The organism is Streptosporangium sp. NPDC023963, assembly GCF_040639135.1.
Lineage (GTDB): Bacteria > Actinomycetota > Actinomycetes > Streptosporangiales > Streptosporangiaceae > Streptosporangium.
In genome coordinates this window covers 27,961-72,188 of sequence record NZ_JBEZZK010000002.1, presented here as the reverse complement: position 1 = coordinate 72,188, position 44,228 = coordinate 27,961, and the positions used below count along the sequence as shown (strand labels likewise).

47 protein-coding genes and 3 pseudogenes are annotated in these 44,228 nt (G+C 69.5%); 24 read left to right on the top strand and 26 right to left on the bottom strand.

Features of this window, described 5'->3' with window-relative positions:
* The first annotated feature begins 785 nt into the window (after positions 1-785).
* Positions 786-1,034: a hypothetical protein gene (locus AB0F88_RS06435; protein ID WP_362678129.1), complete on the top strand. Its 249-nt coding sequence runs from the start codon at positions 786-788 to the stop codon at positions 1,032-1,034.
* 590 nt (positions 1,035-1,624) lie between these two features.
* Here the strand turns inward: AB0F88_RS06435 and AB0F88_RS06430 are convergent.
* On the bottom strand, positions 1,625-2,743 hold the full coding sequence (locus tag AB0F88_RS06430) for a site-specific integrase (RefSeq protein WP_362678127.1): 1,119 nt from the start codon (positions 2,741-2,743) through the stop codon (positions 1,625-1,627).
* Positions 2,744-3,008: 265 nt separating this feature from the next.
* Here AB0F88_RS06430 and AB0F88_RS06425 point away from each other — a divergent pair, with 265 nt between their 5' ends.
* Positions 3,009-3,422, top strand: coding sequence for a hypothetical protein (locus tag AB0F88_RS06425; RefSeq protein WP_362678125.1), 414 nt, complete (start codon positions 3,009-3,011; stop codon positions 3,420-3,422).
* A 260-nt stretch (positions 3,423-3,682) separates the two neighbouring features.
* On the opposite strand, the gene AB0F88_RS06420 is transcribed toward AB0F88_RS06425, so the two are convergent.
* From AB0F88_RS06420 to AB0F88_RS06405, 4 genes and pseudogenes are all read right to left on the bottom strand, one after another.
* Positions 3,683-4,381, bottom strand: a complete 699-nt coding sequence (locus AB0F88_RS06420) for a DUF6188 family protein (RefSeq protein WP_362678123.1) — start codon at positions 4,379-4,381, stop codon at positions 3,683-3,685.
* 296 nt (positions 4,382-4,677) lie between these two features.
* A complete protein-coding gene (locus tag AB0F88_RS06415) occupies positions 4,678-5,091 on the bottom strand; it encodes a PIN domain-containing protein (protein ID WP_362678121.1) in 414 nt (137 codons plus the stop codon).
* Complete coding sequence (locus AB0F88_RS06410; protein WP_362678118.1) at positions 5,088-5,351, bottom strand: CopG family transcriptional regulator; 264 nt, start codon at positions 5,349-5,351, stop codon at positions 5,088-5,090. The genes AB0F88_RS06415 and AB0F88_RS06410 overlap by 4 nt, the downstream gene beginning before the upstream one ends.
* Before the next feature lie 63 nt (positions 5,352-5,414).
* A pseudogene (locus AB0F88_RS06405) lies at positions 5,415-5,687 on the bottom strand (transposase); the annotation flags it as partial.
* A gap of 287 nt (positions 5,688-5,974) precedes the next feature.
* Here AB0F88_RS06405 and AB0F88_RS06400 point away from each other — a divergent pair.
* Positions 5,975-6,280 (top strand): hypothetical protein, encoded by a 306-nt coding sequence (locus AB0F88_RS06400; protein ID WP_362678116.1) that lies wholly within the window; start codon positions 5,975-5,977, stop codon positions 6,278-6,280.
* 64 nt (positions 6,281-6,344) lie between these two features.
* Positions 6,345-7,242 (top strand): annotated as a pseudogene (locus AB0F88_RS06395) (IS5 family transposase).
* 166 nt (positions 7,243-7,408) lie between these two features.
* Here AB0F88_RS06395 and AB0F88_RS06390 read toward each other — a convergent pair.
* The 4 genes from AB0F88_RS06390 to AB0F88_RS06375 all read right to left on the bottom strand — a co-directional run bounded on the left by AB0F88_RS06390 (position 7,409) and on the right by AB0F88_RS06375 (position 11,775).
* Positions 7,409-7,654, bottom strand: coding sequence for a hypothetical protein (locus AB0F88_RS06390; protein ID WP_362678114.1), 246 nt, complete (start codon positions 7,652-7,654; stop codon positions 7,409-7,411).
* A gap of 296 nt (positions 7,655-7,950) precedes the next feature.
* Positions 7,951-8,403, bottom strand: a complete 453-nt coding sequence (locus AB0F88_RS06385; protein ID WP_362678112.1) for a signal peptidase I — start codon at positions 8,401-8,403, stop codon at positions 7,951-7,953.
* A gap of 691 nt (positions 8,404-9,094) precedes the next feature.
* A complete protein-coding gene (locus tag AB0F88_RS06380) occupies positions 9,095-9,628 on the bottom strand; it encodes a hypothetical protein (RefSeq protein ID WP_362678110.1) in 534 nt (177 codons plus the stop codon).
* A 254-nt stretch (positions 9,629-9,882) separates the two neighbouring features.
* A complete protein-coding gene (locus AB0F88_RS06375; protein ID WP_362678108.1) occupies positions 9,883-11,775 on the bottom strand; it encodes a serine hydrolase domain-containing protein in 1,893 nt (630 codons plus the stop codon).
* Positions 11,776-11,943: 168 nt separating this feature from the next.
* On the opposite strand from AB0F88_RS06375, the gene AB0F88_RS06370 reads away from it, so the two are divergent.
* Complete coding sequence (locus tag AB0F88_RS06370; RefSeq protein ID WP_362678106.1) at positions 11,944-13,071, top strand: histidine kinase; 1,128 nt, start codon at positions 11,944-11,946, stop codon at positions 13,069-13,071.
* Complete coding sequence (locus AB0F88_RS06365) at positions 13,068-13,721, top strand: response regulator transcription factor (protein ID WP_362678104.1); 654 nt, start codon at positions 13,068-13,070, stop codon at positions 13,719-13,721. The genes AB0F88_RS06370 and AB0F88_RS06365 overlap by 4 nt, the downstream gene beginning before the upstream one ends.
* 236 nt (positions 13,722-13,957) lie before the next feature.
* Here the strand turns inward: AB0F88_RS06365 and AB0F88_RS06360 are convergent, their stop codons facing one another.
* Positions 13,958-14,704, bottom strand: a complete 747-nt coding sequence (locus tag AB0F88_RS06360; RefSeq protein ID WP_362678102.1) for a helix-turn-helix domain-containing protein — start codon at positions 14,702-14,704, stop codon at positions 13,958-13,960.
* On the opposite strand from AB0F88_RS06360, the gene AB0F88_RS06355 reads away from it, so the two are divergent.
* The 4 genes from AB0F88_RS06355 (at position 14,681) to AB0F88_RS06340 (ending at position 18,485) form a co-directional block, all read left to right on the top strand.
* Positions 14,681-15,058: a DUF6010 family protein gene (locus AB0F88_RS06355; RefSeq protein WP_362678100.1), complete on the top strand. Its 378-nt coding sequence runs from the start codon at positions 14,681-14,683 to the stop codon at positions 15,056-15,058. The two genes, AB0F88_RS06360 and AB0F88_RS06355, sit on opposite strands and share 24 nt — an antisense overlap.
* Before the next feature lie 167 nt (positions 15,059-15,225).
* Positions 15,226-16,341 (top strand): histidine kinase, encoded by a 1,116-nt coding sequence (locus AB0F88_RS06350; protein ID WP_362678098.1) that lies wholly within the window; start codon positions 15,226-15,228, stop codon positions 16,339-16,341.
* Between the two features lie 5 nt (positions 16,342-16,346).
* Positions 16,347-17,033: a response regulator transcription factor gene (locus AB0F88_RS06345; protein WP_362678096.1), complete on the top strand. Its 687-nt coding sequence runs from the start codon at positions 16,347-16,349 to the stop codon at positions 17,031-17,033.
* Between the two features lie 36 nt (positions 17,034-17,069).
* The gene (locus AB0F88_RS06340) at positions 17,070-18,485 is read left to right on the top strand and encodes a hypothetical protein (protein ID WP_362678094.1); all 1,416 of its coding nucleotides are present in this window, start codon (positions 17,070-17,072) and stop codon (positions 18,483-18,485) included.
* A gap of 93 nt (positions 18,486-18,578) precedes the next feature.
* On the opposite strand, the gene AB0F88_RS06335 is transcribed toward AB0F88_RS06340, so the two are convergent.
* The 3 genes from AB0F88_RS06335 to AB0F88_RS06325 all read right to left on the bottom strand — a co-directional run bounded on the left by AB0F88_RS06335 (position 18,579) and on the right by AB0F88_RS06325 (position 20,389).
* Positions 18,579-19,229 (bottom strand): hypothetical protein, encoded by a 651-nt coding sequence (locus AB0F88_RS06335; RefSeq protein ID WP_362678092.1) that lies wholly within the window; start codon positions 19,227-19,229, stop codon positions 18,579-18,581.
* A gap of 48 nt (positions 19,230-19,277) precedes the next feature.
* Positions 19,278-19,649: an STAS domain-containing protein gene (locus AB0F88_RS06330; protein ID WP_362678090.1), complete on the bottom strand. Its 372-nt coding sequence runs from the start codon at positions 19,647-19,649 to the stop codon at positions 19,278-19,280.
* A 200-nt stretch (positions 19,650-19,849) separates the two neighbouring features.
* A complete protein-coding gene (locus tag AB0F88_RS06325) occupies positions 19,850-20,389 on the bottom strand; it encodes a PadR family transcriptional regulator (RefSeq protein ID WP_362678088.1) in 540 nt (179 codons plus the stop codon).
* A 114-nt stretch (positions 20,390-20,503) separates the two neighbouring features.
* Between AB0F88_RS06325 and AB0F88_RS06320 the strand changes: the two genes are divergently transcribed.
* Positions 20,504-21,691 (top strand): serine hydrolase domain-containing protein, encoded by a 1,188-nt coding sequence (locus tag AB0F88_RS06320; RefSeq protein ID WP_362680547.1) that lies wholly within the window; start codon positions 20,504-20,506, stop codon positions 21,689-21,691.
* Positions 21,692-22,059: 368 nt separating this feature from the next.
* On the opposite strand, the gene AB0F88_RS06315 is transcribed toward AB0F88_RS06320, so the two are convergent.
* The 3 genes from AB0F88_RS06315 to AB0F88_RS06305 all read right to left on the bottom strand — a co-directional run bounded on the left by AB0F88_RS06315 (position 22,060) and on the right by AB0F88_RS06305 (position 25,133).
* Positions 22,060-22,890, bottom strand: a complete 831-nt coding sequence (locus AB0F88_RS06315) for a DUF3626 domain-containing protein (RefSeq protein ID WP_362678086.1) — start codon at positions 22,888-22,890, stop codon at positions 22,060-22,062.
* A 232-nt stretch (positions 22,891-23,122) separates the two neighbouring features.
* Positions 23,123-23,965 (bottom strand): alpha/beta hydrolase, encoded by an 843-nt coding sequence (locus AB0F88_RS06310; protein ID WP_362678084.1) that lies wholly within the window; start codon positions 23,963-23,965, stop codon positions 23,123-23,125.
* A gap of 373 nt (positions 23,966-24,338) precedes the next feature.
* Complete coding sequence (locus tag AB0F88_RS06305) at positions 24,339-25,133, bottom strand: zinc-binding dehydrogenase (protein WP_362678082.1); 795 nt, start codon at positions 25,131-25,133, stop codon at positions 24,339-24,341.
* Between the two features lie 484 nt (positions 25,134-25,617).
* On the opposite strand from AB0F88_RS06305, the gene AB0F88_RS06300 reads away from it, so the two are divergent.
* A complete protein-coding gene (locus tag AB0F88_RS06300; protein ID WP_362678080.1) occupies positions 25,618-26,298 on the top strand; it encodes an NAD(P)-binding domain-containing protein in 681 nt (226 codons plus the stop codon).
* Between the two features lie 7 nt (positions 26,299-26,305).
* Here AB0F88_RS06300 and AB0F88_RS06295 read toward each other — a convergent pair whose 3' ends face one another.
* Positions 26,306-26,914, bottom strand: coding sequence for a hypothetical protein (locus tag AB0F88_RS06295; protein ID WP_362678078.1), 609 nt, complete (start codon positions 26,912-26,914; stop codon positions 26,306-26,308).
* A 58-nt stretch (positions 26,915-26,972) separates the two neighbouring features.
* On the opposite strand from AB0F88_RS06295, the gene AB0F88_RS06290 reads away from it, so the two are divergent.
* Positions 26,973-27,260 (top strand): hypothetical protein, encoded by a 288-nt coding sequence (locus AB0F88_RS06290; RefSeq protein WP_362678076.1) that lies wholly within the window; start codon positions 26,973-26,975, stop codon positions 27,258-27,260.
* Between the two features lie 141 nt (positions 27,261-27,401).
* Here AB0F88_RS06290 and abc-f read toward each other — a convergent pair whose 3' ends face one another.
* From abc-f to AB0F88_RS06275, 3 genes are all read right to left on the bottom strand, one after another.
* Positions 27,402-29,069, bottom strand: a complete 1,668-nt coding sequence (gene abc-f, locus AB0F88_RS06285) for a ribosomal protection-like ABC-F family protein (protein ID WP_362678074.1) — start codon at positions 29,067-29,069, stop codon at positions 27,402-27,404.
* 472 nt (positions 29,070-29,541) lie between these two features.
* Complete coding sequence (locus tag AB0F88_RS06280; protein ID WP_362678072.1) at positions 29,542-30,087, bottom strand: phospholipase; 546 nt, start codon at positions 30,085-30,087, stop codon at positions 29,542-29,544.
* Between the two features lie 445 nt (positions 30,088-30,532).
* Positions 30,533-30,895 (bottom strand): nuclear transport factor 2 family protein, encoded by a 363-nt coding sequence (locus AB0F88_RS06275; RefSeq protein WP_362678070.1) that lies wholly within the window; start codon positions 30,893-30,895, stop codon positions 30,533-30,535.
* 164 nt (positions 30,896-31,059) lie between these two features.
* Here AB0F88_RS06275 and AB0F88_RS06270 point away from each other — a divergent pair, with 164 nt between their 5' ends.
* Complete coding sequence (locus AB0F88_RS06270; protein WP_362678068.1) at positions 31,060-32,562, top strand: phosphoesterase; 1,503 nt, start codon at positions 31,060-31,062, stop codon at positions 32,560-32,562.
* Positions 32,563-32,697: 135 nt separating this feature from the next.
* On the opposite strand, the gene AB0F88_RS06265 is transcribed toward AB0F88_RS06270, so the two are convergent.
* The 3 genes from AB0F88_RS06265 to AB0F88_RS06255 all read right to left on the bottom strand — a co-directional run bounded on the left by AB0F88_RS06265 (position 32,698) and on the right by AB0F88_RS06255 (position 35,375).
* On the bottom strand, positions 32,698-33,927 hold the full coding sequence (locus AB0F88_RS06265) for a Dyp-type peroxidase (RefSeq protein WP_362678066.1): 1,230 nt from the start codon (positions 33,925-33,927) through the stop codon (positions 32,698-32,700).
* Between the two features lie 20 nt (positions 33,928-33,947).
* Complete coding sequence (locus AB0F88_RS06260; RefSeq protein ID WP_362678064.1) at positions 33,948-34,625, bottom strand: copper chaperone PCu(A)C; 678 nt, start codon at positions 34,623-34,625, stop codon at positions 33,948-33,950.
* A 192-nt stretch (positions 34,626-34,817) separates the two neighbouring features.
* The gene (locus AB0F88_RS06255) at positions 34,818-35,375 is read right to left on the bottom strand and encodes an MFS transporter (protein ID WP_362678062.1); all 558 of its coding nucleotides are present in this window, start codon (positions 35,373-35,375) and stop codon (positions 34,818-34,820) included.
* A 329-nt stretch (positions 35,376-35,704) separates the two neighbouring features.
* On the opposite strand from AB0F88_RS06255, the gene AB0F88_RS06250 reads away from it, so the two are divergent.
* Genes AB0F88_RS06250 through AB0F88_RS06240 form a run of 3 tightly spaced genes read left to right on the top strand, consistent with a single transcriptional unit; the run spans position 35,705 to position 38,116 of the window.
* The gene (locus AB0F88_RS06250) at positions 35,705-36,382 is read left to right on the top strand and encodes a DUF998 domain-containing protein (RefSeq protein ID WP_362678060.1); all 678 of its coding nucleotides are present in this window, start codon (positions 35,705-35,707) and stop codon (positions 36,380-36,382) included.
* A 51-nt stretch (positions 36,383-36,433) separates the two neighbouring features.
* On the top strand, positions 36,434-36,808 hold the full coding sequence (locus AB0F88_RS06245) for a YciI family protein (protein ID WP_362678058.1): 375 nt from the start codon (positions 36,434-36,436) through the stop codon (positions 36,806-36,808).
* Between the two features lie 48 nt (positions 36,809-36,856).
* Positions 36,857-38,116 carry an RNA polymerase sigma factor gene (locus AB0F88_RS06240; protein ID WP_362678056.1) on the top strand — a complete coding sequence of 420 codons (1,260 nt, stop codon included), beginning with the start codon at positions 36,857-36,859 and terminating at the stop codon, positions 38,114-38,116.
* A 124-nt stretch (positions 38,117-38,240) separates the two neighbouring features.
* Here AB0F88_RS06240 and AB0F88_RS06235 read toward each other — a convergent pair whose 3' ends face one another.
* Positions 38,241-38,750 (bottom strand): helix-turn-helix domain-containing protein, encoded by a 510-nt coding sequence (locus AB0F88_RS06235; RefSeq protein ID WP_362678054.1) that lies wholly within the window; start codon positions 38,748-38,750, stop codon positions 38,241-38,243.
* A 98-nt stretch (positions 38,751-38,848) separates the two neighbouring features.
* Between AB0F88_RS06235 and AB0F88_RS06230 the strand changes: the two genes are divergently transcribed.
* Positions 38,849-39,517 carry a DUF899 domain-containing protein gene (locus tag AB0F88_RS06230; RefSeq protein ID WP_362678052.1) on the top strand — a complete coding sequence of 223 codons (669 nt, stop codon included), beginning with the start codon at positions 38,849-38,851 and terminating at the stop codon, positions 39,515-39,517.
* A 79-nt stretch (positions 39,518-39,596) separates the two neighbouring features.
* Positions 39,597-40,118, top strand: coding sequence for a pyridoxamine 5'-phosphate oxidase family protein (locus AB0F88_RS06225; protein WP_362678050.1), 522 nt, complete (start codon positions 39,597-39,599; stop codon positions 40,116-40,118).
* A gap of 120 nt (positions 40,119-40,238) precedes the next feature.
* On the opposite strand, the gene AB0F88_RS06220 is transcribed toward AB0F88_RS06225, so the two are convergent.
* The gene (locus AB0F88_RS06220; RefSeq protein WP_362678048.1) at positions 40,239-40,703 is read right to left on the bottom strand and encodes a hypothetical protein; all 465 of its coding nucleotides are present in this window, start codon (positions 40,701-40,703) and stop codon (positions 40,239-40,241) included.
* A 148-nt stretch (positions 40,704-40,851) separates the two neighbouring features.
* Between AB0F88_RS06220 and AB0F88_RS06215 the strand changes: the two genes are divergently transcribed.
* The 3 genes from AB0F88_RS06215 (at position 40,852) to AB0F88_RS06205 (ending at position 42,302) form a co-directional block, all read left to right on the top strand.
* A complete protein-coding gene (locus AB0F88_RS06215; RefSeq protein ID WP_362678047.1) occupies positions 40,852-41,583 on the top strand; it encodes a TetR/AcrR family transcriptional regulator in 732 nt (243 codons plus the stop codon).
* Between the two features lie 28 nt (positions 41,584-41,611).
* Positions 41,612-41,965, top strand: a complete 354-nt coding sequence (locus tag AB0F88_RS06210) for an STAS domain-containing protein (RefSeq protein WP_362678045.1) — start codon at positions 41,612-41,614, stop codon at positions 41,963-41,965.
* A gap of 139 nt (positions 41,966-42,104) precedes the next feature.
* Positions 42,105-42,302, top strand: coding sequence for a hypothetical protein (locus AB0F88_RS06205; protein WP_362678043.1), 198 nt, complete (start codon positions 42,105-42,107; stop codon positions 42,300-42,302).
* A 194-nt stretch (positions 42,303-42,496) separates the two neighbouring features.
* Here the strand turns inward: AB0F88_RS06205 and AB0F88_RS06200 are convergent, their stop codons facing one another.
* Positions 42,497-42,979 (bottom strand): MarR family transcriptional regulator, encoded by a 483-nt coding sequence (locus AB0F88_RS06200; protein ID WP_362678041.1) that lies wholly within the window; start codon positions 42,977-42,979, stop codon positions 42,497-42,499.
* Positions 42,980-43,110: 131 nt separating this feature from the next.
* Here AB0F88_RS06200 and AB0F88_RS06195 point away from each other — a divergent pair, with 131 nt between their 5' ends.
* Together AB0F88_RS06195 and AB0F88_RS06190 are read left to right on the top strand one after the other, a co-directional pair.
* Positions 43,111-43,572: an HGxxPAAW family protein gene (locus tag AB0F88_RS06195; RefSeq protein ID WP_362678039.1), complete on the top strand. Its 462-nt coding sequence runs from the start codon at positions 43,111-43,113 to the stop codon at positions 43,570-43,572.
* 400 nt (positions 43,573-43,972) lie between these two features.
* Positions 43,973-44,228: pseudogene (locus tag AB0F88_RS06190) on the top strand (hypothetical protein); the annotation flags it as partial.

The following is a 44,228-nucleotide window of genomic DNA, read 5'->3' as shown; positions in this document are numbered from 1 at the left end:
TGATAGGTCTGGTGCGTCACTTCGACCTAGAACCGGGGTGGGCCACCGACCTAATCAGCTCAAGTATCGAGTGGCTGAAAGACCATCCAGACTCCGTACACATCCGGATCGCTTTGTTGACCCTGGCGCGCCAACTGAGTCTAGAGCCGGGATGGCCCGCCGAAATGGTCTCCGCGAGTATGAAGTGGCTGGAGGACCACCCTCACTCCAAAAATGTCCGGAAGGCTTTAGGCATCTTATAAGTCCTAACAGAATGAGGTCGGCCGCGTCCGGGAGCATGATCGGTCGTTGGGCCGAGTGCGAGGAAGGGTGAGCAGCCCCCATGGGTCGCGCCGATGGGCTCTAACACAGGATGCTCAATCTTCAAGCCCGCGGACAGGAGTGAAACGTTCGCGTCAGCGTACGTTTCATTCGGGAACGACCCGACAGACGCGTACCCACTGGACAACATCGAAGAGTTCCGCATGCAGTTCTGGGATGCATAGAACGCGTTCGACTGGCGAACTAGCTTGGTCCCACGCTGATTCAGCATCGTCCCGCTGCCTTGTCCGCCCCTCCTTGACATACAGCCTCGCTCTCAAACGCAGCGGCGTTGCTGAATTGTTCTCATAGGTATCAAGCGGCGGCGCGCCGCGCCGCCGTACCCGGCCCTCTGCCGCCCGCCGACCGGGCGTGCGGCGTGGGCGCCGGTCCCGGCCGGCGGCGCCCCGGGCCGTCCACCGACCCGCGCACCCGCCGTACCTAACCCGCTCGCCGCCCACCGGCCCGCCGCATACAGTGACGACATGGCCGAGAGCACCCCACCTCCAGACAGTCGCTATTCCGAACTCGGCAGGCTCGGCGAAGAAGAGCGCTACATGGCCCTTGAGCTCCGAGAAATCCGAGCCGAGATCGCAAGGCTCGTGCAGCAGCTCCTCCCCCACCACTCCCGCACCGACAAGATCGACGAAGTCGTGCAGGCCAGCGGATACAGCCGACACCTGATCGACGTCCTCCGCTACAAAGACCACCCCTGGCACCGCCCGACCTCTTAACAGCGAGGCCGACAAGAACAGCCTCCGGCGGGGGGCTCGGCTCCGGGATGATCACAGTTGCAAAGCCGTGAGCCGTAGACAGCTGAGGTGGGGCCGGATCTTCCCGCCTGCCACGTCCCAGGCAAGCCCAACATCTCGACTCCTCCGGATCAAGGCCGTCTGTGACCGTTGGCATCCCATGGCCGAGGAACGTCTACCGGCCGGCGTACACGCGAAGACGGCCTTGATCCTCCGTCCCCGAGCTGTTGCCCCTCCGGGGTGGGACGAGGCAGACGGGAAGATCCGGCGGGCGGGGTGGGTGCGTCCGCACGGGGTTCTCAGGCCGTGCCCGTTGCGTGCCCGTCAGCAGAGGGAGCAAGGGGGACTCACAGGGAATCACGGGTAACCGAAGCACTCCCCCGCAGGTCAGCGTCTCCCCAGCTCAGCGGCCAGGTGCGTTAGAGACTTCCCAAGCTGACAGCGCGGGTTCGATTCCCGTCACCCGCTCCAAGAGCGAAGGCCCAGGTCAGGGATGGATTCCCGACCGGGGCCTTGTTTGTTTCCAACGCTATTTGATCTTCGCGTGCCATTGGCGTGCCATTAGCTCTCGATCAGCGCATCGGGATCAGCTTCCCCGACGAGCCGTCCTCCTCGTCGTCGCGCCCACTGATCTGCTGGTCGATCGCGTCCGTGATCGTTCTGTCGGCGCCCCGCACGGCGTGCTGATAGATCATCGCGGCGCGCACGTTGTCGTGACCCATCCGGGCCATCAGATCCTTGAGCCCCGCGCCGGACTCTACGGCGAACATGTTGCCCGTGTGACGGAGATCATGGAGGTGGAGACCAGGAAGACCCATCTCCCTGACCACATCCACCCAGCGCGTGCGGGTGTTGAACCCGCTGCGCCGGAGCGGGCCGCCCTTGGCACCGGGGAAGACGAGCGCGCCGGGATCCTCCTGGACATAGATGGCCAGGTGCTCCCGCAGCACCGAAATGACGCCCTGGGGGATACCGACCACACGACGCCCGGCCTTGGATTTGGGCTGACCGAAGACCAGCTCACCCGTGGAGCGCTCGACGAAGGCTGCCCGGATGCGCACCGTCCCCGCATCGAAGTCGATGTCACTGCGACGGAGCGCGCTCACCTCGCCCCATCGCAGACTGGCGAAAGTAGTCAGGAGCACCAGGGCGCGGAAACGCCGGTCATGGGTGCAGTCGGCCCGACCGTCCGTGCCCATCTTCCACAGCGCCCGTTCGGCGTCCGCCCGTGTGGTGAAGACCTCCGGATGGGTGCGCATCTCGCCGTGCCGTTGGAAGCGCAGCCGGTAGGCGTTGTCTTTGAGCTTTCGGATGTTGCCGACCGGCCGACGGCCCACGAGGTCGGCCAGCTCGAAGACCTGGGCCGCAGTAAGCACCGGGCGCTCCTGGGCGTGCTCGTCGCCGGCCCCGCGGATCCGGCACGGGTTGCGCGAGATGATGTGATCCTCTTCGGCCGCCGTCATCAGCACGGCCCGCAACAGGCGATACGCCTTGGCCGCCATGCTGACAGAGACCCCGTTGCCGAGTAGGTCGGCCCGCCACTGCCGAATCATCGCGGTGGAGAGCTTGCCGAGCTGGACCCCGCCCAGGTACAAGCGGCGGCGGCGGCGCTGCGCCTGCCAGCGCGCGCCGGGCTGCGGCCTGGGGGCCGGTCCCAGCGGCGCGCAGGTCTCCGGGCCGTCGCCGCACATACGCCGTGCCGCCCTCACAGCATCCGCCGGCCTCTGGTCGCGCCGCCGCCCAATGCAGCACGACGATCGCCACGGGGTGGTCGAGGCCTGCCCTGGCCAGGGGCGATCGAAGATCCGGGATTCGTTCCTCACCCCGGCTCACCGAGGAACGTGGCTGAGCTTTTGCCTCGCACAGACTGGCTGTCCGGTCCTGTAAAAAGTGACTGTTGAGCGGTAGCCCAGCAGTGAGATTGCGCTGTGTCGGTGTCCACGGTTACATGCTGTTGTGGTCGAGGACTGGGCAGACGTGGTAACCGCGGCGGAGAGCCGTGGTGACTGGGATAGCGCGATCTCGGCGATCACTCCTATTGCGGAGTGTTACAGCAGCGACTACGTCCGGCATGATGCGCATCTGTGGCACATGGATTTGCTTGCGAAGGCCAGACGGCTTGATGAGCTGGCTGAATGGGCCGAAACTGACCGGCACGCTCGACGGCGGCTCGATCGACTGCTGTTGGAGGAAGGTTACGAGAAAGGCTTGCGGCATCGCGCCCAGCACGGTGATAAGTATGCGCTGTACTTACTCGTGCGTCTCCTGCACCGCAGAGGTGAGCAAACCGCTGCCGTGCAGGCTGTAGCTGATATTGACCAGACCAACGCTTATGCCGTGAAGCTGGCGCGGTCGACGGACCCGTCCTAGTTGCAGTTCTAGTTGCAATCCAGCTACGTACAGCACCGTTCCAGGCGGACCACCGAGACCTGTTGGTCCAGGTGGAACTGATCTGAACGGGCAAGATCAGAGCTGCTAATGCGGTTTGGGTTTGGCGCCATGCCGTGTCCGTTGGTGCCTGTCAGGAGGGTGAACAAGGGGGACTCATGAATACAGCGCGACCGCCACTGACTTGGAACACCGCAGGTCGGAGAATCACGTGCCGAGATCTTCCAAACTAGCTTCTTCGATCATCGAAAAATCGAAAGTCCACCGCCCGGCAGGCAGACGAAGCGCACATCGTCAGGACCACAGGTGCTCCACGCCTCGTAGTGGGAATCGGGTTTCACGTTCAGGTGTGTCCCGGTGTCGAAGACCAGCCGCAGCGCACCGGACTTGAAGGCAACCGACGACACGACTGTCGCGCCGAAGAGCGCCAAGGCCGGCGCCACCTCCTGGCGTTCAGGGGCCAGCTGGACCGGCTCCGCGTCGGGAGCGCTCAGTGAGCCGTTGGTGAGGGTCGCCGTGGTCTCGATGTTCACCGCGGCGTCACCGTCGAGGAGCAACGTCAACTGATAGCTCACCCGGACCTGGACCACCTGTATACCGCGATAGGGCAGAAGCCAACGATCCTCTAGCTCGGCCAGATCTGCCGGTGTGGTCACGGTGCCGTCCGAGCGCATGACCGCTTCCCGGATCAGCGGGTCAGCAGCCGCATGATCATTCTTCCTCCGGTGGTTCACCGAGATCACCATCCGAAGCGTCTCGTCGCCATGTGGAAGCACGTAGGAGAGAACCTTGTACTCCTGGCCATCCTCGCCGGTGACGTTCTCCCAGTCCTTGTCACCGTTCTCTTCCATCACGGCGAGCTCGTCGTAGCGTGCGACACGGCGCCACCGGTCCAGGTACTCCTCCGCGATCCCCGCCGCGGCCTTCTCGTTCAGCTTCACCGGATCATCCTGCCGCTCGTGCCATTAGCGTGCCATTAGACAGGGTGACGAGGGGTCAACCACGGTCACTCATGACTTGCCGAACGCCCAGCTCAGCGCCCCTGTAAGCCGTGATCCATACACTTCCCAAGCTGACAGCGCGGGTTCGATTCCCGTCACCCGCTCCACACTTCAAGGTCCAGGTCCGAGATGGATTCCCGGCCGGGGCCTTCGTTGTTTCCAGGGCTGTTCGATCTTCTCGGGCCATTGGCTCTCGTTGCTCCCACCGCTCCGTCATGCTCGTCATCGCGCGCAGCTCAGACCTTGATGACGATGACGCGTCCGCCGCACAGGGCGGCAAGGTCCTCCGGGTCGGAGGTGAGAACCGTGACGGGGCCGGGGGCAGCGAGGGCGGTCGCGCTGAGCATCGCATCGACGGCGTACTTGTGCCCGTGCAGGCCGGCGCCAGACAGAAGTGCGGCGGCGTGGCGGGCGATCGGTTCGGTGACCGGTTCAACGACAAGGCGGGACAGTGACCACTCCAGAGCCGGCCGGTTGATGCGGGGGTGGACCACTTCGACGAGGGTGGCGGCGGAGGTGATGACGCGGAGGTCGTCGGCGCGGGCGAGAGCGAGCCATGTGGTGACCGTGCGGTCACGCAGGACGACTTTGGCCAGTCCCTCGCTGTCGAGGACCAGCGTGCCGCCGGGGGTGGCGGGAGAACGGGTCATGCAGTGTCCGCCCCACCGTGGGCCTGTCCCTGCCGGGCCTGGTTGAGTTGGTCGCGCAGTGCCTGGACTTCGTCATCGGCAATGGGGCCATGCTCGGCCTCGGCGACCTGGATGAGTTCGCTGAGGTTGTCGCGCTCGATCTGGCGGGCGACGGCGGCGGCGACGTAGGCGGACAGACCAGAAGGGCCGCTCCGGGACCGTGCGGCCTCCGCGATGTCACGCGGCATGGTGATCGAGTACTTGCCAGTAGGCTCGCTCATGCTCTCTATCCTACTTCCCATGCTCCTGGCAATGATTGCCACGCCTAGGCAGTGTCCCGCGGATCATTTGACTGGGTCGCGGAGCCAGATGCGGATCGAGGCGACGTCGATGGTGCCCTGGTAGATGCGTTCTCTCTTGTCGTAGCGCGTGGCGACCGCGCGGGAGTTCTTAAGCTTGTTGAAGCAGCGTTCGACGGTGTTGCGTTCGGTGTAGCGGTCGCGGTCGAACGCTGGTGGCCGACCTCCGGACGAACCTCGTCTGCGCCGGTTGGCCTTCTGGTCCTCCTTGACCGGGATGACCGCCTGGATGCCGCGTCTGCGCAGATAGGCCCGGTTAGCGCAAGAGGGCGTCGGCGCTGGCCGCGAGGCGGCCGAGGATGTCGTCGAGTTGAGAACGCCGATGGCATGTGGCGAACCCAGCCGCGATCCGGCGCGCGAAGTGGCTTGACGATCGGGCTCGGCCCGGTCGAAGATGTGCCGCATGAGGATCCACAGAAAGGGTCATGCCGCGTAGGCGCCCCGCCGCCATACGGGCGGAACTGCCCCTGCACCCGCGTTCACCGGGTCCTCTCTGGCCCTCGCGGTCGATACTGCCCTTGTCCATATACCGGCAGGTCAGGGCCATGGAGAAGAAGAAGCTGGATAAAGACGCCGTTGAGCGTGCCCTGGGGGCGTGGAAACAACACGCGCGCTGTGCTCCATACGCCTCGCCTGAGTTCATGATGTTGGAGGTCGGCCACACGTGGGCCGACCCGCCGTACACCCGCGACGTGATCGAGGAGGCCGTCCGCGCGCTGCCGCCGAGAGCGGCCGGCGTCCTCGCCGCGGCCGTGCGTCCGATCGACAGGATGGCATTCGCGCGTACGCTGCCCGATCCTTTCGCCGATCCGGGAGGTCCGTGGTGGCACCGCAGGCTGTGGATCCGATGAAGCCGCCAGGCAGCGTCGTAGATCTTGGTTTGTCTGGTAGATCAGTTCTGTGGATGAGGAGCGGTTGAAGCGGCACGATCTGACCGATGGTCAATGGGCTCGGTTGGAGGTGTTGCTGCCGTCGATGAGGCCGCGGCGTGGTGGCCGGTGGGCTGATCATCGGATGGTGATCAATGGTGTGTTCTTCCGGACCCGTACGAGCGGTCCTTGGCGTGATCTGCCTGGCTGTTATGGGAACTGAAAGACGGTCTATAACCGGCATCGTCGCTGGTCACTGGACGGGACGTGGGCCAGGATCCTCGATGGGCTGCGGGCCGGGTGTGATGAGGCCGAGGGCAAGGACTGGACGGTGAGTGCGGATTCGACCATCGCTCGTGCGCATCAGCACGCGGCTGGGGGCCGGCGGGCTCCGGCCGCTGATGACCGTGCGGAGGGCTGGATCGAATGACAAGAATTCGGTCGGCCGGGAGGCGTTGGGCCGGTCCCGGGGAGGGCTGAGTACGAAGATTCACCTGGTCGCGGACCGGCGGTGCCGGCCGATCGCCCGGCTGACCAGTCCGGGACAGCACGGTGACTCCCCGCGGTTCATCCCGCTGATGGAGGTTGTTCGTATTCCGCGCCGTGGTCTGGGACGTCCGCGTCGCAGGCCCGGTGCCGTGATGGCCGATAAGGCCTACTCCTCTTGCGCTAACCGGGCCTATCTGCGCAGACGCGGCATCCAGGCGGTCATCCCGGTCAAGGAGGACCAGAAGGCCAACCGGCGCAGACGAGGTTCGTCCGGAGGTCGGCCACCAGCGTTCGACCGCGACCGCTACACCGAACGCAACACCGTCGAACGCTGCTTCAACAAGCTTAAGAACTCCCGCGCGGTCGCCACGCGCTACGACAAGAGAGAACGCATCTACCAGGGCACCATCGACGTCGCCTCGATCCGCATCTGGCTCCGCGACCCAGTCAAATGATCCGCGGGACACTGCCTAGCGGGAATGAGCACCAGGTCTGTCCCGCATCCATTTCTCGATCTTGGTTGCTCGTCCAGCTCTTCGAGACGACGCACGCATGAGGCATGGTGCTTGTCATCTCGATCGACAACAGCGATCAAGGGGCCGGTGTCCAGGAGCGTGGAAGTCACGTTGACCGATTGAACCGCTCCGCCAGCAGATCTTCGACCCGTTCCGACAGATCTCCTTCACCGGAGGCACCGATCCCCGCGATCGACAACCGCCGGCGCCGAGCCGGCTCATCGGTCTCTTCGTCCACGGTCTCAGCCAGCTCCGGATCCGTCTTCACCAGACGCAGCAGACGACGCGCCTGGTCCGGAGAGAGTCGATCGACCAGATGGTGGAGCTCCTCGTGCGCGTGCCCGGCAGTCATACTTCTGAGTCCATACTTCTGAGTCCATACTTCTGAGTCCATACTTCTGAGTCCATACTTCTGAGTCCATACTTCTGAGTCCACGTAAGCGTCTGCGCTCACCCCAGCCCAACCGCCGTATCAACGGCGCGGCAACGGCGCACGACCCTCCACCCACCCACCGTCCGGGTGTGCGGTGTGGGCGCCGGTCCCGAATGGCGGCGGGAGTCGGCCCGCGCGCCGCACCGCCTGGCCGCCGCACTCGACCATCGCCCGCTGCGGTGGGGCCGCACCGCCGCCTGTCGGGAGGGTTCCAGCTACCGGCTCTCATCGCTTCGCGGCGCCTTCTGGTACTTCATATGAACGCCGGCCACTCCGCTGCCGCCTGACGGGTGTTCGAGTCCTTGGTCAGGAACCGCATAACCCGGGACCGATGGCCAGCGGACCGTGAGCACCACCGATTCCTCCTCGGCGTACCAGGAATGATCGACGCCATGGCCCCACACGACGTAGTCACCTTGCCTGGCCAGCAGCACGCTACGTCCCGGCAGTTCCACCCGGAAACGGCCGCTGATCAACATGAGTAGCGCCGTACGCTTCTCACCGGTGACCCATTGCGCACGCTCATCGCCACGCGGGTGCACGCCCCACTTGATCTCGACACCGTCACTGTGCCGGACATCATCGGCCGGCTTGAAGTGCCCGAGCAGCCAACCACGGTCACAGGCCGCATCCACGTCCGCGCTACCCACATATACGTTCTCCAGCACGAGCCGCGACGCTAGCACGCACCTATCCGACCTCGCCCGTCCAAGCAGAAGACGCCTCCGCGGGGCACCCGGCTCCGGGATGATCGACGTTGCCCCACGAGGGCCGTAGGTGGTTGAGATGGAAGCCGGATCTTCCCGCCCGCCACGTCCCAGGCAAGCCCGACATCTCGACTCCTCCGGATCAGGGCCGTCTGTGACCGTCGGCATCCCATGACCGAGGAACGCCTACTGACCGAGGAACGCCTACCGGTCGACGCACACACGAAGACGGCCTTACCCTCCGTCTCCGAGCTGCCGCCCCTCCGGGGTAGGACGAGGCAGGCGGGAGGATTCAGCGGGTGCGGTGTGTAATTGGCGCGAACGACACCTGCGTGGTGTTTCGCTTTCACCAGATCCGCTCCGGGGACGAGTGGATCGACGATGTCCTGAAGAAGCCGGATGACCCAGACATGATGGCCCTCGTTGACCGCCGCCCTTGATCAGAGATCAGTTTCCTCACAGCGTGCCCGTTGCGTGCCCGATGACTTCGTCACCTCTTCAACAGCTCAGGTCGCGCCGCCCCAGTACAGTACGACGATCATCACGGGATGGCCGATGCCTGCCGTGGCCGGGGGGCGATCGAAGATCCGGGGCTCGTTCCTCACCCTGGCTCACCGGAGAGCGGCGTCGAGGCCGGACGCAACATGGACCCTCAGCGAGCTTGTGTCCATCGCCGGTGTCGGTCGCTCGTGCTCTTCACGACACGCGGACCGCTCTCGTCCGCCGGCCAGATCTGGAGAAGGTAGCGATCGGGCGCATTCTCCTCGTAACAGTCGGCGCGCCCCTCGTCCAGGCCGTAGGCGTGGTACCGCAGGCGATACCAACCCGGTCCAGCCGGAAGCGGCGGTAGCTCGTGGATGTCCTCGTCTCCCCACTCGTGCAGGGAGACGCTCCCCGCCTCCGAGACGAAGCTGATCTCCACGATGTCCTCGTACGCGCCGAGATCCGGGGTGGGCTCAGACCGTGCCACCTGGACGTTGAAAGGGACCTTGCCGTAGTGCGTGCCGATGGTCAGCAGGGCGACGCCGTCTCCCACGTTGATGATCCCAAGAGGACGCACCGGGTCGTCGTCGGCCAAGTGCTCGGGAATATCGGTTTCGCCGGTGTCATCGAAGAGATAAGCCTGGCTGTAGTCGACGCCGAGGGTGATGGTCACGGTTTCCGTGGCAGCATGCGGACGCGTCATAGATCGCGATCATAGGGGCCTTCGCCGACGTTTCATGATCTCGATGGGCTTTGGATCGGTTCTCCGCCGGCTGAACGATTCGTTCCGGGAGAAACGCTGAGAGGAAGCGGCAGCGGGAGCGGCCCCTCCGGCTCTTTGCGGAAACTCCGTCCTGTCTTCGCAGGTAGAACGGGCTGGTGTGGTGGCGGTCGGGTGTGAACGTCGTGGTGGCGGGGTGAAGTCATGGAGGTAGGTCGTCTGTCAGCGGGCGGCAATCAGCCGAACTGCCAGCCGAGCAGGTTCCAGTGCAGGCAGAACCAGACGAGGGCCAGCATTCCGGCCAGCAGGGTCACCTGGTGACCGCGGGCCAGGATGCCGACGGGCCCGTGTCTCCAGCCGATCACGGTGGTCGCGATCGCGGCGATGGTGAGGACGAGGAACAGCGGGGGAAGGAGCAGCAGGAGCCGGAGGGTCGCCGGCACGCCGTACAGGATGCTCGTGTCGCCGGTCAGAGTCAGCGCGAACATGACGACGAACGCCAGCCCGACGGTCCCGGCCAGGCCGGCGAGGAGGCGGCCGGCGCGCCAGGCGCGAGGCGTTCGAGCGGGGCGTCTCCGCAGTCGCCGGAGCGCGGCGGCCGACGGCAGGCCGAGTACGGCCGTCAGGGCGGTGACGACGAACACCAGGACGACGATGAGGTTGGCCGGAGGGGTGTCCCACCAGGGGATGAGTTCGTAGGCGGGCCCGTCGGTGGCCGCGTACGTGACGCCGGTGCCGTTCGTGACGAACGCCAGCCGCTGGGAACCGTCGTCTTGCCGGTAGAGCCCTGGCGCCAGCGGGCTCCACGTCATGCCCTTGAAGGCGAGTTTCCCGCCGTCCTCGACCCGCAGCCGGAAGGAGCCGGTGAGGGTGAGCACCTTCTCGATGGTCGACTCGGCGGTGCGGGCCGGCTTGTAGAAGCCCGCCACGGGCGTGGCCACCGTGCCGGGCGGAGCGGAGGGCGCGGCCACCGTGCCGGGCGGGTCGGAGGGCGCGGCGCGGTCGCCGGGGAGGAAACGGTTGAAGAAGGCGGGTATGAGCTCGGTGACGGTATCGATGCCGCCCGTGCCGTTGGTGGAGACGAACAGGCCGATGTCGGCGTCGGGCACCAGCAGGAGCGCGCTCTGGAAGCCTTCCCAGCTGCCGTCGTGCATGATCACGCGATGCCCGTTGACGGTCTGCTCCTTGAACCCGTGGGCGTACCCGTCGATGCGGGGGTCGGCGGCGAAGGACCGCTGGTGCATGAGACGGGCGGTGGGCTCGTCGAGGAGGGGCCCGTCCTCCAGGTGGGCGATCATGAAGCGGGCCATGTCGTTCGCGGTGGCGCTGATCGATCCGTCGGGCGGGAGGTTGTCGAAGACGAAGGGCTTGCGCTGGTACATCCCGTCTTCGTAGTCATAGCTGCGCGCCTGGCCCGCGGCTAGGCGGGTGGGGACCGGCTCGGAGGCCGTGCTGTGCCGCATGCCGAGCGGGTCCAGGATGTGGTCCTGTACGTACTGGTCGTAGGGCTGCCCGCTCACCTGCGACACGATGTGTCCGGCCAGCGCCGCGCCATAGTTCGAATAGGCCGACACCTCTCCGGGCGGGCGTATCCGCGCCGGCATGTGCTCGGCGAGATACGTGCCCAGAGGCGGCACATCGGCCTTGCGCCGCGCGCCCACGCCGACGGTGCGGTCCTCGAACCCGGCGGTGTGGTTCATCAGCTGCGCCAGCGTGATCGGCTGGGGGTACGTCGCGGGGACGCGGAATGTGGTGAGGTAGCGGTTCACGTCCGCGTGCAGGTCGAGCCTGCCCCGCTGCACCTGTTGCAGCACCGCGGTCCAGGTGAACAGTTTGGTGATCGAGGCGATCCGCACCAACGAGGTGCCGGAGTCGAACGGCGTCCCGTTCTCGCGGTCGGCCAGGCCGTACCCCTTGCTGAAGAGGGTTTTCCCGGCGCCCACCACCGAGACCACCGCGCCCGGCACGTGGTTGGCCTCCAGCCCTCTCGGCATAGCGGCGTCGAAGAAGTCCGCCAGTTGACGGGTGTCCGGAACGCGCGCCGAGGCCGCCGCCGCGGCAGGCGGCCAGACGGCCACCAGCGACAGCGCGGCGATGAGCAGCAGGCGGGGAAGGGCGACTGGCCACACGGCGTGACTCCTGACGTTGTCGGGAGTCATCAACGGTGCCGCCGGCGAGGGCGTGGCCGCATCGCCATCACAGCCATGGTCGCATCACACTAAAGTCGGAGATTTTCGTACGGACGGCATCGACGTTCGCAGGAGGTGACGCGCCGCCGTCCTGGCTACGCTGGGCCGATGGTGACGTACCGGAACGCGCTGCGGCGGGTCGTCACACTCGGCCCGCACGCGATCAGCGCGGCCTCTGTGGTGTTCTGCCTGTTCCTGACCGTTCTGGCGGTCAGGGTGCCGTGGGCGCCGCTGCCGCGCGTGGTCATCGCGGCCGCCGGGCTGGTCGCCACGGGTGCCGTGTGGTTCCGCGATCGGTGGCCGATCACGGTCACCGCCGTCGGGGCGGGTGCGTACGCGCTGTCGGGCAACCCCGGGCCGCTGCTGATCGGCCTGTTCTCCGGCGCGGGGGCGCGGCCGGGCCCGCGGTTCGCGGCGCTGGCGGCGATCGGCGTGGCGGGATTCCTGGCACAGCAGTGGGTCGACGACGGCAGGTTCGGCACGGACGCGCTGCTCTCCGCGATGGCCGCCACCGCCGCCGTGCTGGTGGCCGGGGGGTACACCGCCACCCGCCGCGAGCTCACCAGATCACTGCGGGAACGCGCGGAGCGCGCCGAGACCGAACGGCACCTGCGCGACGAACAGGCGAAGGCCGCCGAACGCGGCCGAATCGCACGGGAGATGCACGACGTGCTCGCGCACAAGGTCACCCTCATCTCGCTGCACGCCGGCGGGCTGGAGGTCAACCCCGGCGCGGAATCGGCGCGGGTCGAGCGGGAGGCGGCGCTGATCCGGGTCACCGCGCAGGAGGCCCTCGAAGAGCTGCGGAAGATCGTGGGCGTGTTGCGGGCCGGACATGACGACGGGTTTCCCGACCTGCGGCGATTGGTGGAGTCCTGGACGTCGGCCGGCAGCGCCGTCACGCTGCGCGGCGACCTCGGCACGTTGCCGGTGGCGACCGCCCGGGCCGCCTATCGGCTCGTGCAGGAAGGGCTGACCAACGCGCACAAGCACGCCGCCGGAGCACCCGTCACCGTCTCCGTGACCGGGAGCCCGGAGGACGGCGTCACGGTCACGGTCGCCAACGAGCGATCGTTCCGGCCCGCCGCGCGCCCTTCCGGCGCCGGAGCCGGTCTCGTGGGCCTGGCAGAACGTTTCCGTCTGATCGGCGGAACGGTACGCAGCGCGCCCGGCGATGCGGGAGGCTGGCGTCTCGAGGGCCGGTTGCCGTGGGACGCGTCCGCGAGGGACACATGATCAGGACGCTGCTGGTGGATGACGAATCGCTGATCCGCGCCGGACTGCGGTTCATCCTCGAATCCGCGCCCGACGTGGAGGTCGTGGGGGAGGCCGCGGACGGGGACGAGGCGGTCGACGCCGTGCACCGCCTGGGGCCGGACGTCATCCTGATGGACATCAAGATGCCGCGGACCGACGGCCTCGCCGCCACCGAGACCATCCGCCGGCTCGCCCGTGCGCCCGCGGTCGTGATCCTCACCACGTTCGACAGCGACGAGCACGTCTTCACCGCCCTGGAGGCCGGGGCCTGCGGATTCCTCCTCAAGGACACCTCGCCGCACGATCTGATCCGTGCCGTACGCCTCGCGAACAGCGGTGACGCGATGCTGTCCCCGCAGGTGACCCGGCGGCTGATCCACCGGGTCACCACCGACGTGCCCGTCCGGCGTCGCCGTGACGCGCTCGCCCGGCTGGAAACCCTCACCGGCCGCGAGCGGGAGGTGCTCACCGAGGTGGGGCTCGGCCGTTCCAACACCGAGATCGCGGCCGGCCTGCACATGAGCGAGGCAACCGTCAAAAGCCACATTTCCCACCTGTTCGACAAGCTCGCCGTCACCAACCGGGTACAGGTGGCCATCGCCGCCTACCGCGCCGGCCTGGTGGACTGAGCGTTTCCGTACGTGGACGCGGGTACCCGCCGTTCCCCGTACCGCCGTGGCAGCAGGGCCGTCCCCCACCACCGAGCCGGCTGAAGAGCCCCCTCGCGGCCGAGCCGGTCGAACGCATCAGCACGTCCGGCGTCCTCGACGCCGAGGTCGTCGACCTTGACGAGCCACGCCGTCCCACGCTGGTCCACGACCGACCACCCGCGGCCCTGCCGGCGCCGGTGGACGGCGAGCCGGCTCTAGCTGAAACTGCTCCGGTAGGCGTGGGGGCTGACGCCGACGACGCGTTTGAACCGGTCGCGGAAGGCGGTGGGCGAGCCGAAGCCCGCCTGGGCGGCGATGCGTTCGACGGAATGGTGGGTGGTCTCCAACAGGTGCTGGGCCTGGCGGACCCGGGCCCGGTGGAGCCACCGCAGTGGTGTGGTGCCGGTCTGCTCGCGGAAGCGCCGTATCAGGGTGCGGGTACTCGTGCCGGCCTGGTCGGCGATGTCCGCCAGGGTGAGATCGCGGGCGAGGTTGTCCTCGATCCAGCGCAGGAGGGGTTCGACGGCCGAGCCGCGAGGGGTGGGCGGGTACCGCTGCACGATGAACTGGGCCTGGCCGCCCTCGCGTTCCAGCGGCATGACGGACAGCCGGGCGGCGTCGGCGGCGATCGCGGAGCCGTAGTCCCGGCGGATCATGTGCAGGCACAGGTCCAGTCCCGCCGCGGCGCCGGCCGAGGTGAGGATCTGCCCGTTGTCGACGTAGAGCACGTCCGGGTCGACGTCGACGTCCGGATGGGCGGTGGCGAGCTGGGCGGCGGCCAGCCAGTGGGTGGTGGCGCGCAGCCCGCCGAGCAGTCCGGCGGCGGCGAGGATGAAGGTGCCGGAGCAGATGGAGGCGATCCGGGTGCCGTCGGCGGCGGCGCCGCGGAGCGCGTCACGGACGGCCGGCGGCAGGGGCCTGGCGGGGTCGGCGGCCTGATGTCCCTGATCCGCGAACCGCACCGGCGCAGGTTCAACGCGATCATGGTGGCCGGAGCCGGGGCCGCCTATCTCAGCGGCGGGGGTTTCGGCCCGTGGGAACTCGCCTTCACCGCCGTCATGACCTACTGCGCCTATCGCGGCCTGGAGTCGTGGACGTTCATCGGCATCGGGTGGCTGCTGCACACCGTCTGGGATCTGTCGCACCACCTGCACGGCAACCCGATCATCCCGTTCGCGGACCACTCCTCCCTGGGATGCGCGATCTGCGATCCCGTGATCGCCGTGTGGTGCCTCTCGGGTGGCCCCTCGGTCACAGACCTGCTCCGCGTGCGTCTCGGTCGGTCCCGCGTCGAACGGCCCACGCCGCCGCCCTGATCACACCGGCCCGCTTCCCTTCCGGGCGGATCCTGCGCGGCGTGGCCGTGTGCTCCTTGAGGTGGGTTAGGGATGGACCGCGATGCGGGTGAGGGGTGGACCGCACGGCCGGAACGATCACTCTTGAGAGTGAGGGCGGCAGGCGGATGAATCCGGATAATGGGCGGATGTTCGCAGCGTTCCGGACCGGCAGGGCGGTTGACGGGGTGCTCGCGGCGGGCGTGGTCCTGGCTACGGTGGTGCCGCTGCTCCTGCCCGATCCCCATCCGTGGTGGATCATCGGGCTGGGGCTGCTGGCGTCGGTGCCGGTGGGGTGGCGCAGGCGAGCGCCGATGGTGGTGGCGGTGGTGGTCGGGGCGGCGATGTCGGTGCTGGTGACGTGGGAGAAACCGTTTCTGCCTTTCGGGCCGCTGCTGGCCGTCTACACGATCGCCGATCTGAGTCCCACCTGGAAGCGGCTGGCGGCGATTCCGGTGATCGTGGCGACCGTGGGTTCCTCGCTGGTGCTGCCCGGGGAGAGCGACGAGACCTTCCGGCTGGTGGGGACCACCTTCGTGGCCGCCTACGCGCTGGGCACCAGTGCCAGGGCGAGCCGCTCGCGAGCCGCCGAGCTGACCGAGCGGGCGCGGCGACAGGAGCAGGAGCACATCGCGGCGGTGGCCGAGGAACGCACCCGGATCGCGCGCGACATGCATGACATCGTCACCCATTCCGTTGGTCTGATGGTGGTTCAGGCCGAAGCGGGGCCGGTGGTGGTGCGCAGCGACCCGGACAGGGCGGAAGCGGTCTTCGATACGATCGCCGACACGGGAAGGGGTGCGCTGGCCGAGCTCCGGGGGGCGCTCTCCGCGCTGCGGGTCCCGGGCGAAAGCGGCGGGCCGGTGTGGGGCCATGCCGGCGAGCGCATGAGTGAGTCGCTGTTTCAGCCGCGTCTGGCCAACCTCCCGGCGCTGCTCGATCGCAGCGGTCTCGATGTGGTGAGCACGACCGCCGGTACCCCGCGCCTGGTCGCCGAGAGCGTTGAGGCCGCCGTCTACCGCATCGTTCAGGAGGCGCTCACCAACGTGCGCAAGCACGCCGGTACGCGTGCCGTATGCCTCGCTCTGACCTGGGGGGAGAGCCTGACGGTGGAGATCGCCGACGACGGGCGGGGACCGGGCGAGGGCGGCGGGTACGGGCTGGCCGGGATGCGGGAACGGGCGGCGGCATGCGGCGGGACGCTCAGGGCCGGGGCAGGACGGGGCGGGGGATTCATGGTGAGAGCTGAATTTCCGCTTGAATAGCCCGCATGTTACGGGTGCTCATCGCCGACGACCAAGACCTGTTCCGCGCGGGGTTCGGGCTGATCCTGGGGGCGCAGCCGGACATGGAGGTGGTCGGTGAGGCCGCCGACGGAGAGGAGGCGATCGCCGCGGCCAGGCGGCTCCGGCCGGACGTGGTCCTGATGGACGTTCGGATGCCGGGCAAGAACGGCATCGAGGCGACCAGGGAGATCTGCGCCACCACCGCCGCCAAGGTACTCGTGCTCACCATGTTCGACCTCGACGAGTACGTCTACGACGCGGTCCGGGCGGGAGCGAGCGGTTTCCTGCTGAAGGACATCCGGCGCGACGAGCTGGCCCACGCCGTGCGTACCGTCGCCTCGGGTGAGGCCCTGCTGGCCCCGGCGGCGACCAGGAGGCTGCTCGACGATCTGGTGCGCAGACCCGCCCACGGCGTCGTCCCCCGCCTGACGACCAGGTTGGACGCACTGACCGAACGCGAGCGCGAGACGCTGAGGCTGGTCGCGCACGGCCTGTCGAACGCGGAGATCGCCGCCGCGCTCGTGGTCACCGAGCACACGGTCAAGACGCACGTCAGCCGCATGCTCGCCAAGCTGGGCCTGCGGGACCGGGTCCAAGCCGTGGTACTCGCCTACGAGTCCGGGCTGGTGGTCGCCGGTGAGAGTGACGACGGAGATCACACCCGCGGGTGACGCGCCGGTGGAGTGCGGGAAAGCACGATCATCGGCATGGCACGCCTCCTCCTCACCCTCGCCTCCGCCGTCCTGACGCACTTCGGCACCGGCCTCCACCCTGTCTGGTGGCTCACCTGGCTCGCGCCGCTCCCTGTCCTGTTCCTGGCCCGCCGGGCGGGCAGGGGTACGGCCTTCACCGCCGGGACGCTCGTCTGGCTCGCCGGCCAGGCGCAGATGTGGCCGTACTTCACCGGACCCCTTGAGATGCCGCCCGCGCTGGCCGCCGCCCTCATCGCCGGCCCCGCGCTCTGCTACGGCTCGGGCGTGCTGCTCTTCCGCACCCTGCTCGCGCGCGGCAGGCCACTCCTGGCGGCGTCGGCCGTACCGGCCGTCTGGGTCACCGCCGAGTACGCCATGAACCTCGCCGGACCGCACGGAGCCTGGTGGAGCCTGGCGTACACGCAGGCCGACTTCCTGCCCGTGCTGCAGACCGCCTCGGTCACCGGGGTCTGGGGCATCACCTTCCTCCTGCTGTTCGTACCCGCCTCCGTCGCGGTCCTGCGGCCACGCGCGGCGGTGGTCTCGGGTGTGCTGGTCGCGCTCACGCTCGGCCATGGTCTCGTACGGCTCGCGACGCCCGCCGACACCGGAGGACGGAAGGTCGCGCTGGTCGCGACGGACGCCTCCGAGGATCTCGTCCGCCGGTACGGCGAGGCGGTGGACACCGCGGTGGCCCGCGGTGCGGAGATCGTGGTGCTGCCCGAGAAGGTCTTCAAGAACGCCGACCTGCCGTTCACCCGCCCGGGTGTGGAGGTGGTCGTGGGGATCGCCATGGAGACCAACAGCGCGGTGAGCCATCCCTCCGGAGTGCGCTACGACAAGCACCACATGATCCCCGAGGTGGAGCGCGAGTTCCGGCCCGGCACCGGCCTGGCCTTCCTCGACGGCGACCGGCTCGGCCTCATCATCTGCAAGGACCTGGACTTCCCCGGCCTGGTCAGGGAGTACGGCGAGGCCGGCGTCGCCGCCCTGCTCGCGCCCGCCTGGGACTTCGACGAGGACGCGTGGCTGCACAGCCGGATGGCGGTGGTGCGCGGCGTGGAGAACGGACTGGCGGTGGCCCGCGCCGCGCGCGAGGGACTGCTGACGGTCAGCGACGGCCTCGGCCGGATCGTGACCGAGCGCCACAGCGGCGGAACGGGCATGGCCATGGTCACGGCCACCCTGCCTCAGGAGGGCTCGGCCACCCTCTACACCGCCCTGGGAGACTGGGCCGCATGGGCCTCGGCGGGATTGCTGCTGCTCGCGCTCGGTGCGTCGGCTCGTACGAAATCCTCCGGCCCGGCCGGCGAGAGCCCGACCGGCGGGACCACGATGAGCGGGTCGGTGCCGAACTCGGTGCGCGGGCCGGCGAATCGCCCGTCCGCCTCGGCGTCCTCCGCCATCGGCGCGCCCCCGGAGGGGGGATGAGGTGGACGGCCGTCCGCCGTCGACCCTACGCCGGAGGGCGGTGAACTCACCTGCGTTCCGCGGGCAGGTCGGCCGCCTCAAGGGCCAGCCGCCTCAAGGGCCGGCCGGCGGGGTGACGACCAACTCGGTGTCCGGGTCGTGGTCGATCTGCGGAGGACCGGCGACGATCATGGTGGCTCGGGCCCACGGCTGTTCTCGCAACACGAACGGCAGTTCCTCCGACAGCCAGTTCGCCACGTGCTCCAGCTGCTCGGGGGAGTCACCGTCGCGGACGGTCAACAAGCGCTCCTGCTCGTCGAGGTCACCCTGCATCCACACCGAGGCGTCCAGCCAGGGGGTGAGCTCCTCGCGGATGACGCCGGTGCCCTCGACCCAGATGAAGTCGGCACCGGCGGGGACGGTGATCGATCCGGGCCGGTCGTGGGTGATCCAGGCATCAGGGCGGAAGTCCACCGCCTCACCCCGGTGCAGGGGGTGCAGGATGTTCTCGGCGAGCACGGCGCCCCAGTCGAAGTAGGCGTGGTTCCAGGCGACGTCGTCGGTGTGCACGACGGCGGAGTTGGGCACCGCCTCGCGTAGCCGCTCGGCCAGGGTCGTCTTGCCGGCGCCGCCCCGGCCGTCGATCGCGATCACCCGCGGACGTCCGGTGACGTCGGGTGACGCGTCGCGCAGCTGCCGGACGGCGTCGAGCACGGTCATCACCCGCCAGCCGACGGCCTCGGTCTCGCCTGGATGTAGACGCATTGACATCCTGTCTCCGGAGGAAAGCACACAGGTCCGGCCTACCACCGCCTACCCGGGAACGCCGAACTCGTTCACGGCCTGCTCAACGGTCTCGCGAAACTCCAGCCGCCGGTCCAACCTCCCCCGCCGGAAACGCTCCCTGAGATCGACCGGGGTCGCCGCGATGAGCAGCCTCCCGCCGGCCGTCATGACCCGCTTCGCCGCACCGATGACGGCCCCGACCCCCGCGTCATCCCAGGCGGTGACTCCCCCCAGGTCGAGAACCAGGCGCGGAGGACCGTCCGCCTTCAAACTCACTATCTCGCCTTGAAGAAGCATCGCTGGAGCAGCGTCCCGGGTGAGCCCACCCCTCACCCGCAGAACGGTGCACTCACTGTGGTGCCCCAACTCCAACGTGGTTCCAGGTTTCTTACCCGGCATGGCGCACCCGCCTTTCCGCCCCTGCCCGCTGCTCTTTCATTCTGCATCCGGCGGGGGCGCTTCGGCTCCGGGACGATCCACGTTCCAACGCGAGGCCATGAGCCCGGGCCTTCGTGAAGTTGCCGCGCCGGAGCGCGCGCTGATGTGTCCCGAGTTCGGTGACGGGCGTGCCGGCGGTTCGGGACCGCGTCTGTACGGTGTCAGTGGTCCGGTGTCTCATGCCGGTCGATGTGATCGCGGAACCAGTCGATCGCGAAGCGGTGCGAGGCGATGCCGTAGTCGAGCGTCGCGCGCTGATGGGTGGCGAGGTCGCGGTGCTCCTCGGGAACGGCCAGGGTGGCGAGGTGCTTGTCGAGGGCCGAAAGCGCGGCGAGGTCGGCCTCGAGGCGCGCCGTGATGCGGCGGAGCACCGGTACGCGTTCGGCCGGCTCCAGCAGACCGAGGAAGTAGAGCCTGGACAGCGCCGCGGTCTCCGGATCGGGCCCGGCCAGGTCCCCTGTCATCCACGCGCGGAACTCCTGGCGGCCGGCGTCGGTCAGGCGGTACACCTTCCGTCCCCGGCCTCCGGCTTCGACGCTGGCGACCTCGATGAACCCTCGCGCGAGCAGGGTGTCCAGCGCGCGTTTGATGCTGCCGGAGCTGGCGCTGTAGAAGAGCGCGACACCGGCCTCGAACCCTTTGATGAGGTCGTAGAAGGTCTGCGGGGCGATCAGGAGCAGACCGAGGATCACATGAGCCATTGATCGAGTTTAGATCATTGACTCTCATAGACATGTCTATTAGACATATAGCAGGTTCCCAGGATGGTGCTCGGGGTCACGAATGCCGGCTGACCGCCCCGGCCGGTGGAGGGCATGGCGCCGAGGGGGCGCGTTGAGGTAACGGAGACAAGGAACACTCACGTGAGATCACCGCTCGCCACGACCACCGCTCACGACAATCACGTTCCCGACGACGTCGACGCGCGGCTGACGGGCCTGCTGGAGAGCCTCGTCGCGCGACGCGGCGTGCACCACGCCAACCTCGCCGTCACAAGCGGCGACGGGAAACAGCGCTGGTCCGCCGCCTCCGGACCCGCCGGTGCCGACGGCCGTCCGTCGAGCCCCGACACCCCGTTCTTCATCGCGAGCGTCACCAAGCGTTTCATCATCACGCTGGTGCTGCAGGCGCACGAGCGCGGCGAGCTCGAACTGGCCGCGCCGATCGGCAGCTGTCTGCCGGCGGAGATGATCGCTGGACTCCATGTCCTCGGGGGGATCGACCGGACGTCCGCGATCACGGTGCGCCACCTCGCGAGCCACACGTCCGGATTGCCGGATTACTTCGAGAAGCGCGGCGAAGGCCCCAGCTTGTATGAGCGCCTCGCCGCCGGTCAGGATCTGGCCTGGACCTTCGAGGACACGATGCGAACCACGCGCGAGCAGCGCCCGCACTTCGAGCCGCAGGATCTCACGGCCGCTCGGCAGAAGGCCCGCTACTCCGATACCGGCTTCCAGTTGCTCATCCGCATCGTGGAGACGGTGACCGATCGGTCGTTCGCCGATCTGCTGGCCGAACGGATCCTGGGTCCGCTCGGCCTCACGCGCACCTGGCTCCCAGGACACCGCCCGCCGGATCCGGCGACCGCAGCGCCCTCGCCGCTCTACGCGAAACAGCGCCGCGTGGAACTGGCCTCGATGCTCGAATCCTCCAACGACCTGTTCAGCACCACCGGTGACCTCCTCACCTTTCAGCGGGCGCTGCTCGACGGCCGGCTCTTCGGTGACACCCGCTCGCTGGGACTGCTCACCGAGCGGCGCAACCGGCTGCGCAACATCCCCATCCTCCGGTACGGGCTGGGCACCATGTTCTTCAAGGTCGGCCGGCTCATGTCACCGGGGCGCCGCCCTGTCACGCTCGTCGGCCACTCGGGGGTCACCGGGACCTGGCTCTTCCACTGCCCGGAGCTCGACCTGCATCTGGCCGGCACCGTTGACCAGACCAGGGGGCAGGCCGTCCCCTTCCGGTTCATGGCGCGTTGCCTTGGCGCCTGGCGAGCGTGAGGGCGAAAAACCCTTCCGCATGACCTGCCGGGGCTCGCGCGTCGAGCCGCCCTGATCAGCACGAACATCCTCACCGGCCCAGCATCTCCGCATGCCCGCCACGTGGCCTCAGCCGCCGATCGTCCAACCCTCGCCGGCACCCCGAGACGACGTCGAGTAAGGCTCCGCAAGACGGATGATCGATGCGATTCCGGCGAAGCGCGTGGCACGCCGCCTGGACAGGCGCCGAGTCGTGGTCGCCGGATTCCATACGCACCCGTCGCGTTTCGCCGGCCGCGTCCCCCGGAGCCGGAGACAGCCCGTCCCCGGGCCGTCGACCAGGGTGACGTGGGATCTCGGCCACGCTCACTCGCGATCGGTCCGAGGCCCTACCCGGCCGTCCCACCCGCCGTACTCGACGCGCTCCCCGAGCCGGCGACATCGCGACGAGCCTTCGCCCGGCCCGCGTCGAACGGCGATCCGAAACGTGCCAGACAGTGCCAGACCTTTTTGAGGGCCTGCGGGTCATAGCGACCTGTGCCGGCCGCGTCTCCGATGATCCGCGGATCGAGGTGACCGTCCACGGCGATCTCGGTACCCAGATCGACGTACTCCTGCCCGCGGTAATCCGGATGGCGTCGCAACCGGTCGACGGCGAGCCGGAATCCGGCGTGCCATTCGATCGAGCACGGAAGCCGGTGGGCCGCGGCCTGCACGGCTGTTCCGCGATAGCTCGGATCCAGGACCAGGGCCTCCACGTCACGGTCGAGCCTGACCGGCCCGTGCACCTGGGCCTCGATGTAGTCGTCCAGGGCGTCCGGATCGTCGGCGTCGGCCAACTCGATGAGTGCCATGCGGGACACGACTCCGAAGGCCGACGGCTCGAAGAAGCTGTCCGGATAACAGAACGTGGCTCGCGACAGGGTCTCCGCGGTCAGCCTGAAGTGAGCGGATCCGAACCGTGGCGCCGCGCCGACGGGCTTACCGCGGAAGTTCAGCGCGCCGTAGACGGGGCGATCGTGAGGCGGTGCGTGGTCGTACGCGCCACCGAAGATCCGGCTCTCCCAGCGCCACCGGTCCCCGCCCGGATGAGCGGTCAGACCACCGTTGCTCGTGCCCGTGACGAACTGCGAGTGGTAGAGGCCGTCGTCCGCCAGTCCGAGCAGGATCGGCCGACCGCCCGCCATCCGGTCCGGATGGAAATTCAGGGTCACACGCATCCGGGGGTCGAGTGGCCCGCCTGACGACAGGGTCGCGACATGGCGGAGGGCTCGCTCCTGCGGTGACCCGGACGTGTCAGCGCTCATCCGTAGCGTGCCCTCGCATCGGTTTCCAGGAGGTGGCCCGCCCTGCGGGGGCTCGGCCAGGCCCTGGCGTGATCATGCTTGTGGCTCACTCCGCCCGTGGTTGCGAGGTACTGCGACGGCTGCCGCGGCAGGTGCACATCGTGGCTCATGTCCGCCCCCGTCCTGCACCGCCCGGAGCCGAGTCGTGAGCCTTTCCCGTCACCCGCTCCACGCCCTCGTCACACCGGGCGAGGTGTCCGGTCAGGAGACGCAACAACCCCTCCGGATCCTCACGGTGTGGATCATGTCCGGTAGGCAAGGACGTCGTTCGCACCAACGACGTCTCTCGCACGGCCGCCCGCAGCTCGTGCTCCACCCACGCGCAGTACGCGTTCCAGGCAGGAACGAGATCTTCGGGAAACACGCCCGCGAAGGCCCTCGCGTCACCGCTGACGACAAGCAGCGGGCAACGCGCAGCACGATAGGCGGAGAAAAGGTCGAGAGCGTCGATCTCCCGCATGACCTGGAGAAACGACTCGGAGAGCCCTTGCCCCATCTCGTTCAGAAACGAGGTCATCTCCTGCCAGGCACGCGTCGCCCGCACCTCGTCCAGACCGAGGAACTGCCCAGGCCGTGTCGGGTTGCCGTGACCGTCGAGGTTCACCGCGAGCGGACACTCCGGATGCTCCCCGGCCCACAGCGCGGCGACCATGCCTCCCAGGGAATGTCCGACGACCACAGGCCGGTGAAGTCCGAACCCCTCCACGACGGCGGCGACGTCCGCCAGCACCTCCTCCCACGACCACGGCGCCGCACCGGACTCACCATGGCCGCGTAGGTCCATGGACACCGGCCGGAACCCGGCGCTCACGAGAAGCCCCGCGAAGACGTCCCAATCCCCGCGTGTCCGCCCGCCACCGTGCAGGAGAAGCACGTCCCCACCGTGCCCACCATGGTCTTCCGCCACGATCGGCACATCACCGATCACGAGTTTCCCGGTCGCGTCCACGCCACCCGTCACCTTTCGCCCGTATCCCTGTCCTCCGCCTTTCGTAACAGCCTGGCGCGACGGTCTCCACAGCTTTTCCGCTGGACGGCGGCGTCCTCGCCTCCTGCCAAGGACGGCGCGCCACGGCTCGCGTGCCGGATGCGCAACCGCTGGTGCGCCGGCGACGAGTTGGAGACGATACCGAGCCGGAATTCCGGCGCGAGCTTCCTGAGTACGGGGTCGGCTTCCAGGCGGCGCGTCCTTGCGGCCGGCCGGGAACGCCTGGCCCTGTGGGGACCTGACGTCCAGGTCGGCGTGCCCGACGACTCCAGCGTGACGGGATGGAGCGCTCGCACTCTTCGCGAGGTGAACCCGTTCTACTGGGGATCGCGGTTCACCGAGGACGGAGCCTGGCCGGGCCCCGAGGTCCACTTCTCCTGACCTGCGCGGTACGGCCCGCAGGGGCAGGGTCCCGGCCGCCGCGGGCGAGCAGGGGAACGGTCCGCTCCAGGTGGTGCCGGCCCGCGTTGTCCCAGAACACGTCCACCCCGCCGGGAGCGAGTCCGGCGATCTCCCCGTACACATCCGGGTCGTGGTAGTCGACGACCTCGTCGGCGCCGCACCGCCGGCACCAGTCGAAGTCGTCCGGGCGCGCGGTCGCGACGACCCGCGCCCCCGTGGCCGCGGCGAGTTGAACGGCGGCGGTGCCGACTCCGCCTCCCGCGCCGGTCACGACGATCGTCTCCCCGATCCGCAGGCCCGCCTCCCTGAACAGGCCGATGTGCGCGGTGGCGGCGGTGTGCAGGCAGGCGGCCGCGTTCTCCGGATCGACGCCGCCGGGCAGGTGGTAGAGCCGGTCGGCGGGCACGGCGGCGTAATCGGAGAAGGAGCCCTGACGGCCGTCGAACCCCAGGCTGTTGCACCACACCGTGTCGCCGGGGGCGAACCCCGGTGCCGCCCTGATCACGGTCCCCACCAGGTCACGGCCGATGACGAACGGGTACGGCAGGCGCGTCCGGTAGGCGCCGGAGCGGACGAAGGTGTCGACGTGGTTGACGGCGAGTGCCCGCACCTTCACCAGGACCTCCGACGAGCCGGGTTCGGGCACGTGGAACCGGCCGATCCGTATCTCGTCCGCCGGGCCGGGCCGGGTGACGTACGCCGCGGTCATGGTCTCCGGGTCGCTCATCATTCCTCTTCCACGTCGGCTTCCACGTCGGCGAGGTGCGTACGCGCTCACGCCCGCCTCAGATCACCCTCGCCGGCGTCGCCGGAGGTGCGGGCCGGAGACAAGATCGGCGGTGGCCTCTCCGGTTTCTCGAGAAGCCGTACGTATGGGACCTGGCGCCTGCCGTCTCGACCGACGGCAGCGATCACAGGGCCGGTGTCCGGAGACGTGGCGGTCACACCGGCCGATCGGACCGCTCCACCGGGTGACGAAGCTCCTCACGCGCATGCCCGGCGCTCATGACCACGAGTCTACGCAACGGCGGGCCCTTGACCAGGGTGCGAGGGCCCGGGGGGCGACCATGGTCACTCGCGGCCGGGCCCGCGAGCCGGGCGGTCAGGAGGGTGCCGTCGTCCGCGTCGCCCGCGGTCCATGGAAAAGTCGCCCGCGGTCCATGGAAAAGCGGCGGGGAATGCCGGGTACGGCGCGGAAGTTAGTGGTCGTCATGACGACCATTGGATTCATCGGCAGCGGAAACATCGGGGGCACGGTCGCCCGGCTCGCCGTCGCGGCGGGCTACGACGTGGTGCTGAGCAACTCGCGCGGCCCCCGGACATTGAAGGAACTGGTCGACGAGCTCGGGCCGGGGGCCGCCGCCGCGACCTCCGCCGAGGCCGCCGCGGCCGGCGACCTGGTGGTCGTCAGCGTCCCGCTGCGGGCTTACCTCGACGTTCCGGCGGAGCCGCTCGCCGGCAAGACCGTCCTCGACACCAACAACTACTACCCCGAGCGGGACGGGACCTTCCCGGAGCTCGACGCCGGATCCACCACCTCCAGCGAGCTGCTGCAACGGCACCTGACGATGTCCAAGGTCGTCAAGGTCTTCAACAACATCTACTTCCGGCATCTGCGGGCGCTGCCCCGGCCCTCCGGCGCGGCGGACCGCAGTGCCCTGGCGATCGCGGGCGACGACGCCGGCGCGAGGGGAGAGGTGACCACGTTCCTCGACCGGATCGGTTATGACACCGTCGACGCCGGGGCACTCGCGGACGGATGGCGTTTCCAGCCGGGGACCCCCTCGTACGGATTCGTCTACGCGGGAGGGATCGAGAACTTCTGGGAGTCGCCGGGGGTACCCTTCGACGCCGCGGCGCTCCGCGCCAAGCTCGCCGACGCCCGGCGCTGACACCCGTTCACGACACGGGGTCACGGGGATGTGGCTCGTCCGGCTTCGCGCGGCTTCGATATATCTCCGCCAGTACGAGCAGGAGAACCCCTCCCACGAGAAGGACCGCGGAAACTCCGGAATAGAGGGCGGCCGGCCTGCAGGCGCCCGCGAGCTTCGTCCGGTCGAGGACCATCGAGGAGGCGAGAACCGGAATCGCGGGCCCGGCCGCGCCGGCGACCAGGGAGAGCACTCCCAACCAGACGATCCGGGCGGGATTCCGTCGACGAGCCGGCGGGTCGTGGAGAAACGACCGGAACAACCTGTGCAACAGAAGACCCGCGCCCCCCGCGCACAGACCGCCCAGCAGGACGTCCCCGCGCGCCAGTACGTTCTCGGCCACCGTGGAACCCGCCGCCATCAGGATGTTCGGCGGCCTGAACATCGCCCCGGCGGTCATGTCCGTGGCCGCTGACACGCTCAGGGGAAGCCGGTGCGGTATGGGGTGAACGTACACGGCGACGATGTGAGGAGCCTGCATGGCACCGCTGACGACGAACGCGAATCCCGACGCCGCCCAGATGCCCCCGACCACCAGTGAAAGGCCGGCGAGCCGGCGTAGAACCATGCGGCCCATGGGGCTCCCCGCTCGTTCGTCGGCGACTGATAATTCTCACGAAGGAGGATGACGCCATATGGCAGATGAGCAGATTACGACAATCGGCAAATGCTACGCATGCAAGCGCACCTTCAGTTTCATCCCCGCGAGCGTGACGACCGTTACGATCGACCCCGAGACCGGCCTTCCTCCAGGTATGACGGTTTTGGCCACCTTTCGCGAACCGGCACCGGAGGCGACGGCCAGATCGGTCGAGGAACCCCTCTGCCCCAACTGCCTCGACAGGGCGAAGCAGTTCCTGGAACTCACGAGTTCACCCGCTCCCCCCTTCGAGAAGTGGCACAACAACCCTGATCACGGCTGAGTCCCGGGCCCGGTCGAAGGCGTCGCGGGGAATGGCCGGAGACGATCGAGGGCTCCGGGCACGGCGACGCCGGGTACGGGCCGGCGCCCAGGGCGTGGGGCCGGACGTGAACCGGCCCGCTCGTACGCCACGACGACGGGATCACCTGTGCCCGAAGCCGTCCGTGGGCGCCTCCGTCCCCGCCGGGGCTCCCGTCTCCAGCAGCCGGCCCTCGGAGAGCCGCAGCCAGCGGTCGACCTTGATCTCCGTGAGGAAGCGTTCGTCGTGGCTGACCACCACGAACGCCCCTTCGTAGGCGCTGAGCGCGCTCTCCAGCTGGCCGACGCTGACCAGGTCGAGGTTGTTGGTGGGTTCGTCCAGCAGCAGCAGCTGGGGCGCAGGTTCCGCGTACAGCACGCAGGCCAGGGTGGCGCGCAGCCGCTCACCGCCGGACAGCGCACCGACCGGCAGGTGAACGCGGGAGCCGCGGAACAGGAAGCGGGCGAGCAGGTTCATCCGCTGGGCCTGCGGCATCGCGGGGGCGAACGTGGCCATGTTCTCCGCCACGGTGCGGTCGAGATCGAGCAGGTCCAGCCGTTGGGACAGGTAGGCGACCCGGCCGTCGGCCCGCCTGGCCCGGCCGCCCTCCGGTTCCAGATCGCCGTTGATCAGACGCAGCAGGGTGGACTTGCCGGCGCCGTTGGCGCCGGTCAGCGCGACCCGCTCGGGTCCCCGGATCGTCAGATCGGCGCCCTCCCCCGCGAACAGGGCCCGCTCACCGTGGTGGACCTGCATCCGCTCGCCGAGGAAGACCGTGCGTCCGGCCGGGACGTTGGTGCCGGGCAGTTCCAGCGTGATCCTCTGCTCGTCGCGCAGGGCGCGGCCCGCCTCGTCGAGCCGGGCCTTGGCGTCGTTGACCCGCGCGGCGTGCATCTCGTTCGCCTTGCCCGCCGACTCCTGGGCGTCGCGCTTCATCGTCCCGGCGAAGATCTTCGGCAGCCCGGCGTCCTTGAGGTTGCGGGCGGCGTTGCTGGCCCGCCGCGCCGCCCGCTCGCGGGCCTGCTGCATCTCCCGCCTCTCCCGCTTGACCTCCTGCTCGGCGTTGCGGACGTTCTTCTCCGCGACCTCCCGCGCGGCGCGCGCGGCCTCCTCGTAGGCGGTGAAGTTCCCGCCGTAGGAGCGGATCTCGCCCCCGTCGAGCTCGGCGATGCGGTCCATCCGGTCCAGCAGTGCCCGGTCGTGACTGACCAGCAGCAGGCAGCCGTTCCAGTCCTCCAGCACGCCGTAGAGCTTGCGGCGCGCGTCCAGGTCGAGGTTGTTGGTCGGTTCGTCGAGCAGCAGGACGTCGGGCTGCTTCAGCAGCTGCGCCGCCAGGCCGAGGGAGACGACCTGGCCGCCGCTGAGGGTGTGCAGGGGCCGGGTGAGGGAGAGCTCCCCGAGGCCGAGCCGGTCCAGCTGGGCACGGGTGCGCTCCTCGATGTCCCAGTCGTTGCCGATCGTGGTGAAGTGCTCCTCGCCGGCGTCTCCCGACTCGATGGCGTCCAGGGCCCTGATCACCGGAGCGATCTCCAGGACCTCGGCCACGGTCAGGTCGCCGGCCAGCGGCAGGCTCTGCGGGAGGTAGCCGAGCACGCCCTGGACGGACACGGTCCCGCCGCCGGGCCGGTACTCGCCGGCGATCAGCTTGAGCAGGGTGCTCTTGCCGGCGCCGTTCGGGGCGACGAGGCCGGTACGGCCGCCGCCCACGGTGAAGGAGAGATCCTGGAAGACCGGGGTGTCGTCGGGCCAGGAGAAGGAAAGGTTCGAGCAGATGATGAACGCATCGGACATGCGAGAAAACCTCGTGTGGGACGCGGGCGCGCCGAAGGCCGCCCAGCGGGGGAACAGGGATCAGTGAAACGACGGCATGGCCACGGCGACGGCGCTCCTACGCGCCGGCCGGTGGCCGATCACTTCCGGTATCACCCGGAGATGTCGTCGTCACCTATCACTTCTGGTCTCCCTTGTGTCCTGTCACTCGCAGCCCACCATATTAGGCATGAAGGGGTGCGAACGCGAGCCCCGGAGAGGCCCGCGGGGTGGACGGCGTCGCGTGGTGCCACGTTTTCTCCCGGTGCCCGGGGTGGTGGTGAGCGTTCCCGGGGTTTCCGCGTTCGGTGTGGTTACCCCAGGTCAACGCGGTCCGGCGACGTCGGGCCGTCGTCGCGGTGCGGACCGTCGTCGCGGTGCGGGCCGGCACGAGGCCGGCCCGCCACGGATCAGCGAGGGGGAGCGATTCCGCCCCCGCGGGGAGCGGGACGGGTCACGCCGCGTCCTGGGAGGCCTGTTCGGCCGCCGCGTCCTGGGAGGCCTGTTCTGCCGCCTGGCGGATCCGCTCGATCTGCGCCCCGGTGACGTTGAGCGTGCCGAATTCCTTGACCGCCTGGTAGTAGGTCCAGGCGAGGCTGTTGCAGGTGCCTCTGGGGATGGTGGAATATCTCGCGCAGACCTGCCTCATGTCGAAGTAGAAAGCGTCGTCGATGCGTGCCTTGTTCGCCGGGAACTGACTCACCGCCTTGTAGTTGCGGTAGCCGAAGTCATGACGCCGGCACGGCGTCCTGAAGTCGAAGCCGAGTGGCTGGTCGGGGCTGCTCGAACACAGATCGGTCGACCAGTCGAAGGCGTAGTCCCCCCAGGCTCCCTGGTTCTGCCAGGCGGAAAGCCAGCTCGCGGCGCTGGCCGCGGTGGGCTGGCTGAAACTCGAAAGTGCGGCGAGCTTTTGCTCCAGTGTCACCGCATAGGCGGGCGGCGTTAATCCGAGCAGTGCGGTGAGGGAGAGGGCGGCGGTTGCGAGGGCGCGTTTGACCATGGACTCTGCCTTTGTCCGGGGGGTACCTCTCGCGGCAGGACTCTGCCACGGCCTAACAATGAGGCGAAATATCCGGTGACGCCGGAACAGATCTCCGTGAATATCGACGCCGATATTCGTGAACGGAAGCTCTTTACAATGTTTACAGCTTCGAGTAAGAAGCCCTTTCCGGCTTCGCGCGGGCAGGCGGCGGTCCGTTCCGCCTGAGGAAGGTCCGCCTGAAGAGGGGCGGCCGGTGCTTCGCTCCGCCTGAAGGGGGCAGGCGGCGGTTCGCTCCGCCTGGAGAGGGCCGGCCGGCGGCTTGGAGAGGGCCGGCCGGCGGCTTGGAGAGGGCCCGGCCGGCGGTTCGCTCCGCCTGGTGGAGAGCCGGCCGGCGGGCGACCGTCCACCGCCCGGAGTCCGCCGTCGCTCACGGGCGTTCGGCGCCGCGGCCGCCGCGCCCCACTCAGGTGTCGAGGTGTGTGGCGTGCCCCTCCACGACGAGGGGACCGTCGAAGACGAGAACCTCGTTGACCAGGCGGCCGCTCGCCGTCAGGTTGCGGTAATTGATCACCAGGGTGTCGATTCCGACGTAGGCGGCGATCATCTCGAACCGCAGGTCCGGGGTGCTCCTCAGGCCCGCGGCCCAGTACTCGCGCAAGGCGGCCTTGCCCCGGACCACACCTCCGGAGCCGGGGACCAGCGCGGCCGCGGTCGGGGAGGTGAAGAGCACGTCCTCGGCGAAGTGCGACAGGACGGCCTCGACGTCGTGGGCGTTCCAGTCCTCGATCCAGCGGCCGGCGAAGGCCCGAAGCTCTGCGTGGTCCATGGCCGTCATGGTGCCACGCGGCCGGCGGGTACCGCCCGGGGATGATTTCTAACCTTCTGAGGCAGTTGTTCTTTGTTGTCCCGTTCCCTGTTCATGTTGCGTTCAGCGCGGCCTTCGAGACTCGCGGATCGGGACCAAGCTGCAGATGACCGAAAGGCTTCATTGTGAAGGACCAGAACACCGAAGATCCCGAGCGCTCGTCGATCTCGCGGCGTCGATTGGTCAAGTACGCCGGCCTCGGGGCGACGCTGGTCGCCGCGAGCCCGCTGGCGACCGGCGGCCCGGCGTGGGCGGAGGCGGACCCCGAGCGCGGGAGCGAGAACCGCGGCAACTCCCGCGACCGGGTGTGGCGCGCCGGTGACCACCACGTGCACTCGGAGTACAGCGGCGATTTCGACACCTCGACGAACCCGCCGAAGTTCACCAAGGGCGGCGACGCCGTGTACCCGATCGTCACCAACGCGATCATGGCCAAGTACTTCGGCCTGAGCTGGGCGATGTGCACCGACCACGGCGGTCCGACGCACTCGAAGGTGAACCTTGAGCAGGCCTACCCCGACCTCCTGCGCTCGCGCGTGCTCGTGCCCGAGGTCCTCCAGTTCTGGGGCATGGAGTTCGACGCCCCGGCGCTGGACCACCACACGCTGATGATCCCCCACCACTCCGGTGAGGCACAGCAGCTGTTCGAGCTGGAGAGCCGCTTCGCCAAGCACGACGCGTTCCCCGCCGACCCCGGCCGCGACACCGAGGCCAAGATGGTGGAGTTCCTGAAGGCCGCGAAGGACATGCGGCAGAAGCCGCTGGTGATCGCCCACCACGCCTCACGGTCGGCGCCCGGTCTCGGCGTCTACGGGCAGGACACCCCCCGCGAGTTCCGCAACGGCAACAACGCCGCACCGGAGATCTACGTCGGCTTCGAGGGCGCTCCCGGCCACCAGGCGGGCCCGCTCAACGGCGGCGCGCGCGGCGGCTACGGCAACCACCCCACCTACGGCGGCTTCGACCAGATGACGGCTCGCGTCGGCGGCCTCTGGGACTCGCTGCTCGGCGAGGGGCGTCGCTGGTGGATCACCGCGACCTCGGACTCCCACGTGCACTGGACGCGCGGCGGCTCCGACTTCTGGCCGGGCGAGTACAGCAAGACCCACGTACTCGCCAGGCAGGACTACGCCGACATCATGGACGGCCTGCGCAACGGGCGGATCTGGGTCGGCACCGGCGACCTGATCACCAGCCTCGACGTCACGGCGAGCACCCAGGGCCGCCAGGCCACCACGGGTGAGACCCTCACCGTGAGCCGCCGCAACCGCACCGACGTCGACATCGAGATCAGGTTCCGGCCGCTGGAGGGCAAGAACGCCAACGGCGACCACCCCGAGGTCCGGCGCGTCGACCTGATCACCGGCCAGATCACCGGCCCGAGCGCCAACCTCGACGCCGACACCAACCCCACCACGAAGGTCGTGGCCCGGTTCGGGCCGCGCGACTGGCGCAGGTCGGGACACGAGTACGTCATCCGCCACACCCTGCGCGACGTGCAGGGCGACTTCTACGCCCGCGTGCGCGGCACGAGCACCGACGAGGCCGAGCCGCTCGCCGACGGCAAGGAGAGCCCCTGGGAGGACCTGTGGTTCTACTCGAACCCGGTCTTCGTCCACTACCGATAGTTCCCTGACCGGGCGACCTCTCCCCGCGGGGAGGACCGTCCCGGTTTCGAGGAGTTCGGCGGAACGCGGGACGGCCGCCGTGCGCCCGTGACGACATGGTGACGACAAGGTCGTCACGGGCGAGAGCGGTCCCTCTCAGCCCAGGAGGCCGTCCCCGATCCAGCCGTTGGGAGAGCATCCCGGCGGGATGGCGAAGACGGCCGAGCCGATCGGGGTCGTCCACTCGTTGAGCAGGTCGGCCTCGGCCAGCCTGCGCTGGATCGGGACGAACTGCCGGGAGACGTCGGCCTGGTAGGAGGCGAACAGCAGCCCGGAGTCGGCGTGCCCGTCCGAGGTGATCCCCTCGTCGTAGTTGTAGACCCTGCGCATGATCCGCAGGTTCGGGTCGGCGACATGGGCCCGGCGGATGTGGGCCTGCTCGGAGATGACGGGAAAGCCGATCGCGTTGAGCTTCTCGAAGTCGGCCTTGTCATGCTCGTCGCGTCCGGTGAGCGGGGCGCCGTTGTCCAGGCGCCGGCCCACGGTGAACTCCTTGGCGACCCGGTCCACGGCGTCCCAGGTCTCCATCTCCGCCCGGATGCGCCGCAGCACCAGCGTGGTGCCGCCGCGCAGCCACTCCGGACCGCCGCTCACCCACACGGCCCGGTCGAACTCGGGGGTGCCGGGTGCCGGGTTGACGGTCCCGTCGAGCTGGCCCATGACGTTGCGCTGGGTCAGCCCGGCGGGCTGGGTGCCCGCGGCGCGGCGGAAGCCCCGCTGGGTCCAGCGGACCTTCGCGAAGGAGCGCGCGTCCTTGACGACCATGCGCAGGGCGTGGCTGAGGGTGAGGGCGTCGTCGGCGCAGATCTGCAGCAGCAGGTCCCCGCCGCTCCACTCCTTCCTGAGCCTGTCGATCGCGAAGGCCGGCAGCGGCGCCGCCGCCTCCGGACGGCGGTCGGCCAGCCCGGCCGCCGTGAAGAAGCCGGGGCCGAACCCGAAGGTCACGGTCAGCCTGGCGGGCAGGACGGCCAGCTCCGGTTCGGTGTCGGCCAGGGCCGGCCTGCCCTGGGTCAGCCGCCGGGCGTCGTCGGTGAGCAGTCGCATCATCCGGACCAGCGCCTCACGGTCGGTGTCCGGCAGCAGATCCAGGCCGACGAACACCCCGTACGTCTGGGGCGCCGTCGCGATCCCGGCCTGGTGAACCCCGTCGAAGGGTTCCGTCGCGGAACCCCCGGAGACGGAGAACGCCGCCGGAGCGGTACGGGGATCGGATCGGGGGGCGACTGGGGGGACAGCCTGGTCGGGGGCGCACGCGGCGAGGGCGCCGACCGCGGTGGCGGCGCCTCCCGCGAGCAGGCCCCTACGGCTGAGTCGGGGGTCTCGCATGAGTTCTCCTTCGTTCCCGCTCAGCCGTTGCTCTCGCCCATGTCCATACCCTTGTCGCCCTTGTCGCCGTGGCCGTCCCCCATGTCCATGCCGGGCCGGTAGTCCTCCTTGCCTCCGGCGAAGTCCTTGCCGACCGCGGTGAACTCCACGGTCTTGCCGTCCTTGAGGGTCAGGGTGAAGGGAATCTGCGCGCCGGGCTTCACCGCCTCGGTGATGCCCATCAGCATGATGTGATCGCCGCCGGGCTGGAGCAGGTGGGTGCCCCTCGCGGGGATCACGATCCCGCCCTCCTTGGGCCGCATGATCATCTTTCCCTTGGAGTCGACGACCTCGTGCAGCTCGATCTTCGGGGACAGCGGCGAGGCGCCGGAGACGACCGTCACCTCGGCGTCGGTGTTGTTGACCAGGGTGCCGAAGGCGGCGCTCATCCCCTTCTTCGCGGTCTTCACCCACGGATCGGTGATCGTCAACGCGACGGCGGCGACGGCGGCGGTGGAGGGGGTGGAGGGGGTAGCCGCGGGTGCGGCGGTGCTCGGGGCGGCGGCCGGTGCCGTGCTGCCCTCGGAGCCACATCCGCCCAGGACCATCACGGCCGCGAGCAGGACGCCCGCGGGGGCGGTACGCCGGATTCCGGCGTGGGTGACGCGGGTGACTCCGTGACGGCTGGTTCCGGCACGGTTGATACGACGAGCAGACACGTTGACGCCTTTCTTCTGGCCGTACCGGCAGGCCGCGGCCGAACGCCGCCTCGATGGGCCATGCCGGCCACGCGGCCGGGATTGTCACGCTGATTCGGTCCGCCGGGCAGCCGGAAGGCCGCGTCGGCGCAGGCCCGCGCGCACGTACGCGCGGGCTCGGGAACGAGTCACGCCCCCGGGTGACCTGGGCGGTCAGCCGGAGGTGACGGTGACGATCCGGGGAGGGCCGCGCCGGCTGACGACGTGGCGCAGCACGGCCGGGCGCAGGACGCCCGGCTCGATCTCGCCCGCGGTGAGGAGGGACGTGTACGCCGGGGTCACGACCACGATGAGCACGCGGCCCAGCCGGACGCCGAGCCGCCGGAGCAGTGCCCACAGCACCGCCTCGCCGCGCGCCAGCCACAGCGCGGTCAGCCCGACGGCCCAGCCGTGCGCCACCAGCATGCCCAGGCCGGGCAGCAGCCCCGAGTGGACATGCCCGATCATCTCGGCAGGGGACGCGGCGTGCGCGAGGGAGAACAGCACGTGCAGCCCGGCCTGCGCGCCCGCCAGCACCGGCAGGATCACCGCCAGCGTCCGTTCGCGCCCCGACACGGCGAGAGCCGCGGCGAAGGCGAGCACCAGGGCCACGGTCGCGGCCGGCACGGAGACCGAACCTCCCGCGAGGACGTGTGCCATCACGCTCAGCCCCAGGCAGACCGCGGCGAAGGCGGCCGCGCGGGCGAGACGGAAGGGCAGCGTCGCGGGCATGATGGGGAAATCATCCCACGCCACCCCGGCGGTGCGAAGTCCGAGACCCGCGGGCGGTTCACGCCCGCGCCACCACCGCGTGTCTCCGCAGCGCCGGGGGCGCCCCACCCGCCGCGGATCGCGGTCGCCCCGCCCGCGCCGGCCAGGACTCCTGTTTTCGCAGATCAGAGTGGCAGAGGTCACTCCTGGGGTATCAAGGCGACCACCCCTCGAAAAAATCTTGAAAGAAATCCGGCCGCCGTGTCGAATCGGGCCGAGCCCGTTCGAAGCGTGGTCACAGGGCCGGGAGGAACACGGGAGCCGGCCCAGGACGCGTGAGGAGAAGGGCCATGACACAGCAGACGACGAGGACCGCGAACACGACGGCCTGCGACCCGCAGACGAGTGTCACCAGGTCGCTCCTGGGCTACGGCGTCATCGCCGGGCCGGTGTACATCGCGGTCTCCCTCGCCCAGGCGCTGACCCGGGAGGGCTTCGACCTCACCCGCCACGTGTGGAGCATGCTCGCCAACGGCGGCCTTGGCTGGATCCAGATCGCCAACCTCGTCGTCGCCGGGCTGGCGAGCGTCGCCTGCGCGGTCGGCCTGCGCCGCGCACTGGCCCCCGGACACGGCGCGACCTGGGCTCCCCGGCTCGTCGGCGCGTACGGGGTGAGCCTGGTCGGCGCGGGGATCTTCCGGGCGGACCCGGGGATGGGCTTCCCCGCCGGCACGCCGGAGGGGCCGGGGCCGGTCAGCTGGCACGGAATGCTCCACTTCGCCTGCGGCGCCGTCGGCTTCCTGTGTGTGATCGTCGCCTGCTTCGTCATCGGCCGGCGGTTCGCCGCGGAAGGGCGTACGGGACGGGCCGTCTTCTCACGGCTCAGCGGCGCGTTGTTCCTCGTGACCTTCGCCGCGATGGCGAGCAGCGGGGGCGCCATCTGGGCCAACCTGGCCTTCGTCACCGGAATCGTGGTCATCTGGGCCTGGCTCTCCGCCCTGTCGCTCCACCTCTACCGGCGCGCCTGAACCGGCCCGCCACCCGACCAGACCGTTCAAAAAGGACCAAGGAGAAAAACAATGCGATACCTGGCCACCCTCAAGGTCACCCACCGGCCCGACACCCCGCCGCCCGCCGAGCTGATGGAGGCCATCATGAAGCTCGGCGAGGAGGCCACCAGGGCAGGTGTGCTGCTCGACAACGGCGGGCTGGCGCCGAGCACCCAGGGCGCGCGGATCGAGCTCACCGGGGGCAGGCTGAGCGTCACGGACGGCCCGTTCGCCGAGGCGAAGGAGCTGATCAGCTACGCCATCTACCAGGTCAGGTCGAAGGAGGAGGCCATGGAATGGGTCTCCCGCTTCATGAGGCTCCACCGCGACCACTGGGAGGGCTGGGAGGGCGAGGGCGACCTCCACCGCGTCTTCGGCCCCGAGGACTTCGCCGCCCCCGCGTGAAGCCGGGGCGGTGTCGCGGGCGGGGACGACGTGCTTGGATCGGGGAGCATGACGGTTGGGGATCCTCACCGGGTGGTCGAGGCGGTCTGGCGGATCGAGTCCGCGAGGGTGATCGCCGGGCTCGCCCGGATGGTGCACGACGTCGGGCTGGCCGAGGAGCTCGCGCAGGACGCCCTGGTCATCGCGCTGGAGCAGTGGCCCAGGACGGGCGTACCGGATAATCCCGGCGCCTGGCTCATGCTCACCGCCAAGCATCGGGCGATCGACCTGCTGCGCCGCAGGAACCGGTACGAGCGGAAGCTCGAAGAGGTCGGCCGGGACATGGAGATCCGCCGGGAGTCGGCCGAGGCCGAGCTGGACGACACCCTCGACGATCACATCGGCGACGACGTGCTGCGCCTCCTCTTCACGGCCTGCCACCCCGTGCTTCCCACGGAAGGACGCCTGGCGCTCACCCTCCGCCTGCTCGGCGGCCTGACGACGGAGGAGATCGCGCGCGCCTTCCTGGTGCCCGAGCCGACCGTCGGGCAGCGGATCTTCAGGGCCAAGCGCACCCTCACCGACAAGCGGGTGCGGATCGAGATGCCCGCCCCGGCCGAGCTGGGCGACCGGCTCTCGTCGGTCCTGGAGGTCGTCTACCTCATCTTCAACGAGGGCTACTCGGCGACCGCCGGCGACGACTGGATGCGCCCCTCGCTCTGCGAGGAGGCGCTGCGCCTGGGCCGGATCCTGGCGGGTCTCATGCCGCAGGAGTCCGAGGTGCACGGCCTCGTCGCCCTGATGGAGATCCAGGCGTCCCGCACGCGCGCCAGGACGGGACCGGACGGCGAGCCGGTCCTGCTCCTCGACCAGGACCGGGGGCTGTGGGACCGGCTGCTCGTCCGCCGCGGGCTGGACTCGCTCGCCCGCGCCGAGGGGCTCGGCACGCTGGGCCCGTACGGCCTGCAGGCCGCGATCGCCGCCTGCCACGCCCGCGCGCCGTCCGCCGGCGACACGGACTGGGAACGGATGGCCGCCCTGTACCGGGTGCTCGCCCACGTCGCCCCCTCACCCGTGGTGGAGCTGAACCGCGCGGTCGCGGTGGGCATGGCGTACGGCCCGGAACGCGGCCTGGAGATCGTGGACGGGCTGGTGACGGAGCGCGCGCTGAAGGGCTATCCGCTGCTGGCGGCCGTACGGGGTGACCTGCTCGTGAAGCTGGGCCGCCTCGGCGAGGCGCGCGAGGAGTTCGAGCGGGCCGCCGGGCTCACCCGCAACGAGCGCGAGCGGGCCCTCTTCCTCGCCCGCGCGACCGCCGAGGGCGGCTGACGGGCACCGGCCCCGCGGGGATCGGCAGAGGGCGGGCGGAGGCCCGGTAAGGGATCGGCACCGCGAGTCCGGGCTCCATCTCACCGGTGACCGGCCGCGCCCGGCGCCGGGGCGGGCGCACGTCTCAGGGCCCGGCGTGCTCGTACCGGTCCGTGCCCGCCTGGTCGGGTGACGGGGCCGGGGGTTCGGCCCCGGGGCCGGGCAGCACGTCGACGTCGGCGGCGCCCATCCGCCGGTCGCAGACCGAGCAGTGCAGCTCGACGTGGCTGATCTCGCCGCAGGCGTGGTGACGGTAGAGCACCGGCGGGCCGGCCTCGCCCGCCGTCCACCGGTCGCCCCAGCGCACCATCACCAGGAGCAGGTCGCACAGCTCCATGCCCTTGGCGGTGAGCGTGTACTCGTGGCGGGGCGGCCGGCTCGAATACTCCCGCCGCTCCAGCACGTCGTTCTCGACCAGCCACTTGAGCCGCTCGGCGAGCACCTTGCGTGAGATGTCCAGGCTCTGCTGGATCTGGTCGAAGCGGCTGATGCCGACATAGACGTTCCGCAGGATCAGTGGCGACCACGGCTCCCCGATGACATCCAGCGTGCGGGCGATCGAGCAGGCCATGTCACCGAATCGGGTTCGCTGCATGGGAGCAGTCTAGGCGAGAGGGTTCCCTTAAGGAACGATCCCCTGTTACCGTCTCCCCAACTAAGTTCCTTGAAGGAACTCACCGGAGGGAGCGCACCATGAACCACCCCCAGGTCGTCTCGGCCCAGGACTGGCGGGCCGCGCGGGAGGCGCTGCTGGTGAAGGAGAAGGAGCACACCCGCGCGCTGGACGCGCTGGCCGCCGAGCGGCGCAGGATGCCGATGGTCCGGGTCGGCGGGGAAGGGGCCGGCGGCGGGTACGTGTTCGAGGGCCCGGACGGGCCGGTGAGCCTGCTCGACCTGTTCGACGGGCGGCGCCAGCTCATCGTCTACAGCTTCATGTGGCTGGGCGGCGACGCCTTCTGCTCGGGGTGTTCGATGTTCACCGACAACATCGGGCACCTGAGCCATCTCCACGCGCGCGACACCTCCCTGGTGCTGGTGTCCCGCGGCCCGCTGGCCGAGATCACCCCGTTCAGGGAGCGCATGGGCTGGACGATCCCGTGGTTCTCCTCGCTGGGCACCACGTTCAACGACGACATGGGAGCGGGCGACGGGTTCGCGCTGAACGTCTTCCTTCGCGACGGCGACAGCGTCTACCGCACCTACTTCACCACGGGGCGCGGGGTCGAACGGCTCGGCAGCGGCTGGACCTTCCTCGACCTGACGCCGTTCGGCCGCCAGGAGACCTGGGAGGACTCCCCCGAAGGCCGGCCGCGAAGCCGGCCCTACGCGTGGTGGCGCCTGCACGACGAGTACGGCGAGTAGGGCGAGCGGGGATCTGAGCACCACCCGAGCGACGGTCGCCCGGCGAGCAGGCAGGACCGCGAGGATGAGGAGATCCACGATGACCGAGACGACCCCCGTCGCCGAACTTCTGTTCGGCGAGGCCGACGCGACGCCGTTCAGCACGGACGAGGCGACGGTCAAACCGTGGGACCAGGCGCGGGCGTGCCTGGAGTCCGCGCCGAAGGCCTGGCTCTCGACGGTGTGGCCCGACGGCCGCGCGCACGCCGTACCGGTGCTGCTGGTCTGGGCCGGCGGCGCGCCCTGGATCACCACCCGCCCGACGTCCCGCAAGGCCAGGAACCTCGCCGTCAACCCCCACTGCGTCCTCACCGTCGCCGTCGAGACCCTCGACCTCGTGGTCGAGGGGAACGCCACCCGGGCACGGGACGAGGACGAGCTCCGGCGGGTGGCCGCCGCCTTCAGGGCGAAGTACGAGTGGGAGCTCGCGGTGCGCGACGGCTCCGTCCACGAGGAGGCCCTTCCCGGCTCACCGGAGTACGGCTTCTACCGGATCACGCCCACGCGTGCCTTCGGTTACGGCGCGGACGGCAGGACGGCGACGCGCTGGCGGTTCGGGTGACCGGGACCGGCCGGTCTCACGCCCGCTCACGCTCGGCCCGCTCCCTGCCGGAGTAGTCCTCCGGCTCGATCGTGTCGTGCAGGCGCGCACTCGTACGCCGGAGCCTGGTCAGGGCCCGGATCACGCCACGGGGAAGGTGGGCGAGCAGCCATGTGCCCCGCAGGGTGGCCCACAGCTGGAACCGGCTGTCCGGCCGCGCGACCAGGAGTCCATCCGGATCTGGGTGATCGAGTCGAAATAGAAGGCGGAGCTCTGGTCCATCTCGTCGAGCAGCCTCGGCACCTCCCGGCCCGCCCCGGAGAACGCCTCCCGCAGCAGCCGCTTCCGGCGCGGGATGTCACGGTGGTGGTAGTCCAGTTCCTCGCTGCGGAACAGAAAGGTCGCCCGCGCCTCGTCCAGGTGCGCCGCGCTGTAGAACGCGGCCATCCTGCCCACGTCGCCGTACGCGAGCACCTCGACGTCGAGGTCGCGGTGGTCGGGCAGGGAGAAGACCCCGAGGTAGGTGCCGACGAACTCGGCGAACCGCGACTCCTCGCCGAAGGCCAGGCCGCGCACGTTCGAGTGGACGCCGTCGGCACCGATCACCAGGTCGAACCTGCGGGCGCGCCCGTCTCGAAGGTGACGTCGATCCCGCCGCCGTCCTCCCTGAGGGACGCGATCGAGTCGCCGAACACGTACTCCACGCGGTCGCGGGACGCCCCGTGGAGGAGCTCGCTCAGGTCGACAACAGGTGGTGAGGCCGTCCGATACCAAGGCGCGCATCCAGACGGTCGCACGGGAGCTGTTCGCCGAGAAGGGCGTGCAGCAGACGAGCCTGCGCGACATCGCCGACCGGCTCGGGATCACCAAACCCGCGCTCTACTACCACTTCACCTCGCGGGAGGACCTGCTCCGCAGCATCGTCCAGCCGCTGATCGACGATGTCGACGCCTTTCTGGCCGACACCGAGGCGAACGCTCCGCAGAGCCCTCGCGAGCTCCTCCAGGGCTACTTCGACATCACCTTCCGGCACCGGGAGGTGACCATGATGGTGGTGCGCGACCTGTCCACCCTGGCCCATCTCGACCTGGGGTCCCGCATGGGCCACTGGCGGCGGCGGCTCATCACCCTGCTGCTGGGCCCGGACCCCGACCTGGCGGCCCGCGCCCGCGCGGTCGTGGCCATCGGCGGGCTCTCGGACTGCACCGTGGAGTTCGCCGACGTGCCGGCCGAGACGCTCGGCCCCCGGCGGTGGCCGCGCTGGCGGCGCTCGGAGCCGGCCCGCCGGCGGCCGGGTGAGTCCCGCGTCAAGCGCCCTCACCGGGCCGGACGCCGGCGGAAAGCGGATCCGCGGGCCCCGGACATGTCAGGGATGACGAACAGGCACCGCGGAAACGCACCCCGGTGTGGCACACTTTCGACATCGCCACAGCGGCATCGATCGGTCACACCGCCCGCCCATTCCAACGGACGCTCCACGGGCTGAGGCCCGCGGCCGCCGATCGGAGGTCCACATGGACCTGTCCACGCACGCCCACCCGGACTGGATGGTCTGCGACGTCGCAGGGAAGATCGACATCTTCACCGCCAACGCGCTCCGCGAGCACCTGCTGGCCGCGCTGGGCCGCCCGGGATACCGGCTCCTGCTCGACATGTCCATGGTCACCGCCATGGACGCCAGCGGGGTGGCCGTGCTGCTCTCCACCCTGCGCAGGGCCGTACGGCACGGTGGCACGCTGCGGCTGATCGCGCCGGCGCCGGTGGTGCGCGGGCTGCTGAAGGTCAGCGGGCTGTCGGGGAAGTTCGCCGTCAGCGCCGATCTGGCGGGCGCGCGGATCGCGGAACCGCTGCCCGCCGGCGTCCGGTGAACCACCGCCCCCACCCGCCGTTCCGGCCCTGGAGCCCTCCGTTTCGGAAGGCAAGATGATTCCGGGCAAGCCTCGATTGATTTATTAGTAAAAAGCGAGGAAACATCATAAAAGCGTCAAACGAGTCTAAAGTCAGCTCATGGTGACTCACCGCACGGCGGTCGTACCGGCAGATTCCGGAACTCCCGGCAAGTGTCTCTGCGGCCATCCGGCCGACTATGTGATCGAAACGCGCTGGTTCTCCGGCAGGCACTCCCGCGACCCGGTCTGCGCGCCCCATGTCACCGAGGTCCTCCAGGGAATCGCGAAGCAGAACGCGCGCCGCGACGGAGGGTGAACGCCCGGCGGGAACCGGCCGCGAGCTCGCCCGCGCGCCGGTGACCGGCACCCCGGCCGACGCCATCACCATGATCGACGCTATGACCCGCGGACGCTCCGGGTCACGGGACGCCGTCCTCGGCCCGGGGCCGAGCGGACCCGGTAGCCGTCTGCGGCGCCCTCCGGAAAACAGGGCAGGAGCGGTGCCCGGCCTCAGAGAGCCGGAGATTCGCGGATCTCGGCCAGGGAGGTCCGCATGGCGTCGGCGGCACGCGTGAACCAGTCGGAGATGGCGGCCAGCTCGTCCGGGCCGTAGCTCTCGAAGAGCTCGGTGAGCCGCCGGTAGGTGGGCTCGTACGCCACCGCGATGCGGGCGGCCGAATCCCCTTCCGGGACGATCCGGACACGGCGCCGGTCGTGGGGATCGGGAACGCGCCGGGCGTAGCCGGCGCTCTCCAGACGGTTGACCACACCTGTGACGGCCCCCGTGGTGAGACCGGCCAGCTCGGCGAGGCGGCCCGCGGTGAGCGCCTCCTCCCCCGCGCCGAGGACGAAGCCCAGGCACGTCAGGTCCGTGACGTTGATGCCGAGACGCTCGGCGAGCGTGTGCTGCCCGACCAGGCTCAACGCGATCAGCTGGTCCATCCGGGCCAGGACCTCCAGCGGCGAGACGCCGGCCTCCGACTTGCGTTCCACCACAAAGTCTCCTTACTATCTAAGAAACTTAGCTCGTGAGATAAATGATACGGGCGGATTCAACCTAGCGCCTGCCACCCGGCGATCCGCCACGGCCCGCGGAGGGCGGCGCTCCAGATGGAGGAGACATCGTGGGGATAAGGAAAGACCTCGCGGAGCTGGCGGAGATCCACGAAGAGCACGACATGGGACACACCGTGGCGGGCTGGACCGGCTCGATCGTCTGCATCACCGGCTTCGCGATCTCCGGGGTGGCGATGGTGGCCGCCAGCGTCCCCTTCTTCTGGGTCGGCGCGGGGGTCGTGGCCCTGGGAGGCGCCCTGGGATGGCTTCTCCACCGGATGGGATTCGGCAAGGAGATCGGACCACGGCCGGCGTCCGAACGCGGCATGCGCCGACGCCCGGCACCGAGCGCACCACAAGCGGTGGAGCCGCCGGGAGGAGCGGCGCGATCCCGCACGGAACCTCGCCCGCCCGTCCGCCCGGCTCAGCCCGTGACGGCGGTCCAGGTCACCCCGGGTTCCCAGGTGACCTCGGGTGCCCGGGTCACCTCGGGCACCCGGGTCACCTCGGGCACCCGGTCCGGCCTCTGATCCGGCCGCACCCCGCACGATCCGGCCCCGGTGTCACCGGAGCGCGCAGGCCGGCCCCTCGACCGAGGGGCCGGCCTTGTCGGCTTTCCAGCCCGTTCCGGCCTGCCCTGCCGGTTTTCCGGCCTGCTCCGGCCTGCTCCGGCCTGCTCCGGCCTGCTCCGGCCTGCTCCGGACCGTCCCGTTCCGGTCCGGCCGAGCCCGCGCGGCGGGGCCGTCCGTCCGGGACGAAGGCTCGATGAGCAGGGGATTCGGGCGGGTGGTTCGCCCCCGCCATCCGCGAGATAGGACGAAATCTCGCAAGTACACTGTAATTCCCCGCCATCGGGGCGACCAGAACTGCATACCTGGTAAGACGGAGGGAACGCCCGCCTTGTGAACTGCGGGTCTAAGGAGTCTTTCCATGCCACCCGAAGGTGTGAACACGCTCTCGATATCGGCCGATGCGCGCGGAAGCGCCATCGTGGTCCGGGCGATCGGCGAGCTCGACTACGACTATGCGCCGACCTTCCGGAGAGAGATCGTCCGGGCCCTGAACCTGAGCACCGGCAACTCGCCGTCCGAGCTCCCGGCTCCTCCAGCCCTCGACTCGCGGTCCGAGCTCCCGGCTCCTCCAGCACTCGATTCGCCGTCCGAGCTCCCGGCTCCTCCGTCACTCG

Bases quoted from the DNA above. Each gene is read 5' to 3' on its own strand.
- AB0F88_RS06415 (WP_362678121.1), bottom strand. From the start codon at position 5,091: ATGACCCGTTCTCCCGCCACCCCCGGCGGCACGCTGGTCCTCGACAGC.
- AB0F88_RS06325 (WP_362678088.1), bottom strand. From the start codon at position 20,389: ATGGCTCATGTGATCCTCGGTCTGCTCCTGATCGCCCCGCAGACCTTC.
- AB0F88_RS06430 (WP_362678127.1), bottom strand. From the start codon at position 2,743: ATGTGCGGCGACGGCCCGGAGACCTGCGCGCCGCTGGGACCGGCCCCC.
- AB0F88_RS06365 (WP_362678104.1), top strand. From the start codon at position 13,068: ATGATCAGGACGCTGCTGGTGGATGACGAATCGCTGATCCGCGCCGGA.
- AB0F88_RS06410 (WP_362678118.1), bottom strand. From the start codon at position 5,351: ATGAGCGAGCCTACTGGCAAGTACTCGATCACCATGCCGCGTGACATC.
- AB0F88_RS06250 (WP_362678060.1), top strand. From the start codon at position 35,705: ATGACACAGCAGACGACGAGGACCGCGAACACGACGGCCTGCGACCCG.
- AB0F88_RS06330 (WP_362678090.1), bottom strand. From the start codon at position 19,649: ATGCCGGGTAAGAAACCTGGAACCACGTTGGAGTTGGGGCACCACAGT.
- AB0F88_RS06245 (WP_362678058.1), top strand. From the start codon at position 36,434: ATGCGATACCTGGCCACCCTCAAGGTCACCCACCGGCCCGACACCCCG.
- abc-f (WP_362678074.1), bottom strand. From the start codon at position 29,069: ATGTCCGATGCGTTCATCATCTGCTCGAACCTTTCCTTCTCCTGGCCC.
- AB0F88_RS06335 (WP_362678092.1), bottom strand. From the start codon at position 19,229: ATGCGTCTACATCCAGGCGAGACCGAGGCCGTCGGCTGGCGGGTGATG.
- AB0F88_RS06280 (WP_362678072.1), bottom strand. From the start codon at position 30,087: ATGGTCAAACGCGCCCTCGCAACCGCCGCCCTCTCCCTCACCGCACTG.
- AB0F88_RS06265 (WP_362678066.1), bottom strand. From the start codon at position 33,927: ATGCGAGACCCCCGACTCAGCCGTAGGGGCCTGCTCGCGGGAGGCGCC.
- AB0F88_RS06370 (WP_362678106.1), top strand. From the start codon at position 11,944: ATGGTGACGTACCGGAACGCGCTGCGGCGGGTCGTCACACTCGGCCCG.
- AB0F88_RS06290 (WP_362678076.1), top strand. From the start codon at position 26,973: ATGGCAGATGAGCAGATTACGACAATCGGCAAATGCTACGCATGCAAG.
- AB0F88_RS06400 (WP_362678116.1), top strand. From the start codon at position 5,975: ATGGAGAAGAAGAAGCTGGATAAAGACGCCGTTGAGCGTGCCCTGGGG.
- AB0F88_RS06295 (WP_362678078.1), bottom strand. From the start codon at position 26,914: ATGGGCCGCATGGTTCTACGCCGGCTCGCCGGCCTTTCACTGGTGGTC.
- AB0F88_RS06340 (WP_362678094.1), top strand. From the start codon at position 17,070: ATGGCACGCCTCCTCCTCACCCTCGCCTCCGCCGTCCTGACGCACTTC.
- AB0F88_RS06275 (WP_362678070.1), bottom strand. From the start codon at position 30,895: ATGGACCACGCAGAGCTTCGGGCCTTCGCCGGCCGCTGGATCGAGGAC.
- AB0F88_RS06230 (WP_362678052.1), top strand. From the start codon at position 38,849: ATGAACCACCCCCAGGTCGTCTCGGCCCAGGACTGGCGGGCCGCGCGG.
- AB0F88_RS06380 (WP_362678110.1), bottom strand. From the start codon at position 9,628: ATGACGCGTCCGCATGCTGCCACGGAAACCGTGACCATCACCCTCGGC.
- AB0F88_RS06205 (WP_362678043.1), top strand. From the start codon at position 42,105: ATGGTGACTCACCGCACGGCGGTCGTACCGGCAGATTCCGGAACTCCC.
- AB0F88_RS06320 (WP_362680547.1), top strand. From the start codon at position 20,504: ATGGCGCCGAGGGGGCGCGTTGAGGTAACGGAGACAAGGAACACTCAC.
- AB0F88_RS06435 (WP_362678129.1), top strand. From the start codon at position 786: ATGGCCGAGAGCACCCCACCTCCAGACAGTCGCTATTCCGAACTCGGC.
- AB0F88_RS06255 (WP_362678062.1), bottom strand. From the start codon at position 35,375: ATGCCCGCGACGCTGCCCTTCCGTCTCGCCCGCGCGGCCGCCTTCGCC.
- AB0F88_RS06225 (WP_362678050.1), top strand. From the start codon at position 39,597: ATGACCGAGACGACCCCCGTCGCCGAACTTCTGTTCGGCGAGGCCGAC.
- AB0F88_RS06390 (WP_362678114.1), bottom strand. From the start codon at position 7,654: ATGACTGCCGGGCACGCGCACGAGGAGCTCCACCATCTGGTCGATCGA.
- AB0F88_RS06355 (WP_362678100.1), top strand. From the start codon at position 14,681: ATGTCCCTGATCCGCGAACCGCACCGGCGCAGGTTCAACGCGATCATG.
- AB0F88_RS06240 (WP_362678056.1), top strand. From the start codon at position 36,857: ATGACGGTTGGGGATCCTCACCGGGTGGTCGAGGCGGTCTGGCGGATC.
- AB0F88_RS06300 (WP_362678080.1), top strand. From the start codon at position 25,618: ATGACGACCATTGGATTCATCGGCAGCGGAAACATCGGGGGCACGGTC.
- AB0F88_RS06210 (WP_362678045.1), top strand. From the start codon at position 41,612: ATGGACCTGTCCACGCACGCCCACCCGGACTGGATGGTCTGCGACGTC.
- AB0F88_RS06235 (WP_362678054.1), bottom strand. From the start codon at position 38,750: ATGCAGCGAACCCGATTCGGTGACATGGCCTGCTCGATCGCCCGCACG.
- AB0F88_RS06350 (WP_362678098.1), top strand. From the start codon at position 15,226: ATGTTCGCAGCGTTCCGGACCGGCAGGGCGGTTGACGGGGTGCTCGCG.
- AB0F88_RS06315 (WP_362678086.1), bottom strand. From the start codon at position 22,890: ATGCGTGTGACCCTGAATTTCCATCCGGACCGGATGGCGGGCGGTCGG.
- AB0F88_RS06345 (WP_362678096.1), top strand. From the start codon at position 16,347: ATGTTACGGGTGCTCATCGCCGACGACCAAGACCTGTTCCGCGCGGGG.
- AB0F88_RS06305 (WP_362678082.1), bottom strand. From the start codon at position 25,133: ATGAGCGACCCGGAGACCATGACCGCGGCGTACGTCACCCGGCCCGGC.